This window comes from Domibacillus sp. A3M-37 (genome assembly GCF_024213455.1).
Classification (GTDB): Bacteria; Bacillota; Bacilli; order Bacillales; family Domibacillaceae; genus Domibacillus; species Domibacillus tundrae.
On sequence record NZ_JANAVL010000017.1, the window covers coordinates 1 to 57,671 of the forward strand.

General features: G+C 43.7%; 53 protein-coding genes and 1 pseudogene. 13 read left to right on the top strand and 41 right to left on the bottom strand.

Annotation, left to right across the window (positions count from 1 at the left end):
* Window positions 1–503 precede the first annotated feature (503 nt).
* Window positions 504–806: a YunC family protein gene (locus NLX67_RS18285; RefSeq protein ID WP_046180990.1), complete on the bottom strand. Its 303-nt coding sequence runs from the start codon at window positions 804–806 to the stop codon at window positions 504–506.
* 784 nt (window positions 807–1,590) lie between these two features.
* Between NLX67_RS18285 and NLX67_RS23300 the strand changes: the two genes are divergently transcribed.
* Window positions 1,591–1,683 carry an IS3 family transposase gene (locus tag NLX67_RS23300; protein ID WP_375143414.1) on the top strand — a complete coding sequence of 31 codons (93 nt, stop codon included), beginning with the start codon at window positions 1,591–1,593 and terminating at the stop codon, window positions 1,681–1,683.
* A gap of 49 nt (window positions 1,684–1,732) precedes the next feature.
* On the opposite strand, the gene NLX67_RS18290 is transcribed toward NLX67_RS23300, so the two are convergent.
* From NLX67_RS18290 to NLX67_RS18320, 7 genes are all read right to left on the bottom strand, one after another.
* Window positions 1,733–2,737 carry a tRNA dihydrouridine synthase gene (locus NLX67_RS18290; RefSeq protein ID WP_254312904.1) on the bottom strand — a complete coding sequence of 335 codons (1,005 nt, stop codon included), beginning with the start codon at window positions 2,735–2,737 and terminating at the stop codon, window positions 1,733–1,735.
* Between the two features lie 377 nt (window positions 2,738–3,114).
* The gene (locus tag NLX67_RS18295) at window positions 3,115–3,312 is read right to left on the bottom strand and encodes a hypothetical protein (protein ID WP_254312860.1); all 198 of its coding nucleotides are present in this window, start codon (window positions 3,310–3,312) and stop codon (window positions 3,115–3,117) included.
* A gap of 830 nt (window positions 3,313–4,142) precedes the next feature.
* The gene (locus NLX67_RS18300; RefSeq protein WP_254312861.1) at window positions 4,143–5,390 is read right to left on the bottom strand and encodes a DUF4153 domain-containing protein; all 1,248 of its coding nucleotides are present in this window, start codon (window positions 5,388–5,390) and stop codon (window positions 4,143–4,145) included.
* Between the two features lie 50 nt (window positions 5,391–5,440).
* The gene (locus tag NLX67_RS18305; protein ID WP_017153334.1) at window positions 5,441–5,656 is read right to left on the bottom strand and encodes a helix-turn-helix domain-containing protein; all 216 of its coding nucleotides are present in this window, start codon (window positions 5,654–5,656) and stop codon (window positions 5,441–5,443) included.
* A gap of 11 nt (window positions 5,657–5,667) precedes the next feature.
* Entirely contained in the window at window positions 5,668–6,150 is a 483-nt protein-coding gene (locus tag NLX67_RS18310) for a DUF2975 domain-containing protein (RefSeq protein WP_254312862.1), read from the bottom strand.
* 213 nt (window positions 6,151–6,363) lie between these two features.
* Window positions 6,364–8,049 carry a methyl-accepting chemotaxis protein gene (locus NLX67_RS18315; RefSeq protein WP_254312863.1) on the bottom strand — a complete coding sequence of 562 codons (1,686 nt, stop codon included), beginning with the start codon at window positions 8,047–8,049 and terminating at the stop codon, window positions 6,364–6,366.
* Between the two features lie 662 nt (window positions 8,050–8,711).
* Window positions 8,712–10,451 (bottom strand): methyl-accepting chemotaxis protein, encoded by a 1,740-nt coding sequence (locus NLX67_RS18320; protein WP_254312864.1) that lies wholly within the window; start codon window positions 10,449–10,451, stop codon window positions 8,712–8,714.
* 605 nt (window positions 10,452–11,056) lie between these two features.
* On the opposite strand from NLX67_RS18320, the gene NLX67_RS18325 reads away from it, so the two are divergent.
* The gene (locus NLX67_RS18325; protein WP_254312865.1) at window positions 11,057–11,326 is read left to right on the top strand and encodes a PH domain-containing protein; all 270 of its coding nucleotides are present in this window, start codon (window positions 11,057–11,059) and stop codon (window positions 11,324–11,326) included.
* Window positions 11,305–11,445: an SHOCT domain-containing protein gene (locus tag NLX67_RS23090; protein ID WP_309143149.1), complete on the top strand. Its 141-nt coding sequence runs from the start codon at window positions 11,305–11,307 to the stop codon at window positions 11,443–11,445. The genes NLX67_RS18325 and NLX67_RS23090 overlap by 22 nt, the downstream gene beginning before the upstream one ends.
* A 128-nt stretch (window positions 11,446–11,573) precedes the next feature.
* Here NLX67_RS23090 and NLX67_RS18335 read toward each other — a convergent pair whose 3' ends face one another.
* A complete protein-coding gene (locus tag NLX67_RS18335) occupies window positions 11,574–13,217 on the bottom strand; it encodes an alpha/beta hydrolase domain-containing protein (protein ID WP_254312866.1) in 1,644 nt (547 codons plus the stop codon).
* Between the two features lie 287 nt (window positions 13,218–13,504).
* Window positions 13,505–13,762, bottom strand: a complete 258-nt coding sequence (locus NLX67_RS18340; protein ID WP_254312867.1) for a hypothetical protein — start codon at window positions 13,760–13,762, stop codon at window positions 13,505–13,507.
* A gap of 1,171 nt (window positions 13,763–14,933) precedes the next feature.
* Here NLX67_RS18340 and NLX67_RS18345 point away from each other — a divergent pair.
* A complete protein-coding gene (locus tag NLX67_RS18345; protein ID WP_254312868.1) occupies window positions 14,934–15,041 on the top strand; it encodes a YjcZ family sporulation protein in 108 nt (35 codons plus the stop codon).
* Between the two features lie 1,227 nt (window positions 15,042–16,268).
* Here the strand turns inward: NLX67_RS18345 and NLX67_RS18350 are convergent.
* From NLX67_RS18350 to NLX67_RS18365, 4 genes are all read right to left on the bottom strand, one after another.
* On the bottom strand, window positions 16,269–16,775 hold the full coding sequence (locus tag NLX67_RS18350) for a carbonic anhydrase (RefSeq protein ID WP_254312869.1): 507 nt from the start codon (window positions 16,773–16,775) through the stop codon (window positions 16,269–16,271).
* An 11-nt stretch (window positions 16,776–16,786) separates the two neighbouring features.
* A complete protein-coding gene (locus NLX67_RS18355; protein WP_254312870.1) occupies window positions 16,787–17,794 on the bottom strand; it encodes a sodium-dependent bicarbonate transport family permease in 1,008 nt (335 codons plus the stop codon).
* Between the two features lie 152 nt (window positions 17,795–17,946).
* Window positions 17,947–18,312, bottom strand: a complete 366-nt coding sequence (locus NLX67_RS18360; protein ID WP_254312871.1) for a Na-translocating system protein MpsC family protein — start codon at window positions 18,310–18,312, stop codon at window positions 17,947–17,949.
* 546 nt (window positions 18,313–18,858) lie between these two features.
* Window positions 18,859–20,052, bottom strand: a complete 1,194-nt coding sequence (locus tag NLX67_RS18365) for an acetate kinase (RefSeq protein WP_254312872.1) — start codon at window positions 20,050–20,052, stop codon at window positions 18,859–18,861.
* A gap of 280 nt (window positions 20,053–20,332) precedes the next feature.
* Here NLX67_RS18365 and NLX67_RS18370 point away from each other — a divergent pair, with 280 nt between their 5' ends.
* From NLX67_RS18370 to NLX67_RS18380, 3 genes are read left to right on the top strand one after another with little or no spacing between them, the layout of a single operon-like run.
* Window positions 20,333–20,737: a hypothetical protein gene (locus NLX67_RS18370; protein WP_254312873.1), complete on the top strand. Its 405-nt coding sequence runs from the start codon at window positions 20,333–20,335 to the stop codon at window positions 20,735–20,737.
* Between the two features lies 1 nt (window position 20,738).
* Window positions 20,739–22,202: a diguanylate cyclase domain-containing protein gene (locus NLX67_RS18375; RefSeq protein ID WP_254312906.1), complete on the top strand. Its 1,464-nt coding sequence runs from the start codon at window positions 20,739–20,741 to the stop codon at window positions 22,200–22,202.
* Window positions 22,203–22,781 (top strand): HAD hydrolase-like protein, encoded by a 579-nt coding sequence (locus NLX67_RS18380; protein WP_254312874.1) that lies wholly within the window; start codon window positions 22,203–22,205, stop codon window positions 22,779–22,781.
* Between the two features lie 80 nt (window positions 22,782–22,861).
* On the opposite strand, the gene NLX67_RS18385 is transcribed toward NLX67_RS18380, so the two are convergent.
* Entirely contained in the window at window positions 22,862–24,475 is a 1,614-nt protein-coding gene (locus NLX67_RS18385; protein WP_254312875.1) for a methyl-accepting chemotaxis protein, read from the bottom strand.
* 137 nt (window positions 24,476–24,612) lie between these two features.
* Between NLX67_RS18385 and NLX67_RS18390 the strand changes: the two genes are divergently transcribed.
* Window positions 24,613–24,972, top strand: coding sequence for a DoxX family protein (locus NLX67_RS18390; RefSeq protein WP_046180877.1), 360 nt, complete (start codon window positions 24,613–24,615; stop codon window positions 24,970–24,972).
* A 139-nt stretch (window positions 24,973–25,111) separates the two neighbouring features.
* Here the strand turns inward: NLX67_RS18390 and NLX67_RS18395 are convergent, their stop codons facing one another.
* The 9 genes from NLX67_RS18395 to NLX67_RS18435 form a co-directional block, all read right to left on the bottom strand.
* The gene (locus NLX67_RS18395; protein ID WP_254312877.1) at window positions 25,112–26,551 is read right to left on the bottom strand and encodes a DEAD/DEAH box helicase; all 1,440 of its coding nucleotides are present in this window, start codon (window positions 26,549–26,551) and stop codon (window positions 25,112–25,114) included.
* Window positions 26,552–26,629: 78 nt separating this feature from the next.
* Window positions 26,630–27,556: a metal ABC transporter substrate-binding protein gene (locus tag NLX67_RS18400; RefSeq protein ID WP_046180875.1), complete on the bottom strand. Its 927-nt coding sequence runs from the start codon at window positions 27,554–27,556 to the stop codon at window positions 26,630–26,632.
* Window position 27,557: 1 nt separating this feature from the next.
* Window positions 27,558–28,418: a metal ABC transporter permease gene (locus NLX67_RS18405; RefSeq protein WP_254312878.1), complete on the bottom strand. Its 861-nt coding sequence runs from the start codon at window positions 28,416–28,418 to the stop codon at window positions 27,558–27,560.
* Window positions 28,415–29,161, bottom strand: coding sequence for a metal ABC transporter ATP-binding protein (locus tag NLX67_RS18410; protein WP_254312879.1), 747 nt, complete (start codon window positions 29,159–29,161; stop codon window positions 28,415–28,417). Before NLX67_RS18410 ends, NLX67_RS18405 begins: the two co-directional genes overlap by 4 nt.
* Before the next feature lie 192 nt (window positions 29,162–29,353).
* Window positions 29,354–29,548, bottom strand: coding sequence for a 2-hydroxymuconate tautomerase (locus tag NLX67_RS18415; protein ID WP_046180872.1), 195 nt, complete (start codon window positions 29,546–29,548; stop codon window positions 29,354–29,356).
* A gap of 18 nt (window positions 29,549–29,566) precedes the next feature.
* Window positions 29,567–30,670, bottom strand: coding sequence for an NADH-dependent flavin oxidoreductase (locus NLX67_RS18420; RefSeq protein ID WP_254312907.1), 1,104 nt, complete (start codon window positions 30,668–30,670; stop codon window positions 29,567–29,569).
* A gap of 78 nt (window positions 30,671–30,748) precedes the next feature.
* On the bottom strand, window positions 30,749–31,066 hold the full coding sequence (locus tag NLX67_RS18425) for an IDEAL domain-containing protein (RefSeq protein WP_254312880.1): 318 nt from the start codon (window positions 31,064–31,066) through the stop codon (window positions 30,749–30,751).
* A gap of 26 nt (window positions 31,067–31,092) precedes the next feature.
* Window positions 31,093–31,512, bottom strand: a complete 420-nt coding sequence (locus tag NLX67_RS18430; RefSeq protein WP_254312881.1) for an Rrf2 family transcriptional regulator — start codon at window positions 31,510–31,512, stop codon at window positions 31,093–31,095.
* A gap of 142 nt (window positions 31,513–31,654) precedes the next feature.
* On the bottom strand, window positions 31,655–32,848 hold the full coding sequence (locus tag NLX67_RS18435; RefSeq protein ID WP_254312882.1) for an MFS transporter: 1,194 nt from the start codon (window positions 32,846–32,848) through the stop codon (window positions 31,655–31,657).
* Window positions 32,849–33,013: 165 nt separating this feature from the next.
* Here NLX67_RS18435 and NLX67_RS18440 point away from each other — a divergent pair, with 165 nt between their 5' ends.
* The 3 genes and pseudogenes from NLX67_RS18440 to NLX67_RS23100 all read left to right on the top strand — a co-directional run bounded on the left by NLX67_RS18440 (window position 33,014) and on the right by NLX67_RS23100 (window position 34,843).
* On the top strand, window positions 33,014–33,568 hold the full coding sequence (locus NLX67_RS18440) for a TetR/AcrR family transcriptional regulator (protein WP_254312883.1): 555 nt from the start codon (window positions 33,014–33,016) through the stop codon (window positions 33,566–33,568).
* Between the two features lie 199 nt (window positions 33,569–33,767).
* Window positions 33,768–33,815: pseudogene (locus NLX67_RS23095) on the top strand (hypothetical protein); the annotation flags it as partial.
* A gap of 533 nt (window positions 33,816–34,348) precedes the next feature.
* A complete protein-coding gene (locus tag NLX67_RS23100; RefSeq protein WP_309143148.1) occupies window positions 34,349–34,843 on the top strand; it encodes an MATE family efflux transporter in 495 nt (164 codons plus the stop codon).
* 42 nt (window positions 34,844–34,885) lie between these two features.
* Here NLX67_RS23100 and NLX67_RS18450 read toward each other — a convergent pair whose 3' ends face one another.
* Window positions 34,886–36,328 carry an alanine/glycine:cation symporter family protein gene (locus NLX67_RS18450; protein WP_254312884.1) on the bottom strand — a complete coding sequence of 481 codons (1,443 nt, stop codon included), beginning with the start codon at window positions 36,326–36,328 and terminating at the stop codon, window positions 34,886–34,888.
* 123 nt (window positions 36,329–36,451) lie between these two features.
* Window positions 36,452–37,327 (bottom strand): SDR family oxidoreductase, encoded by an 876-nt coding sequence (locus NLX67_RS18455; RefSeq protein ID WP_254312885.1) that lies wholly within the window; start codon window positions 37,325–37,327, stop codon window positions 36,452–36,454.
* Between the two features lie 95 nt (window positions 37,328–37,422).
* Between NLX67_RS18455 and NLX67_RS18460 the strand changes: the two genes are divergently transcribed.
* Entirely contained in the window at window positions 37,423–37,809 is a 387-nt protein-coding gene (locus tag NLX67_RS18460; RefSeq protein ID WP_254312886.1) for a VOC family protein, read from the top strand.
* Window positions 37,810–37,880: 71 nt separating this feature from the next.
* On the opposite strand, the gene NLX67_RS18465 is transcribed toward NLX67_RS18460, so the two are convergent.
* The 13 genes from NLX67_RS18465 to NLX67_RS18525 all read right to left on the bottom strand — a co-directional run bounded on the left by NLX67_RS18465 (window position 37,881) and on the right by NLX67_RS18525 (window position 51,418).
* Entirely contained in the window at window positions 37,881–38,441 is a 561-nt protein-coding gene (locus tag NLX67_RS18465) for a TVP38/TMEM64 family protein (RefSeq protein ID WP_254312887.1), read from the bottom strand.
* 163 nt (window positions 38,442–38,604) lie between these two features.
* A complete protein-coding gene (locus NLX67_RS18470) occupies window positions 38,605–39,441 on the bottom strand; it encodes an STAS domain-containing protein (RefSeq protein ID WP_254312888.1) in 837 nt (278 codons plus the stop codon).
* A gap of 262 nt (window positions 39,442–39,703) precedes the next feature.
* A complete protein-coding gene (locus tag NLX67_RS18475; RefSeq protein WP_254312889.1) occupies window positions 39,704–40,432 on the bottom strand; it encodes a ZIP family metal transporter in 729 nt (242 codons plus the stop codon).
* Between the two features lie 131 nt (window positions 40,433–40,563).
* Window positions 40,564–42,000, bottom strand: a complete 1,437-nt coding sequence (locus NLX67_RS18480; protein ID WP_254312890.1) for an S-layer homology domain-containing protein — start codon at window positions 41,998–42,000, stop codon at window positions 40,564–40,566.
* Between the two features lie 128 nt (window positions 42,001–42,128).
* Entirely contained in the window at window positions 42,129–43,694 is a 1,566-nt protein-coding gene (locus NLX67_RS18485; RefSeq protein WP_254312891.1) for an MDR family MFS transporter, read from the bottom strand.
* Between the two features lie 4 nt (window positions 43,695–43,698).
* A complete protein-coding gene (locus NLX67_RS18490) occupies window positions 43,699–44,112 on the bottom strand; it encodes a MarR family winged helix-turn-helix transcriptional regulator (RefSeq protein WP_254312892.1) in 414 nt (137 codons plus the stop codon).
* Between the two features lie 146 nt (window positions 44,113–44,258).
* Window positions 44,259–44,987 carry a glycerophosphodiester phosphodiesterase gene (locus NLX67_RS18495; protein WP_254312893.1) on the bottom strand — a complete coding sequence of 243 codons (729 nt, stop codon included), beginning with the start codon at window positions 44,985–44,987 and terminating at the stop codon, window positions 44,259–44,261.
* A gap of 46 nt (window positions 44,988–45,033) precedes the next feature.
* Window positions 45,034–45,789: a glycerophosphodiester phosphodiesterase gene (locus NLX67_RS18500; RefSeq protein WP_254312894.1), complete on the bottom strand. Its 756-nt coding sequence runs from the start codon at window positions 45,787–45,789 to the stop codon at window positions 45,034–45,036.
* A gap of 75 nt (window positions 45,790–45,864) precedes the next feature.
* Window positions 45,865–47,205 (bottom strand): ABC transporter substrate-binding protein, encoded by a 1,341-nt coding sequence (locus NLX67_RS18505; RefSeq protein WP_254312895.1) that lies wholly within the window; start codon window positions 47,203–47,205, stop codon window positions 45,865–45,867.
* A gap of 30 nt (window positions 47,206–47,235) precedes the next feature.
* Window positions 47,236–48,054 carry a carbohydrate ABC transporter permease gene (locus NLX67_RS18510; RefSeq protein WP_156154080.1) on the bottom strand — a complete coding sequence of 273 codons (819 nt, stop codon included), beginning with the start codon at window positions 48,052–48,054 and terminating at the stop codon, window positions 47,236–47,238.
* Window positions 48,051–48,989, bottom strand: a complete 939-nt coding sequence (locus NLX67_RS18515) for a carbohydrate ABC transporter permease (RefSeq protein ID WP_254312896.1) — start codon at window positions 48,987–48,989, stop codon at window positions 48,051–48,053. Before NLX67_RS18515 ends, NLX67_RS18510 begins: the two co-directional genes overlap by 4 nt.
* Complete coding sequence (locus tag NLX67_RS18520) at window positions 48,986–50,098, bottom strand: ABC transporter ATP-binding protein (RefSeq protein WP_046180859.1); 1,113 nt, start codon at window positions 50,096–50,098, stop codon at window positions 48,986–48,988. The genes NLX67_RS18515 and NLX67_RS18520 overlap by 4 nt, the downstream gene beginning before the upstream one ends.
* 924 nt (window positions 50,099–51,022) lie before the next feature.
* Window positions 51,023–51,418: a hypothetical protein gene (locus NLX67_RS18525; protein WP_254312897.1), complete on the bottom strand. Its 396-nt coding sequence runs from the start codon at window positions 51,416–51,418 to the stop codon at window positions 51,023–51,025.
* Window positions 51,419–51,625: 207 nt separating this feature from the next.
* Between NLX67_RS18525 and NLX67_RS18530 the strand changes: the two genes are divergently transcribed.
* The gene (locus NLX67_RS18530; protein WP_254312898.1) at window positions 51,626–53,800 is read left to right on the top strand and encodes a bifunctional diguanylate cyclase/phosphodiesterase; all 2,175 of its coding nucleotides are present in this window, start codon (window positions 51,626–51,628) and stop codon (window positions 53,798–53,800) included.
* Between the two features lie 248 nt (window positions 53,801–54,048).
* On the opposite strand, the gene trpB is transcribed toward NLX67_RS18530, so the two are convergent.
* Window positions 54,049–55,200: a tryptophan synthase subunit beta gene (gene trpB, locus NLX67_RS18535; RefSeq protein ID WP_254312899.1), complete on the bottom strand. Its 1,152-nt coding sequence runs from the start codon at window positions 55,198–55,200 to the stop codon at window positions 54,049–54,051.
* Window positions 55,201–55,433: 233 nt separating this feature from the next.
* Window positions 55,434–57,524: a sensor domain-containing protein gene (locus tag NLX67_RS18540; RefSeq protein ID WP_254312900.1), complete on the bottom strand. Its 2,091-nt coding sequence runs from the start codon at window positions 57,522–57,524 to the stop codon at window positions 55,434–55,436.
* Window positions 57,525–57,671: the final 147 nt, after the last annotated feature.

Below are 57,671 nucleotides of genomic sequence, written 5' to 3' on the forward strand. Positions count from 1 at the left end.
AGCCCGGTGCAATACCGGACTCATGCCAGCCAATTAGCTGCATAATTGAAACTCTAACTTTAAGGGGTCACTACCATAAGCGTTCTCTTCTTTTATGTTGAATGGTTTTATAATGCTGCAGGTATTTTTAATGCAACATAACATAATAAGTAGTCTTCTTTTTTATCTGTACCGCTCTCTCAATCATCACATTCTTCAATTAGCTTTTCTAAAAGGTTTAATGTCTTTTTTATGACTGACAGATTATTTTGCAAATCAAAACATAAAGTTAATTTTCTAGCTGCTGTTTCATCTTAATTGCTTTTTATTATGTAAAATACGGAAAATTCCATGGTTTTCATACAGCCCTTGTGGAAGTCGCCAGCTATAAAACCTGTCCTATCACTACAAAGTATACATCTGTTACGAATAATAGTGTCTTCATTCCCCCTTCACCTGCTTTACATTTATTTTCATTGATTTTTAAAAAATGAAAAAGTCAGCCGAAATGACTGACTTTCTCTTTAAATCATTTTTAACATAGCATCTTTTCCAAGCATACCTTTATGAATTCCGATTGCTTCTGCTTCCAATGTAACTGATTCTAACGGTGCTTCCAAAAGCTGTTCAACTGTTTTTACACCAACAGCTCTACCAGCAATGATCTTTCTATCACTTAACCTCTCATTTAGCAATGAGACATCAAGAGCCCCACACATAATATATCCTTTTTCGCTGGTAACCATGACTAAACCTGTTTTTGGCAACATAACAGAGATGCCTAAAAAGATATGTCCATTTATTTCAATTGGAAATAAATTAACCATTATTCCTCCCTCTCTTCCCATTTTCCTTATCAAATAATATGTTGGGAGGGGAAAAACGTGTCTCATTTGATTTACTATCCTAGCTTCAATTCTCATGTTTGCAGGTGAATTATAAATATTCGTTGTTAAAGAAATCTGCTTCGTTAGTTAAGTACATCTTTTCACAATTTATATACTTTTTTTAATCCATAGTTGAGTTTTAAGGCAAAATTTCTCCACTCTTCCCTAGTGTTTTTGATTAATAGACTAATGCGTTTCATCTACTCATCAACTTTTTCCCGATATAACTCTTAAGTTCTCTAATTGTCCTCATCCCAAACGTTTTATCGCCAAACTATAATACAACAAAAAACGCGGAAATCCTCGATACATAAGGAGTTCTCGCGTTTTAGTTTTATTATATGGTTCCTACTGGGTTCGAACCAGCGACCTCTACCCTGTCAAAGCGAAACAAGCTGTTCACTTTATATGAACTTCGCCAATATGTTCCCTTATTCTACATGTGTGGACTGTAATTGACAACATACGGGATGTTGGTGATTATACAAAAAAACTAACGGAACCAATATGACCTGATTCCGTTAGCGATATTTCATTTAAGACGCCATTCTAGCTGTGTTTTTTACTTATAGGCTGATAATTTATCTAAATTAAAGAAGCAATAACGTGCTTTGAAGCAATTTTTTGATTATTAGCATACAGAGTAATTAATGTTCCATTTTTAGTTAGACATAAATGATCTTCCCCATTTGCGTACTTTTAATTTGCAGATTCATAACCTATTATAGATTACTTTAATAACAAACGTATAAAGCAAAAATTGGCGAGAATGAGTCCGGTTCAATACCGTCTTCACACCAGCCAATTATCTGCTTAGTATAAACTCTAACTTTTTGGGGGCACACCAGTTTAGTCCTACTTCGCTTTTACCTTGAATGGGGACACTTCTCCTGCTCCCCCATTCTATCAAGATTCTTTGACCCAAAGTCATTGAGCAGTGAACGTGCTTCATCTGTGGACGCTGTGTTCATTAATTGATTTCTTAATTCACTTGCCCCTCGAAACCCACGGACATATATCTTAAAAAAGCGATGAAGAGCCTTGAACGGACGCAGCTCTAATTTGGAATATTTATCATGTAGATCCAGATGCAGCCTTAAGAGATCGAGTAATTCCTTACTACTATGATCTTTCGGCTGCTTTTCAAAGGCAAATGGATTATTGAAAATACCACGCCCAATCATAATCCCATCAATACCGTATTGATGAGCGAGCTTTAAGCCAGTTTGACGATCAGGGATATCCCCATTGATCGTCAAGAGTGTATCTGGTGCCACCTGGTCACGAAGTTTCTTAATCTCTGGGATTAGTTCCCAATGAGCATCTACTTTGCTCATTTCCTTTTTTGTACGCAGATGAATGGAAAGATTAACAATGTCTTGTTTCAATATGTGTGTTAGCCAGTCGTGCCATTCGTCTACATCCGTGTAACCAAGCCTTGTCTTTACACTTACGGGCAATCCTCCTGCTTTTGCTGCTTGTATTAAATCTGCTGCAACTTCTGGACGACGGATAAGGCCACTTCCCTTCCCATTCTGTGTCACATTAGGTACAGGACAGCCCATATTGATATCCACACCCCTAAACCCAAGTTTCGCCATACCAATACTCATTTGACGAAAGTATTCAGGCTTATCCCCCCATATATGAGCTACCATTGGTTGTTCATCCTCTGTAAAAGTCAAACGCCCACGCACACTATGGATCCCCTCTGGGTGACAATAACTCTCCGTGTTTGTAAACTCTGTAAAAAACACATCAGGTCTGGCTGCTTCACTCACTACATGGCGAAAAACAACATCCGTCACATCTTCCATTGGTGCCAGTATAAAAAAAGGTCGTGGTAAATCACGCCAAAAATTATCTATCATATTCAAATTCAAATCCTCTCATTATGGATACCAGGCCAATCCCTTATCCCAAAATTAAAAAACAAAATGTCCCTGCTTCTTTTACACTTATACCATGCTTAAGCACTTTTTATCAAACTGATCGGAAATGTTTAGTTTAACTTCACAATCTCTGTACAACTAAAATAATCTCCTGCTAAAATCCACTCCATCAACCAGCATTACACTGTTCGAGTTAAAATAAAGTTTTGCTAAAAAAGACTGAAAAGAAAATTGAAAAAACACTGGATTGACAAGGGTGCAACGGGAAAAAGACCCCGAAATCGCAAAAGCATTTTTTAACGAAATCAGGGTCGAACTGGCAAATGTTTATTTTAACTAGCAAGAGCAGTTTTTAATTAGACATCTTCAATGGTAAAGTTAGAAACTAGCTTTCTTTTGGAAAAGCAGCGTTCAAGGTCATTAAACAGCTTATGATAGTTCTCCAGTGTGTGCTTTGATAAACCTTCGATTTGCTTAATTCGTGTGACAACCTCTCTTGCTTTTTCAATCGATAATGCTTCTTGAACCTGCATTTTTCTTTTCTTTTTTGCCAAAGAAAAAAACCCCTTAGTGTGTGATTATTTTCAACACATAAGAGAGTTTGAGTGTGAAATTCAGGTCATGGTTTTATTTCACCAAATATTTGATTTAAAAGCCCATTTTCCGGCCTATAACCATCACCAAGCATTCACGCTAAACGTTGAAGAAACGCCTTACACACCTGTTAAACGAGAAACGTCACGGGCAATCATCACTTCTTCGTTCGTTGGGATGATGATTGGATAAAAATGTTAGATAAATCCTCAGTTTTGTACTATCTCACGCCCGTATTACCATAAATGGTAGTTGTTTCATAGTATTTTCTTAACTTGCCACTTTTTCAGCCGTAATAATTAATAATCCCTTTTTCGTTTTATCAATACTGTTAATCTGCTGTTCAGTCTGTATTTGGCAATTAAAAAATGCTGTTTACGGCAGTATGTTTTTTGAATGTAAGAAAGCCGAAAACATACAAGGAATGAATAAAAACTTGCATATTTTCGGCTTATGATAACTTTGGATATTAAACTAAAGCCCCCTTTAGTGTAAGTACATCTTTTTACATTTAATCTAAATCAAACTCAACTTAAAACCTGCAAGTTTAGCTTATCAAATACGTTTCATGAAGTCCTTTTTCGTTGGGCACATGAAACTGGACATATTTTAAAGAATCCAGTTGCATCAACAATATATTATGTCTTCTAGTTTGAATACCCTCTTTTTAACTTTAGTAATGAAAATAAGCCGATATTATGCAACTCTGTATAAAAAGCTGCATAATATCGGCTCTAAGGATTTTATACGTTATAGAAGATTAGCTTTTCGTTACATTAACAGAGCCTTTCTAATTAAAAATTATAGGAAAAGTAAATGTAACGAAAGCTGCCCAAAGTCCGTAGACCGGTAAATACTTAGTAACGGCATCTTGGATAGTTGAAGGTCCGGATTTGTTTTGTAGAAAACGCATATAGGAGAGCATAATCCAAATTAGATTTGCCCAGATAAGTATGTTTACTCCTAAAACAGCAAGTCTATTAGGCGTAATCCCATAAGAAGAAAGTCTGAACACGATGGCTGACAAAGCCACACTGTCAATGATAAGCGCAAGAACAATTAAAGCAAAATTTATATAATCTAAAATGTTCTTTTTCTCGTCTGAGTCGCTCTCGATAATGGAAAATATAGTAACGGCCAATACGCCAAGGAGTATTCCGTTGAAGGCTATCAAGAAATTGCGGTCCAAGAATGGGTTTTTTCCGACCCATATAACCGTTATAAGATAGACCAACAATGTGACCAGGACAAGAGGACTAAAAATTTTAGCTATATATGGTGTAATATTCTTAGCAAGTTTAAGATTCATTGATACCAGGTATGCAGCCACAATAGCGAGAGCGGCAGCACCAAATAAAACGACATTACTAAAATAGAAGTCTTTTATATCCAAGCCAACAAAGCTAAATAACTGCATGGTTAATGCTGCTAGTACCATTCCGCTAACTGCCATGCTGGTGTAAAGAATACAATATTCCAAATTAAATTTAATATAGGCTAATCTTGTACTGCCTTTTGAATATTCATTTCCTGTAAATGCAAGCCCTACCAATACCCATAAGAATATGGGAAGGTGTAAATAAGCAAGGATAATACTGTCTTTATAATTTAATGGCAGCATATTAAGATAAAGCCCGGAAATTAGGAACAACGCTGCAAGGGCATAAATAACACTTTTTTTCGGAGTATTATTGTAAACAAAATAGGCAGCAATAAAGGGAATTATACCAAAAGCCAGGTTAATTGGAGCAATTGCTTCCTGTTCGACAAAATGGAAAATGATCCTGGTGCTTATCCCGGCCAGAATGGCTAAAATGCCCATGAATAAGAAACCTTTTTGAAGCAAGGAAGATTTTTCTGTATTTGCCGTCTCCTTGAAATGCAATCTTTCATACCAAACACCAAGAACCTGAGAATCAGGATTTTGTTCCCATGCGTGTGAGAATGACTTTTTAAAAGCTTTCGGGTCTTTTCTATACATTCTCTCCAGCTCATGAGGGTTAGCAATATTTTCAATAATCACATTGTTAATGTCCATAGTTATACCACCCCTAATAATTGTTATATTAAGTTTCCTCCACAATGTGTTTAACTGTCTTCGTCACTTTTGTATTCTAAAATATCTCCAGGCTGACATTCTAAAGCCTTACAAATTGCCTCTAAAGTGGATAATCGAATCGCTTTTGCCTTTCCATTTTTCAATATAGAAAGGTTCGCCATTGTTATTCCAACCTTCTCCGAAAGTTCTGTTACGCTCATTTTCCTTTTTGCTAACATCACATCAATATTGATTATAATTGCCATTGTTATTCACCTCAGACCGTTAAATCATTTTCTGATTTGATATTAATTGCTTCTTGTAAAAGTTTTTGGAGAACAGCCGCAAAGACTGCGATAACCATCGAAGCAAAAGGAACAACCAATCCGACAAAGATAACTCCTGGTGCGTCGTCTACTTCCGCAAAGATATAGAAGAGCGGCCAAACTAGCACATGCAAAATACTGATTGTGATGGCACAGTATTTGATTTTCTTTAAAGCATTTACAGATAAATCGGAGAAAGCTTTATTTTTGTCAATATAGTGTAAGAGTTTGAAAGCCTGATACAAAGCAAAGTAAAAAGGTATCGCCGATGCATCAAAAGCGATGAAAACGAGATATTTTATAAAAGCAAACTCTGGAAGCAATTTTACTGCAAGATTCGCCATCTCAGGCACCAAAAAAATGCACAGAGCAAGAACTGGAACTCCTAAAAGAATAACAGCTATTTTTAAAAACAACGTTGTTACTTTTTCCATAAAAAGCACCTCACTTATTTATTCTGATTTTGATTTTAATATATATTTTATCGTTTTACAATAAATTTTTATTGATTTGGATAACATTTTTATTGTATATTTTTGTTTTAAGCAAAAATAAAAAGCATTCCTCATTCAAAGAAATGCTCTATAACTTTAAACCATTAAATTTATAACTTGTACAGCTAACCTGCCCCTTTGATACCTTTTTTATTAAGCTTTGAATTTACTTATCACTTGTTGTAAATCCTGAGCCATTTCACTTAAAACTACCGCTGAAGCTGAAACTTCTTCCATTGCGGCATTTTGTTCCTCGGCTGAAGCAGCCACGTTCTGTATATTTCCTGCCGATTGTTCAACAATATGACTGATATTTTTCATCATCCCTGCCATGTTTTGTGAACTCGAATTTACTTGTTCCACAATAGCAGAAACTTCGTGAGACTCGGCAGCTATCTGTTCAATGGACTGGACAATATCTCGGAAGGCTTCACCGGTTTGATCCACCATTTTAATCCCTTCACGGACAACACCTGCACCGTTATTCATCGACTGGACAGCTCTTTCTGCTTCCGTTTGTATCTCCTGTATAAGATCATGAATTTGACTTGCAGCATGAGCGGATTGTTCAGCAAGTTTTCGGACTTCATCTGCTACAACCGCAAAACCCTTTCCTTGTTCACCTGCCCGAGCCGCTTCTATAGCAGCATTTAACGCTAATAAGTTCGTTTGACTTGCAACCTGTGTAATCAGTTCAACAATTTGGCTAATTTCCTTTGATTTTTCACCAAGAGCGTTCACAACCACTGAAGATTCAGTTGTAGAATCTTGTACAAGGTTCATTTGTTCGACCGTTCGGGTAACTACTGTATTTCCAACGTTTGCTTTCTCGTTCGTAGCAGCTGTTAAGTCTGCAACAGATTGAATAGAAGATGCAGCTTGATTCATCCCTCTTGAAATTTCATCGACCGCTTGTGCAGACTCTGCAGCACTGGAAACCTGTTTTTCTGAGCCGGATGCTACTTCTTGAATAGCCATTGAAATTTGTTCTGTCGCTTTACTTGTTTGTTCAGCACTGGCAGATAATTCTTCCGATGTTGCGGCTACCTGCTCGGCATTTGAGCCAACTTGATGAATCAACTCTCGAAGGTTCATTTTCATTTGATTAAAGGAATCCGCCAGATTTCCAATCTCATCCCGGTTCTTTACCTTAATGTCATCTTGAGTCAAATCACCCGATGCGATACTTCCTGCTCCTTTTGCGAGAGATAAAATAGGCTTGGTAATCATTCGGGTAATCATCGTACCTATTATAATAGCCAAGATAAAAGCGGTTACGCTCAAGATCAGCACCGTTGTTTCAACTGAGTGAACCATATCAGAATTTGTTTTGCTGCCTTCCTCCATAGCTTTTGCTTGTAAATCCGCTAATTTATCCGCTGTATCTCTTATTTCTCTTGCCAGTGGGATAACTTCTTCGCCAGCGAACTTTTGAGCTTCTCCTTTATTGGTCTCCGTCAAAGTGACAAAGTGCTCTGACTTACTTTTAAATTCCTCATTCAATATAGAAAGCTCTTTCAGTAAATCCTTGGCTTCTTGAAGTTGAACTAAATTGGTTGTGCTTTTAATTTTTTCATTTATTCCGGCTGTAGATTCTGATAAAGCCTCTGCAGAACCCTCTTCCTCTAATAAAAGTCCTCGTACGTTTGAAATTTCTCTTGAAGCATAGATTTGCATGTCTTTTGCGTTTGACAGAATTACCGCTCGTCGATCGATTAAATCTGAGTAGGAATCATCCACTTTTTGAATGTAATAATCCGATATAAAACTAATAATGCCAAGAAGAACGGCAATGCTTAAAAATCCGCCCATCAACTTTTTTCCAATTGTAAAACTCATTGACAACACTCCATTACCGATTATTTACACATCTTTTATTTATATCGGTAATTCACTTTAGATATTGAACTGCAAAATATTATTTTCGTTATATTCCATATAATTTTGTATTTGTTATTAACCTGCTTTTGTATGCGTTTATATGTAAATAAGCAAAACAGCCAAATATAGAGTTATGGCATAACATAAATAAGTACGTTTAATAAACAGGCTCTGCTAATTTTTAACCAAATAAAAAAGACCGAAAAATCGGTCACTTTTATAGGTCTTATTGAACTAACAGCTCCCGTTAGCCATCCATGCCGCACTTCGCAGCACCACAGATGATGAAATATTTATTATTCTTTCATGGGAGTTGAAGAAGAATTATTTAAGTTGGGTTTACTAGAAACTGGGCTGCTGGATGATCCGGTGTGCAGCCCTTTTCTTATTCTTTTTCTTTTGCAAAATAAAGAGTATCGTCTGACATGTACTTTTCACAAAAGTATGACCGGATAAAAATGCCGCTTTTGTTTTAAAACACACACTCCCTCCGTGTCGTGTTTATTAAAAGAGCCCTCAGTGTACGCGCACTGAGGGTTCTTGTTCTTGAAGAATGCTCTTGTCTAATTTTTCCTTCCCTGCTACAAGAAGCAGTGCCTGGATAGCTGGTGGATTAAGCTTTAAATTTTAAACTTTCCTACCAGGTTATGCAGCTCTTCAGACATTTTGGAAAGAGCCGCTGCTGAAGCCGTGATTTCCTGCATGGAAGCAACCTGGTCTTCCGTAGATGCTGAAACGGTCTGGGTGCTGGCCGCTGTTCCTTCGGCTACTTCAGACACAAGGCCAATAGAGTGCACCATTTTTTCCGTTTCAGGAGCAACATTCTTCACCGCCTCCAGGACCAGTTCAAACTGGACCGATACTTCCCCGATGCTTTCTTGAATGTGCTGGAATGATTCACCGGCCTGGCCGACAACCTGAATTCCTTCTGATACTTCGGCTGTGGCGTGCTGCGTTGAATCGATGGTTTTGTTTGTTTCCGCCCGAATCACATTGATCAGCTGCGTAATTTGTTCAGCGGATTTTTTAGACTGTTCCGCAAGCTTGCGAACTTCATCTGCGACAACCGCGAATCCCTTTCCGGATTCACCTGCCCTTGCCGCTTCAATAGCTGCATTTAAGGCCAATAAGTTTGTCTGCTCGGAAATGCCGGTGATAACCTGGACAATCTGCCCGATTTCTTTTGAATTTTCACCCAGCCCCTTTACGGCATCCGCCAGCCCTCCAACGGTTTTATTGATCGAATTCATCTGCTGAACCGCCTTTTTCAGGGATTCATCCCCTTCCGCCGCTTTTTGGGAAGCTTCAACAGCCAGAATTGATGCTTTCTCCATATTTTCTTCAATCTGTCCTCCACCGCGGGCGACGCCCTCCGCTGCCTGAACCGTGTCTTCTATGCTTTGAAGCTGCTTGACTGTGCCTGCTGCCACGCTGTCAAGCGTTTCCGCAATTTGTTCGCTCGATTTGCTTGTCATTTCTGCATTTGCCGTTAGCTGTTCGGATGTGGCCGCTACCTGCTGCGAAGCATCCGACACCTGCTGGACAATGTGCCGCAAATTACCTGTCATAATGTTGTAACTATCAGCCAAATGGCCAAATTCGTCTTTAAAATGAATATCGACAGACTGTGTTAAATCCCCTTCGCTTGCTTTTTCAATCGCCAAACGAAGCTTGTTTATCTTTTTAAAGATAAGCTGTGCAAAGAAGTAAGAGGCAGCCAGCGCACCAATCAATGACAGAATGGCCGTAATCAAAAATTCCCTCTGCAGGCCGTCCATTCTTCTTTCATATAAAACTTCTTCCCGCCCGCCGGCACCGATGATCCAGCCCCACGGCTCATAGTACTCCAAATGGCTGATGTAAGTGTAAATAGGCTCTCCTTCATTCTGCCATATTTCTCTATAAATGCCACCTGTCTTTTCCCGGTTTGCCCACGTATCCCGGACCGTATATTTCCCATCCACTTGATAATCCCAGAGATTTTGGCCTTCCGTAGGGGCGGGGTGCATCGTCATTACGCCATCTTCCTGAAAAGCCCAGAAAAACATATAGTCGTTCTGAGACATTTTGGTCTGGGTAATATCCCTAGACCCGTCAGGCATTTTCGGGCCATTTACATATGTTCTGAATGTTTCCTGTGCCTCTTCTAACGTCATGTCGCCTGCTTCTACTCGTTCATTTAACAAATCCGCAGTGCCGATTACATCTTTATTCACATTGGTGAACATTTCTTCCCCAAGATCGATAATCTCATCTTTCGCGCTGTCGTAGGCAATCAAAAACATAACGATTAAAACAGTTGCTAAAATTACAAAAATAAACAGCATTAACTGATATTTTAAACTTATTCCCTTTTTCAACCTAACTCCTCCAAAATGTTCTTATCTCTTCTTACAAGCCCGGTTTCTACAAAAACATCTGACATTAACAAAACTAAAGACCTAAGTCTTTTATAACATAAAATATTATAAGTTGCTATATTTTTATATCATCCAGTTTTGCATGTACAATCAAGAAAGGTATTTTTATAAATCTGGATAACTGAGTATAGATGGAATAAAATGGAAAAAGTAAATTCTCACTATGCTAAAATATTAATTTTAGCAGTGCAGCTATGATTAAATGTGGAAAATCCTGATTTTTTCAAATTTCTTTTAAATATGAATAATAATCGGTACAAGATGAACGAACTACCTGTGAAAAAGAGGTGGTGCGGGGAGCATGCTAAAATTTGATTTGGCGGTTACATTTGGGGGTTTTGAAATCGCTTGCAGGAAGTGATTGATCGGTTATGTGTTAGAATGTGAGATTTCACGTTCAACTTATATAGATTGAAATCCTTCTTTGTACCAGTTAATATACTTAGCTTTTTCTAACGCTGGCTCTTTATAAGAAACCGTTTTGAAAGCAGCCTCATATCCTTGTTTTATATAGGATTGTTTTAACTCTTCAAGTTAAATCTAAAATGCTTGACAAAGATACTTTACGGAACGGCGTGTTCATTGCAACTGATCGGCAGGTCTTTTTTTTCTGCAAAAAGATGATTGGATTTGAAACCGAATCTTTTCCGCTATCCAATATTAGCAGTGTGGAAATCAGCAAAGGATTGAGTGGCCATAAAATTAATATCGTCGCTTCAGGGAATAAAGCAGAAATGAGTATGATCAACCGAGGACAGGTGAAAGAGTTTGTTGAATTCGTCCCCGCTCCAAAATCGGTAAAAGTTCGTCAGTAGCTTCATTAGTTCCAGACGCAACTGACGAATTACGCAAATATAAAGCTTTGTATGATGACGGAATTATTAGTGAAGAAGAATTTAACGAGAAGAAAAATCACCTGTTTTTTTATAAATGAAAGAAAGAAGCAGCAAACCCTTACTAAGTTCCTGCTTCTCTCAGATTTTGTGCTACACATCCCCTATGTTCGAAATGTATATAGAAACACTCGTAATACTCATGAGTTATTTACATGAAGCAATATTATTAAGGGATTGGAGTGAATTTTGCCTGCTGTATAATTTTTTGACCCTCTTCAGGTTCAAGCCACCGCTCTTTTGTCAATTGCTTCACTGAAGCTTCGACCTGTCTCACGTAATTCTGATGGGGACCCACTGCCCCGTAAAGCTTCTGGAGTGTTTCACTCGTGAAGTCGACCTGATGGCCGAACGACCATGCATAAGGATAGCCTGGTTTTAATGTAGCATACTCGTTGTATGTGGCCGTCGGAACATCGACATATGGGCTGCGTACACCGCCCAGTACATTTCCATGTTTATCCTTCACGAATGATGCGTAAATGGTTTCGCCAAAAAGGCTTGTCTGTGTTCCATTGTCCTCTTGCACGAGCAATGGCTTGGCACGTGGCGGTTTAATGCCTTTGATAACCCAGCGCTCCATGTTGGCATACATGGCCGTTTCTATATAATGGCGCGGCAATTGGTTTGCCTTTGGCTCGACTCCCCCATATGCATAAGGCACTTGGGTCGGCAGATTACCTGCCTTAACGATATCCTCAGCTCGTGGTTGGTAATTAACGGTGTTGACTGGACCGTGCGGAGCCCCTGTAATTTCGTACAATCGGAAACCCGCCCCTGGAACGTCACTATCAGGTTTTCTCCATAGATAGCTTCCCAGTTGGAAGATGTCTCCTTGTGCGTCAACCTGCATAAATGGTACATGTTTCTTTGGCAGCTGGGTTCTTATATCTTTAACACCGGTAGCGGGAACGCACTGATTGATTGGCGTGGTTCTGCCTGATCCCGATGCCGAGATGAAGCCATCATACACTGGATGACCGTTTTTCAGCCTCGCGTTTTCCGCAAAATTTGCTGCATACGTGTTAAGGAAGAAGCCTGTTTGGGACTCGCCGGTTGCGAATACGTACTTAACGTTATAATTGTGCAGTGGATTATTCTTGTCCTTGCTGCGTACCAGGGCACCCGTCTGACTCAGCATGTCCCAAACAAGTCCATTTTCATACAGCTTCGAAAGATTTTCATCATAGCCTTCTTCATTGGGCAACTTCCCACAGGCTTGTTTGTCGGAAGGCAACGGGTTGGCCATTGATAACGGGGCATAACGCTTTGAATCAATGCGCTTTAGTGCTGCGACCACATTTGGTTTGACAGTCACTGAAATCCAAATGTCGCCGTCACGGAGCACTTTATCTTGGACAGTTGGCCACTGTACCTCAACATCCCATCCCCGTGAAGGGTTATTAAGCTCAACCCAGACATTCCCACTAAACTTGCTTGGTTTATCGGGGCGTCTAACGACAATCCGGGTTGTATATGGCGCCTGTGGAGTTCGGATTTGAGGGGTAATAGCCTGTCCGTCGGCCCCCCAATCGTAAACATTCGCCTTGCCGCTAATAAAGTATTCATCAAGACGGTAGCCATAGTCTGTTAGATTTGTCCCTCCCACCGTAAATGGACGGGAAGTCTTCGTAATCGGAATAGGACCCGTCACCTTTGGAGTAGGTATTGTTACCTTTTCAGAGGATATCGCCGCTTTTTGGACCTGCGCATCGACCTTTACCCATCCCAACGAAACTAACATTGCTACTAGTATTAAACAACTAATCATAACCCGTGTTCTTATTTTAGGAAAAAACAAAGTTTTTCTCATGCTTTCACTCCTTAAATAGTTATTGTTTTAAGATCGATCGGGTGCTCAATTAAATAGTTTTTTAAAAAATCATTAACAATTCTTGAGTTCAATGATTATTTCGACAAAACCACCTCTTTCCAAAAAAATTCTTTCTAAAAAGCGCTGCGATTTGATCTTTTATAAATTTTGTTAGCGCTTTCATAAAGTGATGTGTAAATGAGATGTGAATATTTTTATAAAATAATTGTAGCATAGCGCATACAACCTCGTTAATGAGCATAGACAGTTTTTTATTGGGGTATCTATTATTTAGATGATAATCCTTTTCGGTTGCTGCTTGACAGTGTATGTAATTCCTCTTTCACAGTGGGAAATAAAGGTATTTCTTCGAAAGAAATTGTTCCTGCATCGTTTCCTTTCTCATCAGTAAGAAAATGTCCGTATAGTTGGTAAATCTCTCTATACATACCTTTAAGATTTCTGGCAATGATCACAATTTGCGTTGTTTCACCGTTCCGCTCAAGTTTGACTATATATCTCATTCTAGGCTGTCTAAGGTTCATCTTTCACAGCTCCTCTGGACTGATTGTAGTTTAGATACCCCTGTGTCTGTAGTTGAAACCTGTTTTGAGAGATATTTGTTCTTTAAGTTATGGCGCCGAACCCACGGAAGGATGCTAAAAACGGAAATGTTCGGAATAGCGTGAAGGGTGGGATTTCAGACCCCTACCGTCGTCCAGACCATACTGCAAGTGAAATGTCCAATAAAGTATAACGAATCACAACGCGGCACCACTCAGACGTCGAAGCCGTAGTCCTCGCGCAATACCGTCTGGACCAGCGTGCCGGCAAATAGTAAAGCAGAGTAAAACGGCAAAATCGCGTTGCTTCTATAAAGATAACGTAAAAAAGCGCAGTTAGGATGCGCGCGAAATCGCAACTTTTCACAACATTTTCTGAAGAAAAAGGATCGTTGCATATTACTTGCAGAATATTTTAAATAGTTTTATAATACATACAAGCGATTGACAGAAGCAACCCAACTTAACCCAGCCTAGAGAGCCCTATACTCTCAATCAGGCTGGGTTATTTGTCTTTCATGAGGGTTGCGATCAAAGTCCCGATTGTCTGAACCTTTCATTTCTCATGGGGGTGAATTGATTTGCACGAGTACCACGATTTATTAATAAAGGTAGAACGATTACAAGTATTAACAGATGAAGAATTCACGGAGTTTAAATATTTTGTAATAAAACAACGGTATTCTCCTGATGCATACAGAAGGATGGAGGCAAACGCTGGGATAAGTAGATATGCTAGGGAAATTATGAAAAGACATAGATTTTTAAAAACGCACGAATGAAATAAGACGGAATGTAGACTAAAGAAGGCATAAGTCTTTCAGTTCAAAAATGAACACGAACTCTGTTTATAGTTGCTCCACAGCGGATAACTATTAATACATGGTTTCGACAATCTACTCTCAATTTCCATTTATCGCTGCGGCCTCTACAAAAGGTCGCTTTTTTATTTGTATTACCCGTCGCGGCGTTACTCGAATGTATCATCTTACTAATCTCTTCTGCAAAAAGATTATTTAGGAGAGACAAAGGCTCAATCCAACACGTTTCTTCGCTCATACTCTATAACATAGATTCAATTATTATAAATTAATTGCGAGAAATTGATTTATATAATTGTTTCGCTATCCTTCGGTAAAGGAGGTGAAATGGTATGGGTGCGTATGGTTGCGGTGGTGGCGGCTACGGTGCTGGCTTTGCGCTGATTGTAGTGCTGTTCATTCTTTTAATCATTGTTGGTGCTTCATACGTTAAATACTAATAAAAAATGGTCCATGTCATATCCTGTATGCTCCCTTTAGGCGCCATTTCAGCGATTCCATCCCCGGAGTTCTCAATCGACTAGTAATGGCGCTCTCATTGCTGCGGTATTCCTCCGCGGCTTTTTTGCGTCTGGAATCCGAGGAATAAAGCGGCCAAGCCGGACATATATTGATTTAACTTCTCCTGACAACTACCAACTTTCAAGCGTGGCTATCACGTAGCTGCGCTCTTTTACGTTTTTAATACGGACATCAAATTCAAGCGGCTACTGGCAGGCCGCTTTTTTAATATGGTTTAAATTTATTCGTAACGGGTGATAATCTAAGTTAGAGTCTCTGCATTGACCCGGCACCATCTTCAGTTAGTTTGTCGTTTTTCACCGCGGGGACTCTCCGCGGTTCTTTTCTATTTGTTTTATCTTTCTCCGCAGCGGGTAACGTTTAACATGTAACGTTGATGCCCCTAGCATTCGTTACATCCTTTACTCACATGATTCCTTTATTGCTGCGGCACCTCCGTGGCTTTTTTTGTGCGGTTATTTTCCGCCGTAGTGGGCATAATTAGTACGTGTAACTAACGGACCCCCTCCGTTGTATAACCGTCTCACCTAAGCTGTGGAGAGTCCCCCTCCGCGGCTTTTTTATGCGCAAATACTGGCGGCGGACGCTACATTTTCGCATATATTTACACGCAAATTTATAGCCAGACGAGGAGAAGTTGGCACCTTTCCGCAAGCATACGCTGGCTATCCTCGGCAGCCAAGCGGTCTAACATACGATCGAGCACGCCGTTATAGAAACCCGGTAGATTCTTAATGCGACGGTGTTTCGTAGCCATCACAGACGCCCTTAACGCCTCATATCCGGCATGTTCAACGCCCAGCCTGTTCGAGAATGTTCTAAAGTCCTTCCCGCTGGCTTTATCGACGTACACACTACGGTCTATAAACATCAACCGGCTTTTATAGCTGTTTCCTATATAATCGAGACTCTATGGCTTTTTTAGTAAAAAGTTGTTTAAACAGGCGGCTGTAAAGCCTGTATTAACTGGAACAAAAAAAGAGATGCCTTATTAAGGCACCTTTTTCTTACGCAGATTCCGTGGTCACACATTTGGGTTCTTTAAATTAGCAAATAGACGAAAAATAAATCAAACTCCTCCATATCAGCAAACTTTTATTTTGCTTTTCTTGTTAATCTGTCAATATGTCATACCGGTTTTTCAGTTATTTCTTTTTACCTTTGTTTCCTGCAACAGCCTCAAATTCACCTGTTTCCGCATTGGCAATAAAACCATAAATAGACAACGTTTTTGGAATTAATGGGTGACTTTTAATCAAATCGATATTTTCCGTTATCATTTTATTCACATCTTGTTTTCCAGATAGCCAGCTTGATAGATTACTGCCGGCCGCATCAATATATTCAATTGTTTCGATCGTTTCTTTTGCAATACCTGCTTTCCGGATTTTAGAAAGAATCTCCTCTCCATTAATTGCATGTTCTTTGCTATCCTTCTCTCCGATAATATAAATTTCTTCTATATCTTCGGAGTAAACGGCCAAAATAATGTTTCTAATTGTACAACCATAGGGCTGTGAAATGATCGTTCCAAAACTTGTTGTGATGATTAATTGTTCCGCTTTTTTATTTGTTATGACAGGTAATAACGGATGTGATTTTACACTTAATCCTGTTAGAACTAAAGCCTTTTTCTCGTTTGTTTTCTGCATAAAAATCCCTCCTATTGAATCAATTGAGCCATTTCATAATAAACAGGTATGCCGACAATAAGGTTGAATGGGAATGTCACTCCAAGAGCCAACCCCAAGTAAACAGACGGATTCGCCTCCGGTACAGATGCTTTTAATGCTGCCGGAGCCGCAATATAGGATGCACTTCCGGCTAAGACACCCATTAATGTCATACCGCCCAAAGACAGTCCTACCAGGTGCCCCGTTACCACGCCTAAACTTCCAAATAAAACAGGCGTGATTAATCCAAAAAGAAGCAATTTGAAACCGTGCTTCCTTACTTCCGGCAACCGCTGGCCTGTCGTGATTCCCATACTCAGTAAGAACAAAATCAGCACGCTGCTATATAAATCCATAAACAGCGGTTTCACCATTGGCACAGCACGTTCTCCAAGAATCAAACCGATGAACAAACTGCCTAGCAGCAGCAAGATACTTTTTCCAAACAAGCTTTCTCTTAGCACTTCTTTATCAATGAGGCTTGCTGGCTTAGAGACAAACCCTACGCTTCGCATCGAAAGAGCTGATTTATCTTTTTTATTCTCGATGCTCTTTAATAATAGTAATGAAACTAAGATTGCGGGGCTTTCCATAATAACGACGAGAGCATTCATAAATCCCTCGTAGGATACACCGTTTTTTTCGATGAAGGAGATGGCCGCTCCATAGGTGACAATGCTGACAGACCCGTACGTGGCCGCTAAGCCAATCGAATTTTGAAGGTCCATTTTCATAAGACGCGTAATAAAAATGGTGATAAACGGAATGGCAATTCCTAAAAAGAGTGCGCCCATAATTGGCTGCATAATGGATTCAATTGAATAATGAGACAGCTCAATCCCGCCTTTTATCCCAATGGCGATTAAAAGGTAAATACTCAGCGCTTCGCTTAAGGCGCTTGGAAATTTTAAATCTGATTTCACTAAAGCCGCCACAATTCCTAACACAAAAAATAACACAACCGGCGACAACAAATTTTGTAAAATGATTTCTGACATATTCCTTCCTCCTGATATCCTTCATTTCCCACAAAAAAACCGGCAATTTCAGAATAACTGGCACTCACCCGCCATTCATTCTGAAAACTGCCGGTTTATCTTCAACTGACCGTATGGCTTTTGAAGATCTCCCTTTTTCATCTATCGTCTTTTTATTCAAAATTTTTTTCGATATCTCTATCTATTTTAAACACCATCACCCGTTCCCCGCTCTGCGTGCTTATGTCTGTGTGAAAGCTTTTCACTTTTTCACCCGTTATGGTAAAGATGATTTCTTTTAAGCCATTCATGCCTGATTCAATCAAATTAGACCGCATCCTTTTGATGGACAGCATGCCCTCTTTTGTTTCACAAAGGACATATTCAGCAGGCGTTAGAACCCCGCGTAACGTGACAATAATCATATCACGCAATATATCTGCCTTTACGGACACGGAACCACGTCCAAGGAAATCTTTTTCCCATTGAGTTAACGCTTTGCTTATTTCTGCTTCAATAGATCCTTTAGATTTGTTCATGACCATTCCTCCTTAACAAAAAAATCGGTATATTCCCCAGCTAGTTTCCTAGTTAAGAAATATACCGATTTATCTTATTTCTGTTCTTCTTATGATGTATAGGTTACTTTTTCATACAGTCAATATAGAAACAATTAACAGCACGCTAAAGCGTTTATTCAATCAGAAGTGAGAATAAAAATCTCTCGGTTATTTAGATTAATACTACTGTAACTTTCAGCAAGGAGTATGTCAACATAAAAAATAAATTAAAAAGATCTGCCACTGAATTTTTCATACTGCTCTTTCATAGTGTGATCAAAAGTGTGTTCAGATCATCACTTCATTTTCGTTACTCTTACAACACGTTCTCTTGCTTTCTCACTAGACAATCCATTATGAATTTTCATTTTTTCAGCTACAAAAAAAACCTCTTTTCAGTGTTGAAACTCACACATCCAAGAGGGCAAGGGTCAAATTCAGTTATGGTTGTTGATGACCCAAATGTTTAATTTAAATGGATAATTAGCTAATCATTGTTCCGCTTAAAAACGTTGAAGAAACGCCTTACACGCCTGCTAGACGAGAAACGTCACGGGCAATCATCACTTCTTCGTTCGTTGGAATGACGATGACTTTCACTGGTGAGTGCGGGTAGCTGATAAATTGTTCCTCACCGCGCACGTTGTTTAGTGCCGGGTCCCAGTAAACGCCCATAAATTCAAGGCCGCGCATAATGCGTGCCCGTGATGCAATGTCATTTTCACCAATTCCTGCTGTGAAAATGATGGCGTCCACACCGGACATGCGCGCTGCGTAGGAACCGATGTATTTGTGGATACGGCTTGCGAATAATTCAAGCGCTGTAACCGCACGTTCATTGCCTTCTTCAGCTGCTTTTGACAAGTCGCGAAGATCACTTGACACGCCGGATACGCCAAGCATACCGCTTTTTTTGTTCAATGTGTCTAACACTTCGTCCGCTGTCTGGCCGGTTTTTTCCATAATAAAGGGCATTAACGCTGGGTCGATGTTACCGGAGCGTGTTCCCATGGCAACGCCGGCAAGCGGTGTGAAGCCCATCGATGTATCAATTGATTTCCCGCCTTCGATCGCCGCGATGCTGGCACCGTTGCCAAGGTGGCATGAAATTAAGCGCAAATGCTCGATTGGACGGCCAAGCAGTGCCGCTGCGCGCTCAGATACATATTTATGCGATGTGCCATGAAAGCCGTATTTACGGATGCCGTAGTCTTTGTAATATTCATATGGCAGGCTATATAAAAATGATTTTTCCGGCATTGTCTGGTGGAACGCCGTATCAAATACCGCGACGGCCGGTACGCTTGGCAGCACGGCGCGAAATGCGCGGATGCCCGTTACGTTCGCCGGGTTATGAAGCGGTGCGAGTTCTGACAGCTCTTCAATTTCCGTAAGCGTTGCCTCATCGATAATCGCCGAATCGTCGAATTTTTCGCCGCCGTGAACGACGCGGTGGCCGATGCCGTCGATTTCGTCAAGTGACGCGACGATGCCGTTGGAGACAAGCTTCGACAGCAGCATTTGAACCGCGACTGCATGATCCGGAATGTCCGTTACTTCTGTGTCTGTTGTGCCGTCGGGTTTTGTAATCGAAAAAACAGACTCTGTCAAGCCGATTCTCTCAACAAGTCCTTTCGTCAGCACCGTTTCCATGGGCATTTCAAACAGTTGAAATTTTAATGATGAACTTCCTGCGTTAATCGCAATTACTTTAGACATTATATCCTCCTCGTGATCGAACAATTTATCTCTATATATAGGAATAACGTGTTCCAGACAAAATAGCAAGCATTCCTTCTCTCGTAAACCGTTTACATTAAATAATAAATATTTTCCGACAAATCTCTTCTATGTTTTAAATTCGCTTCCTATTGTCTGCTTTTTTCTTATTTGTGCTTTTTCAAAAAAATGGGATGTTTTTCAACTAATCTCTACCATGAAAAAGCCGTTCGTCGAAATCGCTTCTTTTTATGCTAAAATACTGAGAAGGCTTTTTCGTTTGAAGGATCGGTTTATGAATGCAGGCTCGCGTGTTAAGCTGTTCATTTTCATATACATAAGTATTTATTACGGCTGGCTGTTTGTTTTCGAAGATCAGGAATGGATGAAGACGCTCGGCGGAAACGTGCTGTCGGTCGTCGCAATCGGCATTGCCCTCGTGTGGCTGTTGCAAATGATTAGATCCCCTCATGTTCGAGACCGATTTTTTTGGAAGTTACTGGCCTCTGGGTTAACGTTCTACTTTTTGGGAGAATGCCTATGGCTTCTATTTGAATCATTCTGGCGGATGAAGATACCAACAGTTGGATTCCTGGATATCTTTTTTATTGCGCATGTTTTATTTTATTCGCTTGCCATTCTGATCAAATTTAAACAAACACCAGACGGTCCGCCTGGTGTTTGATATGCTGATCACGATGACCGTTGCGATTAGTTTCAGCTGTCACTTTCTCATTCAGCATATTTTAGAGGATGTAGCAGCAACGCCGTTTGAATTGCTTGTCACGCTCAGCTATCCTGTGACAGATCTTGGGCTTTTGCTGGCTGTATCTACCTTATTTTTCGGCTTACATCATTCACAGGCAAAAAAAGAAATGCTTTTTATTTTGTTCGGCTTGTTCGTGCAGATTTTCGCTAATTCCATTCATTTATTTTTCATTTTAAATAATGGCTATGAGTCCGGAAATATAACCGACCCTCTGTATATTTTATCTGCCTTATTGATTGCACTTGCCGGCCGGCTGTATGGGAATGCACCGGCTGAACCTGAGACCCGCTTGAAAAGCACCTCAATAATACGCCTGCTCATTCCGTATGCTTCGGTCACCGTGCTGTTTATTTTTATGATCTTTTATGCCGGCTTTAACGCGCTAACGATCGGAGCGGCGGTTTCGATTATTTTGCTCATGATCCGACAAGCGGTGACCATTGTGGAAAATCGCACGCTTTATGACCAATTGCTGCAGCGCTCTGATCAGTTGTCTATAAACGAACAGCGCTACCGCTCATTATTTGATTATTACCCGGAAGCCGCTTATTCGGTGGACCTTGACGGCCGCTTTCAATCGATGAATCAGGCGGCTGCAAGCCTTCTCGGTTTTTCAAATGAAACCGAGGCGATTGGCCTGATCAGCACCTCCTTTGTGGCAGATGAAGATAAAGAACGGATTATGGCGCATTATCCGTTCTTATTTAATGGAGAAGCACGCGAATTTGAAGTAACTCTTCGCAGCCAAACCGGCCAGCAATTGATTATTAATATCACGAACATTCCAATTGTGGTGGACGGACGTGTTACCGGCATTTATGGCATTGGCAAAGACATTACTGAGCAAAAAAACAAACAGCGCCAAATGAAACATTTAGCGTATCACGACGGATTGACCGGTCTGCCGAACCGGCTGTCATTTGAAAAAAAGCTGATGAAGCTTGTGCAGGACAACCAAAAGGCATTTGCGATTTTGTACATGGACCTAGATGGATTTAAAAAGATTAACGATACGTTAGGACACGATGCTGGCGATGATCTGCTCGTTTCTGTCAGCAGCCGGCTGCTCTCATCGATTCGCACGGGTGATATGGCTTCAAGGCAAGGCGGCGATGAATTTGCGATTCTGCTCAGCGAGTTTTCCAAACTTGAGGAAGTGCAGGATGTGGCCATGCGGCTGCTTGGTTTAATCAGCCAGCCGCATCATGTGGCTGGCCAAGCCCTCTTTCTTACGCCGAGCATCGGAATCTCCGTGTATCCTGATAACGGAGATTCGCCAGAACAATTGATCAAAAAAGCGGACATGGCGATGTATGACGTGAAACAGAATGGAAAAGGCGCCTACCGATTTTATTTCGAACATGAAAAGGAGAACGTATAAATGAAGTTACTTTGGGATTTAGATGGCACGATTTTTGATACGTATCCGGCTATTGTGAACAGCTTTGCGGCGGTTCATGAAGCGGCTCATGGCAAGCCGGTGGACCGGACTGAAGCGCTGCGCTGGCTGAAGAAAAATTCAAAGCTCGCGTTTGAGCATTACGGCATCTCGGATGATTTCCGCCCGATGTTTGCGGAGCTTGACCATAAAGAATCAGAGTCAGGCTGCCTGCCGTTTGACGGGGTAAAAGAAGTCCTGGCTGCAGCGGATGTTAATGTCATTGTCACGCACCGGACAAAAGCTTCTACTACTTACCTTTTAACAAAATGGGGGTTAATTGATTATTTTGATGAAATTGTCAGCCCGGAAGATGACGGATTTCCACGCAAGCCGGATGCTGCAGCGTATTTGTATTTGCACGAAAAATATGGACTCGACTGGGCGATTGGCGACCGGTCGCTAGACTTGATTCCAGCGCGGGCAGCCGGGATAAAAACCGTGGCCTTTCAGAATACGGACATCGAGGCGGATATTTATTTAGACGTATATGACGAGACATTTTATAAAAAAGTAAAATAACGTAAAAAAATCGAACCTCATAAAGGTTCGATTTTTATTTTTTTGGAGATGTCTCCGACTTTATTCGGCGGACATTTCTTTTATTTTGCCAGCTTAAACCGTTTCGCGATCATGCTCAAGCCTTCTGTATCAGCAGAAAGACGACGGGCATCTTCCGACATTTGATGAACACTGTGTTTATTTTGATCCATTTCTCCAACTGTCCGCGCCACCTGTTCGGTAAATCGTTCGGCGATGTGATTGACGTCATGGATAACCGTCTCAAGCTGTTCGCCGTCCTGAAGAATGCGTGTCGCGTACGTCCGGTTGCTGCGGGCGGCGCTCAATGTATCAGAGGCAATGGTATTTAAGCCGAGAATCGTCTCCCCCGCTTGCCGCATATGACGAACGCTCGATTCCATCCCGCTCCGGCTGTTTTCTACTTGCTCCGCCACACGATGAATATCATCACGTGTTTTTTCAAGCGCAGACAAAATATCGGCAGAAAATATATTCGTTTCTTCCGCCAATTTCCGGACCTCTTCCGCCACAATCGCGAATCCGCGGCCAGCATCTCCCGCCCGCGCCGCTTCAATAGACGCGTTCAACGCCAACAAATTCGTTTGAGCCGCAATGGCGGTAATGGACGTAACAATGGCCATTGTGGCATCCGTATCGTTGGAAACGGCCCTCATTTTGCCTGCTGCCTGGCCGATTCCTTCCTGCACGTGCACCATGTCTGCTTCAATTTCACGCATTATTTGTGCACCCTGGCCCGCTGATTCCGCTGTTTGTTCGGACAATGCAAACGTGGCATCCATCTCTTTTTCCATGCCGCGAATGCTTGCCATCATATCCTGCACGACCGCATGTGCGGACTGCAGCGACGACATTTGCATCTCAGAACCTGATTGAAATTCCTGCATCGTGCCGGACAGGCTTTCAAATGTCTCAAGCAGGCGGGCAGACTGCTCCGCTTGCGTCCCTGACACATGCTGAACGGACTGAGCAGATTTTTGCAGCTCGCTCATCATATTGCGCATCCCAAGGACGACTTTATTAAGCTCAAAACCAATTTGATGAAATTCGGTCCGGCGTCCGCTTTTCACTTCGGATGTTAAGTCCCCGGCTGACACTTTTCTCGTCAACCGGTACCACGTTCGAATTTCCGAGGTGACCGTCCGGTACAAAAAATGGCCGGCAATTGCTGTGACAGCGAGTACGGCAAGCAACAAAAATGCAACCGTGTCTGTCAACTGGCCTGTCAGCCAAATCGAGAACAGCGTGGCCAGCATCGGCAGCGTACTGATTGCTCCAAACGCCGGGCGTAAAAATGGCTGCTGCGAGATTTTCCCAAGACGCAAATTAAAGCGCTTACCATTTTCTAAAAAGTGAATAGGTGCGGACGCATCCATGATTAATTCTCCCGTATCCCGCGCATATTGCTGGACGATCGGCTCTTTCGTCTGAGCGGCACGCTGGCCCGTCTCATCCGAAAAAACGACTCCTTCCCGCAGCCTATTTGTATGAATGCGGGCCAATCCTGTTTCATCTACAATTAAAAGGTACTCGTTGTCTTGTAGTTCTTCATCAAGTAAATGGTGAAGCTCTTCGTAATAGTCTTCAACAAATTGTTCGTTCTTTATATATGGCTGAATTTTTTTCGCAATGGCCTGCACATTCTGCAAGGCGCTGCGTTCTGACTGACGATTCATGTTTCTCCCCCTCTCCCGTTCATTATACAGGATGCCCCACATCATTTTGACTACTTTTTTAATATTTCGTTAAAATTTGACAAAATCTTTTTCTTTTACTACGGTTTAAAGAGCGTTTAGAAAAGGACGGGATTCAGTTGAAAACGATACTAAGGCTTTTATATGGGGCGGGCTTTTTGTTTGCGGGCATTGCCCATTTTACACGATCAAAAGGATTTGAAGCAATTGTGCCTGCTTTTTTGCCGTTTAAAAAAGCGATCGTCGCGATTTCCGGTGTCATTGAAATTCTCTATGGTGTCGTGCTGCTGCTCGACCGCCGCACGTCGTTTGTCACTAAAACGATTCCGGGTTTTTTGGCGGCCGTTTTCCCGGCCAACGTGTACATGGCAGCGAAAAACATTCCTCTCGGAAATAAGCAGCTGCCAAAATGGGCCTTATGGGGGCGGCTGCCGCTTCAATGGCTGCTCATTAAGGGGGCAAAAAATATCGATCAATAACCAAAAGACGTCCGATGGCTGCACCGGGCGTCTTTTGGATTTACTTGTGAAATATGCTATTGGTCATGAAAGTCTGACTTTGCTCACGAAATGAAGCCGTTGGTCACGAAACAGAGACCCTGCTCACGAATCGAATCCATTAGTTTCGCGCTTTTTGCACTTTCAGCTGCTTGCCTTTGACAGTGGTTGTTTTCATCACTTTCAATACCAATGGACCTTTACCGTTTAAAATATCGACGTAGGTGACATTATCTTGAATGGTAATGATGCCGATGTCTTCGGCTTTCAACCCTGGCAAATTGGAAAGGGTGCCGACAAAATCAACCGCGCGCAGCTTTTTCTTTTTACCGCCGTTAAAATACAGCTTCATAATGTCTTTGTTTACGTTTTTGCTTTTGTCTTCTTTTACTTGCGGACGTTCGGCCATTTTTTCCTCAAACGCAGGCTTGGCGGCTGCGATCTCGGATGGAGATGGCAGATCTTTACGCGGCAGCTCAAATCCGATATAGCTTTCAATTTCTGCTACGAACTTTTCTTCAAAAGGCGTCATTAATGTGATCGCCCGGCCGGCATGGCCTGCACGTCCGGTCCGGCCAGTGCGGTGCACGTAGCTTTCTTTTTCAAGCGGCACGTCAAAATTAATAACGAGCGGCACATTTTCGATGTCAATGCCACGGGCAGCGACGTCGGTTGCACACAAGTAGCGAAACTCGCCGCGCTTAAATTCCGTCATAACGGCGAATCGGTCTTCCTGCATCATGCCCCCGTGCAGCATGCCGCATGACATGCCCGCCCGGTCGAGTGTGTCAAACAGCGTCTCCACGCGCTCCTGCGTCCTGCAAAACAGCATCGCGCTGTCCGCATTTTCTACGGCCAGAACGTCTTTTAGTGAGCGGATTTTTTGGTCCTCCGCAGTCACCATAACGGCGTGTGTAATCGATGACGTCGTCATTTCTTTCGCCGCTTCAATCCGCTCCGGCGTGTTCATATATTTCTCCGATAAGCGGGCGATGTCCGGCGGGAACGTCGCAGAAAACAGCATCGTTACCCGGTCCTGTGGCAATTTTTCAATAATGGCGGATACTTGCTCAATAAACCCCATATTCAGCATTTCATCCGCTTCGTCAATGACGAGAAAACGGATTTTTTGCACATCAAGTGTTTCTTTTTCAATATGATCAAGAACACGCCCCGGCGTGCCAACGACGATATGTGTTTTTTGCTTGAGCTCAAGCTTTTGGCGGGCAAACGGTGATTTTCCGTAGACCGCGGTGGCTTTTGTCCGCTTAAACCGGCCGATATTTGTAATATCCTCTTTTACTTGCGCGGCTAGCTCCCGTGTCGGTGTTAAGACAAGTGCCTGCGGCTTATTTTCATCCCAGTTCGTCATCTGGACAAGTGGGATTGCAAAGGATGCGGTTTTGCCGCTGCCGGTTTGGGATTTAACAATCAAGTCTTTTTTCAAAAGAGCGGCAGGAATGACGGCTTTTTGTACATCGGTCGGTTTCGTATAAGATAATTCGGAGAGTGCCTTCTGAATATCTGCACTGATCGAAAATTGGCTAAAGTTATTTTCCATGGATTTATTACCTTCTTTTTCTATAGTGATGAACGTTTCTCATTATACGGTAGTTTTCCATAGAACGCCGATTTAATTTCATTTTTTCACATTTTCCATTATTACTTCCAGATTCGATTCCATCATGCCGAAGTAGGTATCCCCTTTCTCCCCCGGCTGTGCAAGTGAATCTGTGAAAAGAGTTCCCCCAATCGGCACCCCCGTTTCATCGGACACCATTTGCATGCTTCTCGGATCAATACTCGATTCGACAAAAAGAACGGGGATCTGTTTGTCACGAATGAGGTCTACGATGGAACGAACCTGGTCCGGCGTCCCTTGATTCTCAGCATTAATTTCCCAAATGTACCCTGCATTAAACCCATAGGCTTTACTAAAATATTTAAAGGCGCCTTCGCTCGTCACAAGAAACCTTTTTTCAGGCGGAATTTGATTAAATTCCTCTAGCGCTTTTTGATGCAAATCGTTTAATTTCGCAATGTAATCTTTCGCATTTTGCGCATAATCCTCTGCATGATCCGGGTCTATTTTGATTAACGCGTCCCGGGCATTTTCCGCGTACCGAATACCGTTTTGAATGTCCAGCCATGCATGTGGGTCTTCTTCTCCTTCTTTCCCTTTCGTCGTTAAGTACATTGGTTCTACGTTCTCACTTAACCGAAAAACAGGGGCATTCTCACCGGATTTACCGGCTGTTTCGAGCAGATTGTCAAACCATGAACGGCCTGCCTCTAAATTCAGTCCATTATAAAAAACGACATCGGCATCCGTTGTTTTTTGAATATCCGCCGGCAGCGGATCATATTCGTGCGGATTCGAACCGACCGGTGCCAAGCTGTGAATATCCACATGCATTCCACCAACATTTTTAACAATGTCATATAAAATGGAATACGTGGTGACCACCTGCATCTTCTCCTGTTCAGTTGCTCCTTCTGGCGATTTCCCACAGCCGGCCGCCAGCAAAAGCAGCAGACCCATCATGCCAATCATCCATTTTTTCATTTTATATTTCCCCCTTTTCCGTATTTGCATAAGTTCTCATTCTCCGCCAGATCAGGCCTTGTTTTGGAGCCAGAAAAAACGCGAGAAGGAACAAAAGAGTGGAGACGAGAACAATGGCTGCCCCGGAAGCCAGATTATACGTGAAACTAATGTATAAACCGGCAACCGATGAAATAACGCCAAGCAGTGCAGATGCATACAACATGACCCACAAACGGTCTGTCAGCAAATACGCGGTTGCAGCAGGCGTAATCAGCATCGCGACAACTAAGATGATGCCGACTGTCTGCAGGGAAGCCACCGTCACCATCGTCAGGAGCACGAGCAAAATATAGTGAATCCATTGCACCGGCAATCCGTATGCTTGTGCCATCGTCTTGTCAAAAGAAGAAACAAGCAGTTCTTTGTAAAAAAGGACGATCGATAAAAAAACAACAAATCCGATGCCAAGTGTTGCCCACATATCTGCTGTGCGTACGGCAAGCACATTCCCGAACAAGATATGATAAAGATCGGTGCTGCTTTTCATCCCGGTAATGAGCAGGATGCCGAACGCGAAAGCAGAGGTAAACATGATGCCAATGGAAATATCCTGTTTTATCCGGCTATTTTGGCTGATAAACCCAATCGTTACCGCCGTCACAACGCCTGAGACAACAGCTCCGATAAAAAATGGTATCCCTAACAGATACGAAATGGCTACACCTGGAAGAACGGCATGAGAAATCGCGTCACCCATAAGCGCCATGCCCCTCAAAATAATAAAACACCCGATCATGCCACAAATAATGCCGACCATCGCAGAGGTAAGCAGCGCTTTTTGTAAAAAATCATAATAAAAAATGGCTTCTAAAAAATTCATGCGTCTGCCATCTCCTTTTGATCGAGAAATGAGAGAGGATGAACGTAAGCTTGGCATAAAAGTTCTCGTTTAAAAACCGTTTCAGCGTCTCCAAAACCAATCACTTTTTTATTTAAAAGCAACAGCTGGTCAAAATATTCGGTTGCTTTACTTAAATCATGATGGACAACTAATATAGTCTTCCCATCGGCAGCTAGCTCTTTTAATAAAGCAATCATCGCTGCTTCGCTTGCCACGTCCACCCCGGCAAACGGTTCATCCAAAAATAGAATTTCCGCTTTTTGTGCAAGGGCACGGGCGAGAAAAACACGCTGCTGCTGACCGCCTGACAATTCACCAATTTGTTTTTTTGAGAATGGTTCCATCCCGACCTTTTTCAAACAAACCCGTGCCCATTCCTTTTCCTTTTTCCCTGGGTTTTTAAAAAACCCTAATGTTGGATACGTACCAATTAAGACGGTATCAAACACCGTGATTGGAAAATCCCAATCAATTTCATTTCTCTGTGGCATATAGGCGATGGAGGTCCTCATCTCCTTAAAGGATTTTCCTTGGAAACGGACTGTGCCGCCGTCTCTTGAAATTAACGACAGCATAGCTTTCACAAACGTGGATTTCCCCGCTCCATTCGGTCCGATAATACCAACTAATTTCCCTTTTTCAACGATAAGATCAGCTCTTTGAATGGCTTTCTGTCCGTGATATGAAACGGATAATTCTGAGACCTGAATAGCGGGTATCATGTTGAACACTCCTTTCTTTCCCTCTTAAAAATATTTTGCACAAAGGCAACTTTAATCCCAAAAAAAAGTAGCTACAATATTCTTATGCCCTTATCAAATAAAGTTTCCTTATAGCAACATTTTAAATTGAACGAAACTATTTTGTCAATAAAAAAAGAGCTGCTCCAACTTTAGTTGGGGCAGCCCTTTCACTTATTTTTCATCTTTAAATGAATACAGTTCGCCTTGCTTGCCGTAGTCATTCGGTTTCAAGTCTTCAAAAAAGACAAAAACTTTGTCCGCATCAACGTCAAACGACTCTTTGACAGCGGCGGTCATGCGCTTCACTAAATCACGTTTTTGTTCGGGTGTTTTTCCTTCTAATACTTTCACGGTAATAAACGGCATATGTTTTCACCCTTTCTCTTAAACGCCTGGGAACCAGCCCGGCGTGTTTACAATCGCATTCCAAAGCGGATCCGGCACAACAAGTTTTTCCTGCGCGTTTTTGTCAATTTTCACGGCAATCGTTTCTTCCTGGCCATTCTCTACTTTTTGTACCCAATCCGGCTCGATAATAAGCCCGCGGCCAATCGCAAGGAGGTCAACACCCGTTCCAAGTGCTTTTATCGCATCATCCGCTTTGTAAATCGACCCGACGCCGATGACCGGTATCGTATTTCCAGCGCGTTCTTTAATAATTTCCAGACGTGTGCGTGTATCATCAACACCGCGTCTTGGCTCGGACCAAAATTCCATAAGGGACACATGCAGGTAATCAAGCTCTTTTTCCTTTAAGGCATCGATCAGTTCTAATGTATCTGCCATTGTAATACCCGGTGTTTCCGGCTCTTCTGGTGAAAAGCGATAGCCGACTGCAAACGGGCGGTCTGCTTTTTCAGCGGCCTTCTTCACCGTATCAACAACCGCAAGCGGAAAAGCAAGGCGTTCGCCCCATTTATCAGTACGGCGGTTGGAATGTGGCGAGAAAAATTGCTGAATCAAGTAGCCGTTGGCGCCGTGAATTTCCACCCCGTCATAGCCCGCTTCGATCGCGCGGCGTGTCGTTTCACCAAACGCCGCAATGATGTTTTCCACTTCTGCAGCAGAAAGCTCACGCGGTACAGCGCTTCCTTCTGCTTCTGCCGGCACGTTGCTTGCGCTGACGATATCCCCATCCACTAAGTTTGGCGGCACCATGCGGCCGCCGTGAAAAATTTGCAAAATCGCTTTGGCGCCTTTTTCCTGAATCGCAGACGCAAGACGCGCGAGACTTGGAATCATCTCATCGCGGTCGGCGCCAAATTCACCCGGGAACCCTTTCCCATTTGGTGTTACGTATGTGCAAGCGGTGATTACCGCCGCCACACCTTCTGCCCGGCGTGCATAATACGCCACTTCCGCTTCGGTCACCGTCCCGTCATCATTCGATGAAAAATTGGTCATCGGTGCCATCACGATGCGGTTTTTTAACTCAACACCGCTTTTTAATGAAAAATTTTCCAGTAACGGTGCATAGGTTGATTTCATTGCATTGATTGATTTCATTGTAAAACTCCTTTTGTTGACTATCCCCCGCTGCGTTGATGCAGCGGGCGACTGACATGATTATGAATATTGCTTTTTTAGTTTGCGCAATTCTGCAGATAATTGCGCAAACCATTCTTCATCTTTTGTTAGCAGCGCCATATCAATGAGCTGTTCAAGAGATGCTTCGACTGGCTCCTGTTCCAGCACGGGCTGCAATGATTTTGTAAGCACGCGGATCATTCGTCCGGTCAGCTCTTCATTCACTGAATCGACAATATACACTTTTGTAATGTCTTCCGGGTTTTCTATTTTTACGACATATCCGTAGATTCTCTGTTTGTCCCACGTTTCGCCTTGTACCCAGTCACCAACATGAAATTGTTGTTTGTTCCCCATTTCTTTCACTTCCCTGTTTCAAACGGTTATACACCTGCTTTAATTTTTTGTAAAACAGAGGCAACCGTGAATTGGTATAAAAAGGAAGCGTACGTATCTTCCGCTTCCTTAAAAATGTAATCCATTACACCTTGCGTATTCGATGAAACCGGACACCCTTGTTCCGGGTCTCCTGTCTGCCAGGTTGGCTGCAGTTCGCCGCGCGATATCGCCTCATATACATGGCCAAGCGTAATTTTTCCCGGGTCCTCACCGAGCATATACCCGCCTCGGATTCCTTCTTTCGTTTTTACAAATCCGCTGTTACGGAGTATGCTCATCACTTTTCGAATGCGCGCGGGGTTTGTCGCTACATTATGCGCAATCGCTTCACTTGATGCCATATGACCTGGCAAATAAGCCAAGTAAACGAGGCTGTGAACGGCAATGGTGAAATTACTATTCAACCATGTGTTCCCCTTTCAGAAACATACTGTAATCTTATTTTGTACAGTTTAAAAAGTCAATGGAAGTGATTTTACATGACTATTGAATTATTGTCAATACATCTTTTTGAGACTTTTTCCTCTTAAAAAAACTGCCTTCCGATTAGGAAGACAGCACGTTTTGCTTCGCAGCCCGTTTTTGCCATAGGATCGTAATAAAAAACGTGATCCCGAGCAGCACGAGGCCCAGCATAAATGGAAATAATATATTGACGTCGTATAAAAGACCAGCGCATGTCGGTCCAAGCACATTTCCGATGCTCATGTACATATTGTTCATGCCCATCGCAAATCCTTGCTCGTTGCCAGCCATTTTTGAAATGAGTGTATTCAAGACCGGCCGCAAAATCGACGTCGCGCAGAAAATAAGCAGCGAGATGCCGAAAAACAGCCAGTAGTTTTTGGCAAACAGCGAAAGAAAGAATCCGAGCGCCGCCACCGCTATAAAGACATTGAGCACTTTTCCCTCACCGTATTTCGTCACGATCCGGTCGACGATAAACAATTGTACGATCACACTGACAATGCCTGTCGATGTGATCATGAGCGCGATATCCTGCGGCGTGGCCCCAAACTCGTCATCAACGAATAAGCCGAGCACCGATTCATACGCCATTAAGCCGAAGCTCATCACAAGAGTGATGACGAGCGGGATAAAATACGGCATCGTCACCGAACGGGCAAGCTTTTTCACCATCGGCTCTTCCGCTGGGCGCTCCATCACGGCTGGCTGCTCCGGACGATCCGGTTCTTTCAATAAAACAATTGAGAAAAAGACTGCAAACAATGCAACAATCGCTGAAATCAAAAACGGCGCTTTTAAGCCGAAGTCAGCGAGGAAGCCGCCGATCCCAGGGCCCACCACAATCCCGAACGACATTGCTGCAGAAATAAAGCTGTTTCCTTTTGCCCTCTGCTCAAACGATGTAATGTCCGCCACATACGCAAAAATGGCCGGGATAAGCAGGGCCGCGCCAATGCCGCCGATTACGCGGGATACGTAGAGCATCCAAATCGAATCGAAAAAATAAAACACAAAACTTGAAACGGCAAGTCCAAATAAGCCGTAAATAATCATTTTTCGACGGCCGTAATCATCCGCCCATTTCCCGGCAATTGGTGAAAAAATGAGCTGTGCGCCTGCAAAAATGGCGATCATCAGCCCCGCGGCCATACCGCCTTCGTTAATTGAATCTAAATATGCCGGCAAAATCGGAATGATGATGCCGAAGCTGCCAATGGCAATAAACATGTTGATCATTAAAATAATCAACTTTTTCCGCTGATCACCGGTCATGAAAAAAACCCTCCTTTTATATGTGCTTGCTCATTTTAGCAAATTGTTTTGGAAACGGAAATGAATTTATGCCAAATTTGACGATTTTTTAGAGCAGGTATGATAATGAAAGAACGAATAAAACTATTTTTGTTTTTTTAGTTTCATGATCAGGAGGATTGATACATGAAAGACCGCATTATGAATGCCTTCATCGAAGAGATTCTCGACAAGAGCATGAAGTTCACGATGGACGACCTCGCGCGGAGGCTCGGCATCAACAAAAGAACGTTGTATGAACATTTCCCATCAAAAGTGGCGATTCTAGACGCCATCATTAACTCGTCGCTCACTGCTTTTGACGAACGGACAGATGCCATTTTAGCCGATCCGGATTTAACGCTTCTTGACAAAATTAAGCAGACGATTACTGTTGCGCCAACCTTCACCGAGTTTTATGATTTGCGCATTTTAGAACAAATGAAGCGCCATTACCCGGCACAATGGGAAAAAATGAACACGGCGCTTAACCAATGGGATGACCTGCGCACATTGATTGAGCAGGCGATTGATGACTGCTTAATAGGTGAAACTAATGTGCCGCTCATTATAAAACTCATCATCGACGCGACCAATACAACGCTCGACCGGCAGTTTTTTCAGGATAACCGGATTACCGTTCAAGAAGCGCTTCATTCGATTGGGGACATTTTTCTCTATGGGCTTGTGAAAAAGAACTAGAATCAGCAAAAGCTGTTCTCTTTCTTTTGTCTTCGAAAACTAATAAAACAAAAATAGTTTTTTCATTCCAAAAAGGAGCTTTTATTTTATGAGTGATTCACTCACCAATCTTCCTGTGTACAAACTGTTTCTTCGTTATCTGATTCCATCGATAGTCGGCATGATGCTAATGGCAGCGAATATTGTAATTGACGGCATTATGGTCGGCAGCCGGCTTGGCGCCGAAGCACTCGCCGGTGTTGGTGTAGTTAGTCCTGTTTATACGATTTTTATTGCCGTTTCACTCTGGATGGGTGTCGGGGCAGCCACCCGTTATTCGATGGTCATGGGCGCCGGAAAACACGAGAAAGCCCGGGAGATTTTTACGCAGGCTCTTGTACTAATCTTTTCGGTCACGGTGGTGATTGCGCTGATAGCCTACCAGTTTCGTGAACCGCTCATTTACGCCCTTGGTGCCAATGCCGATACGTATCGGCATGCGTCTGCTTATATGACGGTCCTGCTTCTTTTTGGATTTGTGTATACGATTGAAAGTGTGTTCAGCGTTTTTGTCCGCAACGACGGAGGAATGAACCTTTCCATGGCCGCGCTTGTCACGGCGGCACTCGCCAATATTGGATTCAATTATTTGTTTTTGTTCGTGCTCGATTGGGGAACTGCGGGTGCGGCACTAGCTACAGTCCTTGCCTACACGCTGGCTATCTTCATTTTGTCTTTGCACTTTTTCCGGGCTTCAAGCAACCTGAAGCTTGTCCGGTTTTCATTTCAAAAACGGGTGGTGTGGCTCATCCTCGCCATTGGCTTCCGCTCATCAGCTTTTACCATGGCGCGCGGGACGAACAGCGTAAAAAAGAAACCATCCGTCTCGCCTTATTCATTTCGGCTGGAGTGGGTGTGTTGTTTTTCGTCATTGGCCAATTTGCTGCAGGACCAATCGTCTCGATTTTTGGTGACTTCCCTCCATCCGTCACGTCCCTTGCCGTGGACGCGATCGGTTTGTTTTTTATTGCCTACTTATTTACGGGCATTAATTTTGTGATGGTGACGTATTACCAGTCAATCGGCCGTGTCCGGATGGCTGTCTGGATTACATCGGCACGTGAAATTTCCGTCATGCTCCTGCTGCTTGCTGTGCTGCCGCGCGTATTTGGGCTTACCGGTGTTTGGCTGACCATTCCGGTTTCTGAGCTGATTGTGCTTTTGACCATTATCCAGTACGAGCGGAACATTCGCTTTAAGCGTGCGGACCGCCGCCGGGAACAGCTGGATTTTTAAACAAAAAACGATCGGTCCAATAATGGGCCGATCGTTTTTTGTTTACTTTTTATATTCGTTTTCCCAGAAGTCCGCATTTTTAATACCGAGTGGCTTCGGATCAAAAACGGGATCCTTGCCTTGCTTTTTCTGAGTTTCATAGTCTTTTAATGCAAGCAGCGCCGGCTTCGCCAAAATAACAATGGCGATAACATTCAGCCAGACCATAATACCAAGTCCCGCGTCACCAAATGCCCACGCAAGAGCGGATTCGTTTGTCGCTCCGTAAAACGTTGTAATCAATAAAACAACACGAAGAGCGTTAATCGCAAGCGGGTTCGTTCTTCCGCGCATTAAATAAGAAATATTCGTTTCTGCAATATAGTAATAGGCCATAATGGTTGTAAAGGCGAAAAAGAATAGGGCAACTGCTACGAATCCGGCACCAAATCCAGGAAGCACGCTGTCGATCGCCGCTTGTGTGAACCCAGGTCCTACTTCAACGCCCCGCAGGTTTTCTACAATCATTGTGCCATCCTCGGCCGTTGTGTTATACATGCCAGTAAACAAAATCATAAAAGCTGTCGCCGAGCAGATAAATAGTGTATCAATGTAAACGGAAAACGCCTGGACAAGTCCCTGTTTTGCCGGATGCGATACTTCTGCCGCGGCTGCCGGGTGAGGGCCTGTCCCCTGACCTGCTTCATTCGAATAAATACCGCGTTTAACGCCCCAGGAAATCGCCATTCCAAGCAGGCCACCGAACACTTGGTCCACGCCAAATGCGCTGCGGAAAATAAGAGCAATAACCGATGGCAATTCTGTAATATTCATGGCTACAATAATTAAAGAAATCAGAATATAGCCAAGCGCCATAAAGGGAACGATAACCTGCGCCGCATGAGCGATCCGTTTCACACCGCCAAAGATAATAAATCCAAGTAATAAAACGATAATGATTCCTGTGACAACCGGGCTGATCCCAAATGCATTGTCAACTCCAGCTGCAATTGAATTGGACTGAACACCGGGCATTAATATGGCCATGGCAATAAGCGCTGCAAAAGCAAACAGCATGGCAAACCATTTAATTCCCATCCCTTTTTCAATATAGTATGCTGGTCCACCACGATATTGGCCGTCTTCTTTTGTTTTGTAAATTTGCGCCAGAGTCGACTCGATAAAGGCACTCGATGCCCCGATAAAGGCGATTGCCCACATCCAAAAGACAGCCCCTGGGCCTCCGTAGAATATAGCCGATGCAACCCCGGCGATATTCCCTGTTCCCACTCGTCCGCTCAATGCGATGGCAAGTGCCTGGAAAGAGGATACTCCTGCATCCGAGCTTTTTCCTTCAAACATTAACCGAACCATTTCCTTTATGTGCCGCACTTGCAAAAAGCGTGTCATAATGGAAAAAACAAAACCAACACCCAGTAAAATATAAATCACGGGGTCACTCCATAAAATGCTATTTAGCCATGTCACGAACGCTTCCACACACATCTCCCCTTTTCTTTCTCTAAGGTATATTACTTTTTTAGAATAAAGGGTAATGCAAAAAATTACAATACAAATGGTAACATTTCTAACATAAAACCCCTGCTGTCTCAAGCAGGGGTTTGCAGATTATGAAGTGATAAAGTCGCCGCCGTTTACATGAATCGTCTGGCCGGTTACATACGATGAATCGTTTGAAGCTAAATACACAAATGCCGGCGCGTTTTCAGACGGCTGGCCGCGGCGTCCCATCGGCGTATCGGCACCGTGCTGTGCCACCTTTTGCTCATCAAATGTGGCCGGAATAAGCGGTGTCCAGATCGGACCTGGCGCGACCGCGTTGACACGAATGCCTTTGTCCGCCAAATTTGCTGCGAGTGAACGGGTAAACGACGTAATTGCACCTTTCGTTGAAGAATAATCTATCAGCTCCGGTGCGCCGCGGTATGCTGTGACAGATGATGTGTTCACAATCGCGTCCCCTTTTTTCAAATGCGGAAGAGCCGCCTGTGTTAAATAAAACATAGAGAAAATGTTCGTTTGGAAGGTTTCCTGCAGCTGCTCCGGTGAAATCGATAAAAAGTCTTTGGTCGGGAACTGTTTGCCGGCGTTGTTGACGAGAACGTTTAAGCCGCCAAATTCCGAAACCACTTTTTCCACGAGCTGTTTACAGTTTTCTACATCGCTTATGTCTGTCGCAACACTTAATGCTTTCACGCCGTACGACTCGATAATTTGAACCGTTTTTTCGGCATCGCCGTCTTCATTTAAATAGGCGATGGCCACGTTCGCCCCTTCTTTTGCAAAGGCAACCGCTGTTGCCCGGCCGATCCCCGAATCACCGCCTGTTACAAGTGCCACTTTGCCGGCTAACTTGCCCGATCCTTGATATTCCTGATCGTCATAAATCGGTTCCGGTGTCATTTCCGATTCAATTCCCGGCTGCTGATTTTGTGTTTGTGGCGGTGTCTGTTCGTCTATTCGTTCAAATTTGTCTTTCGTCATCCTATCCAACTCCATCCATTTTTAGTGTACAAGGAAAATATTCCCCGCTAAAAAAAAGCTAAACATGGTACAATGAAGAAAAAGGAATGACGCTAATGATTCAATATGAACAGCTTCATCACGTTGGCCTGAATGTGACCGACATTGACAGGTCAAAAGAATTTTATGGGGATATTTTAGGACTGACGGAACTAGCCCGTCCGCCATTTGACTTTGAAGGTGCCTGGTATGCCGTTGGAAACCAGCAAATTCACTTGCTCGTTTTGCCGGAATCACAAACCATTCGCCGGGATCCATCGCTATCAAGCCGGGAAGGTCATGTGGCGCTCCGCGTAAAAAGCTATCAGGATACGCTGAAGTGGCTGAAAAAACATAATGTGAACGTGCTGGAAAAACCAACAAGCGCCAGCGGATTTGCCCAGCTGTTTGTGGCAGATCCGGATGGGAATTTAATTGAACTGCATGTAGAGCGGTCTTCTTGATCGCTTTTTTTATAATTATTTTATTTTGAATTTTGCACACAGTGTAATAATAACTGAATAAGGCCAGTTTACTATCCTCTGCTGGATTCTGGCTGTCGTTTTTTGTTCCGGCGTTCGATTAGCGCGTACAAAATAAGCAGCACTGTTAAAAACATCATCGATGCATACCAGGGCATTTTTTGAATGACTTCTCCAAAAGCTGTGTATAAGAGAGCCGGCGTGATCACGCCAAGCACAGAGAACTGCATATATTCTCGGAATGATTTGGTCATATCGATCAAGTAAACCGACAGCAAATGAAAATGAACAAACGGCATCACGCGAAGAATCATCACCTGGCCGACCGTCATTTTCCGTTCCCCTGCCACTTTCCGCTTTATTCTCAACATCCGATCCCGCACCGACGGAAACCAATGGACCAGTTTATAAAAAACCGCTCCCATTAGTGACAAGCCGATAATGGAATAAATCGTTCCTTGCACGAATCCGAATAAGTACCCGCCGGCGATGCAGACCACAACGACCGGCAACAATAAAAACGGCCGCACGATATGCAGCACAATAAAGAAGACGGGCCCAAACCAGCCTGCCTGTTGGATAACCCCTTCGATCCAGCGCTCTGCTTCCATCATAACGGCCCCCACCTCTCTCTATAGTGTAGCAGTTTTTGTTTGAAAGGCGCCGATGGATTGAATATAAAAATGAGGAAAACCATTACTATGCCTTTTTGAACGAACGCATTCGTTCATTCAAAAATAAAAAAGTATATAATAAATCGTCATTGCCATTGAAATATTATTTTATGTTCTCTATCGCTTGCTTCACATTTGCATAGGTCATAATCGACGAAAAATCGATTCCCCCACTAATCGCTTTTGTAGCTAAATCAGGGCGAATGCCTGTAAAAAAAACATTTATTCCTAACAAACGAAGAACATCATATACTCTAAATAAATTATGTGCAACGTCTGTATCAATCGTCACGATGCCAGAAAAATCAAGAATAAGAAACTCAACCTTTAACCGGGGGATACCTGGCAAAACATTATTCAAAATATGTTCAACTCTGTATGAATCAACGGTCCCAATCAATGGCAGAATCGCAATTCCATCTTGAATGGGCACAATGGGAGCCGATAATTCATTAATCGCTCTTTGTTTTTCATTAATTTCTCTTTCTCTTTTATCAAGAAGACTATCTGTTTGTCGTTCAAAGGCAAGTATGGTTTCTGTAACGCTGACGTCGAGCATATGGTTGACCGTTTTATTTAGCGTGACCGTATCCTCTGTAGAAAGTCCATGTTCTATAGAGATTTTCGTGATTTGTTCTATAAAGCCTAATCTAATAGCAGGATAGCGTCCTATCATGCTTGAAATTCTTCCCTTTAGCGCTGCCTGGCGCTCTCCATTTTTTTTGCTCATTTCGATAAACCCATGCGGCACTTTATTCTCATTTAATGTAATAGACTCAGCCAGCAACTCTATAAACTCCGTGTAAACACCGTTATAATACGTTAGCTCTTCTTTAGGGAGTTCAATCTCAAGTCTTTTCAGAATATCATCAACGATTTTAATAGCTAATAATTCGGAATTATCAGTAAGATATTTCGCAACAGTTGAAATTGCGGTCATTATTCTTCACGTCCTTATCTATATATTGCTTAATTATATCCTTAAATTCAGAAATTGGATATGTTTGTTGGACAACATTTATATGCTGTAGCAAATCCGTTGATTTGTTGTAGTAAAGGGTTCTTCTAAGTAGTTCTTTGTATAAAAAATAGGGATAAATCGTTTATAAAGATTTATCCCTAAAGATATAATGCACGATACCATATTCTAAGATAGTGTATTCCTTCTAGGAATAATGTTTACTTATACCCCCTCTTTTTAGTTAAAGTTCATTTAATAAAAGAGAAACGAACAAGCCAAGAGCAGCCATGAAGCCGACGACCGGGCCGCCTTCTTGAAATGCTTCCGGCATCATCGTCGATCCGACCATCGCGATAATTCCGCCGCCCGCAAAAGCAGCGATCGCAGCCATGACGGCCTCACTCGCACTGCCGAGGAAAACGTAGCCGCCCCATGCACTTAATGCCGAGGTGACAAGCACCGTCAGCCATAAAAGAAAAATCTTTTTTTTGGAATAACCGCTCTTCAAGAGACCAGTTGTACCCGAAAGCCCTTCCGGCACATTGCTGATAAAAATCGCGATCACAAGCAATAAACTAACGCCTTTCCCGGCTAATAAACTGGCACCGATCATAATCGATTCCGGAATCGCATCCATAACAGTCCCGATGAAAATGGCCAGGCCTGATCCTTGATCCGAGGCCTGGACATGCGACCGTTTTCGCTTTTTCGCCCCTTTTTGCGCGATCACAATGTCTAATAGCGTAAATACGAGCGCGCCTGCTAAAAAGCCGGCACCGGTCGCTAAAAACCCGCCATTTTCCGCTGATTCACTGAGCAGTTCAAATGACGCCGCCCCGATCAGGACGCCGGTTCCAAACGCCATAATATACCCGATCAGGCGCTTTTGAATCGGCACAAACAGGGCAGTCAGTGCGCCAATTAAAACGGCTGATCCTGACACACCACCCCACATCAATGCATGCCACATGTGCAATCCCCCTTTTCTGTCCTCTTTATCCTTCCCTTGTTTTTCATATTAAAAACGTGTTTTAATTTGAATTTTGCACATTGTTATAGAGGTAAAAAAAGAGCCTGCCAAAAATGGCAGAACTCGTTTTTTTACTGTTGAAGCGCCCGGTTTAATAGAGCCGCAAATTCTTGCCGTATTACCGGCTGGTCCGGCCTGAACGTATTGTTCGTGTATCCCTTTGAAATGTTCGCCGCCACAACCTGTTTAATCGCCTCGTACGCTTTCATTTTATCGTGAACGTCAATAAAGGAAATCGGTGCCGTTTTTGTTAAATCAAACGCATTGGCCAGGATGATCGCCATTTGCGCCCGTGTTACCGGACGATTTTCATAAAAATGACCGTCCGTGTATCCGCTCATAATGCCATGTTTTTCAATCGCTACGGTTACATCCATCCCGTCATAAGGCAATTCGAGTGCCCGAAGCATCATAATAGCCGCTTGTCTGCGCGTAACATTTTCATCAGGACGAAACGAATTGTCATCAAAACCGTTTATAATGCCCTGGCTGGTCAATGCCATAATATCGTTATAAAACCCATATCCCGCCGGTACATCTGAAAAAGACAATGCTGGCTTGTCCGTTTTTTCAATATACGCCGAAGAAATAAAGCCTGATTCCCCGGAGGCTGTTTTCACCGGATACCAGACAAATTGCCGGGTGCTGGCAGAGTTTTGGTCATATTGAAACGAGCCTGTTACCGTGAGGACGGTATTTTCGGGAATAGAAGTAATAATATCCGTGCTTGTTCCCCCTGGGACTTTGCGTAATTTCGGGATGTCTTTCAGGCTGCCTTTAGTGATGACCCGGTCGCCGGCCTTCAACTGATACACGGTTTTGTGTGTTTTTTCCGTCAGTGAATACCTCATTTTGTTAAAAACAATATTTTCGTCTGAATCCGGGCTATATTGAAAGTCTTCTGCTTGAAATGGAAATGCTGTCAGATTTGTATCTTTTAAATAGCTTTCCGCTTCGATTTTGGCAAAAACCTGTTCCTGGTAAGCGCCCGTATTCACTTGTCCTGTCTCTTTTTTAATCGGACTGTTTACTGGTTTTAACCCGTTATACGCCATCACCGGGAAATACCAGTTTTCAATGACGTCACCATCCGCCCCCGCAATTTTCGGCACGTTCCGGTCGTACATCTTATCTAAAACCTTGACGCCCGATTCAATATTGTAAATAAGATCCGTTTTCAATAGATTTGGGTCAAATTGTGATTGATTGGTCAGCTGCATAAGGCCAATCCCGCCGTCCGCCGATACAATCGCATTCCCATTTTGATCGAAATGCTTCCAATCACCATTTTCTTGCGTGATGACCGCTTTGACTACTTCTGGCGGGATTTCCTGTTCAAGTGCTTCTTCCGTCACCAAGCAATTTACATGCTGATAAGACGGATTCACACCCGGCTGTACATCCCCGTAAGCCGAACATGCCGATGAAGCAGCTGACGCTTGTCCACTAAACGACAAACCTGCTGCAAGCACCGACAGAAGCCCGACGGTTTGAACTGATTTTTTCATTTCTTCATTCCTCTCTTTTTTCTTTACTTTACCATATTAGGAGATAAAATACTAAGCAATGCTTTTTAGTTTCATAGAAATAAGAACAGGAAAAAGCGGCCCGCCCTAATGAGCGAACCGCTTTTTTCTTATTCACCTGTTTCTTTATTCGATGTGCGAAGCGGAATTTCCCGCAAGAAAAACACTAAAATAAACGCGATCAGAAGGAGTGCATCTCCTGACAAAAAGACCGTCGTCAGCGCATCACTTAGTGAATCCCGGAGTGTCTCAATCATGCCGGCCACGACTGGCTGAATATCAGCCGGCAGCTCTTGCTGAAGCTGTTCAAGTCTTGGCTGATCCAAAAGCATTTCCGGATTTTGAAACGCCGAGAGTTTTTGAGCCGCAGCCGGATCGATCGTCGACGCATCGATGCTGCCGGCCGCCTGCTCCATATTGTGTTTTAAGCTTGTCTGCATAATCGTTCCCATGACCGCGATACCGATTGTGCCGCCAAGGTTCCGGAACAATTGCGAGGATGCCGTCGCGACACCAAGCTCTTTTGGGCTGACCGCATTTTGAACGGTCAAGGAAAAGATCGGCATACCGAGACCGAGTCCAAGACCAAACACGACCATTGCTACAACAGCTACCGGGATGCTGTCCATATACGCCATAATTAAAAGTCCGGCAACCATAAATGGCAATCCTAACAGCGCAAATCGTTTATATTTGCCCGTTGCGGAAATTTTCCGGCCGGTAATGGCACTCACAATGACCATCGTAATGGACATCGGCATCGTCACATACCCGGAATACGTCGGCGAAATGCCTTCCACACCCTGCACGAAAAATGGCAGGTAAATGAGTGCGCCCATCATGCCGGCATTCATAATAAAGCCGATCGTATTGGAAATCACGACAATGTCATTTTTAAAAAGCGAAAGCGGCAGTACCGGGCTGGACGCTTTTTTCTCCGCCACAATAAACAAACCAAGAAATAGAGCGGAGGCAATAAACAAGCCGATAATTTGCACAGAACCCCACTCATACTCGGTTCCTCCCCATGAAAAGCCGAGCAGAAGCGCAATAATCATCAAGCTTAAAAACAGGGAGCCAAGATAATCAATTTTCTCATCTGTTTTCCGCTCCGTTTTTGGAAAAAGCGCAATGATCATGACGAGGGCAACGATCCCAATTGGAAGGAAAATCCAAAATAGCCAGTGCCAGTCCATATGATCGACAAGCCAGCCGCCGAGCGTTGGGCCGAGCACACTTGAAAAACCGAACACGGCCATCATCAGGCCGGTCCATTTGCCTCGCTCACGCGGTGAAAACAAATCCCCTACCGCCGTAAACGCGCTCGACATAATAATACCGGCCCCCACACCTTGAATACCGCGGTACGTAATCAATTGAAAAATATCATTCGACAAGCCGCTCAGGAAAGCCCCGATCATAAAAATGACAACACCCGCTAACAAAAACGGCTTCCGCCCATACATATCGGATAACTTTCCTACGAGAACGGTCGCAATCGTTGACGTGAGCATGTAAATCGTAATGACCCACGAATAGTGATCCATCCCGCCGAGTATCGCGATAATACGCGGCATGGCCGTACTGACAATCGTTTGATTAATCGCCGCAAAAAACATGGCCATCATAACAGCGGCCATAACGGTTACTTTTCGTTTTTGTGATAATTCTTCCATTCTATCATTCCCCGCTTATCATTTTTTCCAAAAGTTTGACAGACTGCTCGGCTTCTTCCGGTGTTAATTTCGTTAAATATGTTTCAATTTTCCGGTTTTGTTTCTCACGCGCGCGCTGCAATACCCCTCTTCCGTCTTCCGTCACTTCTGCCCATACAGCACGCCGGTCTGCATCGTCCCGCGTTCGGTTCACAAATCCTGACTTCTCCAAACGATCGATCATGACTGTGATCGCACTTGGCTTCACATCGAGCCGTTCCGCCAGCTGCGTCAGCTTGCACTTCCCTTTTTCTTCAATAAAATGAAGCATGTACAGCTGCGGGCCCGTTACCGGCTCTTCCAGCTCTAAATGGGAAGAAGCAATTCCGCGCTTCAGCACTTGAAACGCCAGTTGAAATCGTTCTGGTAATGAATTCACCTCATCTATTCCTTTCATTATTTAATAGTTAAACAATATAAAAATTTAATGTATTTAAATATTAGCCCCATTAAATATATTTGTCAATTTTATTTTCAACGCAAAAAAAGCGGGCCTGCATCTAAAGCCAGACCGCTTTCCTTTATTCAACGAATCAATTTTTTTGTAAAAGAAGTGTGATTGGTAAAATAACCGTTGACGCCAAGCTTCTCAACCCGCTTCTGTTCCGCCTTTTCCTTTTTTGGCTCATTGAAAAAAACATGAACGTCTTTTCCAAGGCTTTGAAGAATCGTGACGCTTTGCTGCGTTGCATCGGTCGATTCAATTCCAATGTTGTCATAAAGCGGCAAGGAGGCCTGCACGATGTTTTCTTTTCCTTTGCCAAATAACCGTGTCAGCGGCACACTGGGTGCCAGCTTTTTCACTTGACGAAGGCTTTTTTGAGAAAATGACTGAATGGTGACCTTTTTTTGCTCAATCAGGCTGTATTCGTTCAACAAATCGATCAGCGGCCGCTCCATTACAGCTTCCCCGTCAACAAGCCGCGTCTCAATATAATAATGCTCGGTTCCCCCGAATGTATCAAAAAGATCGCGCAGCCGGGGAATCATCTCTTCACGTCCGCCGTTACCGACTGTCGGATAGGCAGACAGTTCATCGAATGTGAATGCCGCTACCGATCCGCTTCCGTCCGTCGTCCGGTCAATGGTTTCGTCATGCATGACGACAAGTACCCCGTCCGATGTCATCCGCAAATCGATTTCAAGCGCGTCGACGCCCTCACTCGAGGCAATCTTATACGCAGTGAGTGTACTCTCATTAAATTGATCACTGGCTCCGCGGTGAGCAAAAAGCTTTGGCGGTTCATTATTCACCGGATTTTGGCAACCAGCCAGGAAAACAAGACAGAGCAGAAGCGCCTTAAACAGCAGCTGTTTGTTCATCTCTAATCGTTAATGCCCGTTCCGGAAAATCTGTAATGACTGCCTCTACGCCCGCTTTCACAAGTTTCGTGATTTCACCAGGATCGTTGACTGTCCAAATCCGCAGCTGGCCCGCCCATTCGTGAAAATACGTTTCGTTTGAAAAAAACGCGTCTTTTGACAAATGCAAAGACTCAAAACCGAATGTTTTCATATAATCATCCGGCCGGGACACAGGCTCGTTTAGCAGCCAGGCGGTCTGTGCGGATCCATCCCGTTCCTTCAACCGAATAAGCGTAGGCAAATGAAAAGATGAATACACAATTTTGCGGCCGCCTCCATATTTCTTTACGGTTTCTAGCACGCGTTCTTCAATGCCTTCATACGGCACAGCATACGTTTTCAGTTCAATATTCAGCTCCAGGTCATAAGGGGCTATTAAATCGAGTACGTTTTGCAAAGTCGGAACACGCTCGAAGTTCCACGCTTCTTCATATTCTTGAAGACCTGAAAACCGGATGCCGGTGCTATACTTGTTTATTTCTTCGAGTGACGCCTCGTAAATGAACCCTTCTGCATTTGTCGTCCGGTCCAATGTTTCATCGTGAATGACGACCAATTCACCATCTTTCGTCATATGTATGTCGATTTCAAGCCCGTCAACGCCCAGCTCGATCGCCCGCTTAAAACCAAGCAGCGTATTTTCCGGAAGCGTGCCTTTACAGCCGCGATGTCCGTATATACTCGTTTTCATTGAGTCTTCATTCCTTTCTCCTTCTATTAGATAAAAAGAGGAGAATAAAGCCGGAGCTTTATTCTCTTCTTTTTCTTACTTTCCGCGGGCTGCATTTGCCTGCTTAATCGCCGCATTAACCTGCTCAACCGCTGTATTAAATGCCTCGTCCACATCGCCGCCGTTATAAACGGTTTCTAGCGCTGTTTCGATGATTTTCCGTTCTTCCGGAATCATATCCATGATGGCACCTTGCGTTTCATAAGAGGGCTTTGTTGCCTGCAGCTGTTCAATCGCCGTTTTCAGCTGTGGCATTTTTGCGTGGGCATCCTTCACCACTTGTTCGTCATACGCTGCCGGATTGATCGCAAAGTAGCCCGTGCCGACATGCCATTTCGCCTGCGCTTCCGGTGTTTGTACATATTTCATGAAATCCCATGCTGCCTGCTGTTCTTCTTCCGACTTGCCGCTTGACATCCAAAGGCTTGCCCCGCCGATGACCACGCCTTGGCGTTCTTCCGCTTCCGGATGTGGGATGAATGCGACGCCTACTTCAAATGGAGCGTTGTCAATAACATCACGCGATGAAGCCGACGACTGCAGGAACATTGCTGCATCGCCTGCTAAAAAGCCTGCGATCATGTTGTCGCCGTTCGTACCATAGTTTGCAAACGTGCCGGCGTCCATCATCCGTTTCACCCATTCAAACGTCGACTTTCCTTTTTCATTATCAAATGCCACTTCTGTCGGCGTATCAGACCGGCCATTGTCATTGTTCATCAGCAAGCCGCCTTGGTTGGCCAGGAGCTCCTCGTAAAGCCAGCCGTATGCCTGAAGCGCAAATCCTTTCATTTCTGGGTTGGATTCAGTAATGGCTTTTGCCGCTGCTTCTACTTCTTCGTATGTTTCAGGCGGTGCTTCAGGATCTAAGCCGGCCGCTTTAAATGCGTCCTTATTGTAGTACATAACCGGTGTGGACGAGTTGAAGGGCATGGAATAAAACTGATCATCAATTTTGTAGTAGTTACTAATGTTTTCTTCCAAAATACTCATGTCATACTTTTCTTCATCAATAAATTTTTGAATCGGTTCAATATTGCCGCTGTTGATCATCGACATCGAGCCAATTTCCTGTACTTGAATAACCGTCGGTGCCTGATCCGTTCCCGCTACACTATGGAACTTTGGAAGTGATTCCTCGTATGTACCCTGAAATTCTGCGTTTACCTGCACGTCATCCTGCGAGGCATTATAATCCGCCACCGTTTCATTAAGCGCTTCTTGCGCCTGGCCGCCCATTGCATGCCAAAATGTCACGATCGTTTTGCCATCTTCGGTCTTCGGTGCTGTGCCGCTTTCCGCTTCTGTACCATTGGAACTGCATCCTGCCGCAAACAAAGAAAGACCCAGTATTCCATACGCAAGCTGTTTCTTCATGTCCATACACGCTCTTTTCCATTTAATTTTTTATTTTAAAGCCCCTTCTGTTAATCCTTTTTGCAATTTCTTTTGCCCTAAAAATAACAGAATTAAGGTCGGGAGCACGACGATGATGCCGCCAGCCATAATAACACCCCATTCATTCAGCTGCTCCTGTGACTGCAGCTGCTTTAGCCCGATTTGCACGGTGCGGACCGAATCATCCGTTGTGGCAAGAAGCGGCCACAAATACATGTTCCACGCACTTAAAAAGCCATACACTCCAAGCGTGACCAGGCTCGTTTTGGCGACTGGCAGCACAACGGTCAAATAAAATTTCAAGTCGCCCATTCCTGCAATTTCGCTTGCTTCTTTCAGTTCTTTTGGAATTTGCTTAAAGGTTTGCCGCAATAAAAACGTACCGAATGCCATTGCAAAAAACGGCAGCGACAACCCTGTATACGTATTTAGAAGATTCATATCCCGAATCGTCTGGAAATTTGGAATGATCGACGCCTCAAACGGAATCATCATCGTGGCAATAAACAAGAAAAAAAGCGCATCCCGTCCTTTAAATTCCAAAAACACAAACGCATACGCTGCCAGGCTCGACAGGAGAAGCTGGCCGGCCATAATCAACAGCGACACAATCAAGCTGTTTGTTAAATAGCTTAATAATGGAAATCGCTCAAACGCCTGCCGGTAATGATCCAGTGTCAGCGAATCAGGAATAATCGTCCCCGTTAAAATTTGCTCGCTTGGCATAAAGCTCATCACCAGCGCCATAATAGCCGGCGCGAAAATGAAAAATGCCGATACACTTAGGAGCAAATACAGCACCACTTTTTTATACAACGGCATGATCATTGATAATGGACCTTCCTTTCTCCCAGCTTAAATTGCAGAAGTGTCAGCCCTAAAATGATGGCAAACAGGATCACCGCCTGCGCACTCGCTGTGCCGTACTGGTAATTGACGAACGCATCCCGGTAAATGGAATAGACGATAACATTTGTTTCATTTTGCGGGCCGCCTCTTGTCAGCATATCCACCTGGCCAAATGTTTGAAAGGCGTTAATAAGCGTGACCGTTACGACGAAAAACAGCGTCGGCGACAGCATGGGCACAGTAATGCGGCGCAGCTTGTAAAAATAGCCTGCTCCGTCAATGTCCGCACTTTCATACAAATACGAGTCGATCGACTGAAGACCGCCGAGCAAAATTAAAAACGTAAAGCCGATGTTCATCCAAATGGTCGAGAGGGAGACCGACAGAAGTGCCCATTTTGGATCCGTCAGCCAGCCGATCGCTTCCATGCCGAAAATGGATAAAAACTGATTCAGCCAGCCCATCGTCGGGTGGAACAAAAACATCCAAAATACCGAGGCCGCCGCAACAGAAATGCCCATCGTCGATGAGAAAATTGTCCGAAATACCCCAATGCCCCGCAGCTTTTCATTGGCGATGACCGCCAGAAACAAGCTGATGACAATGGTCCCCGGCACTGTGTACAGCACGAATAAAAACGTTGTCTTCAAACTGTTTAAAAAAAGCGGCGCTGAAAAGATTTGGATGAAATTATCCATCCCGACAAAAACGGTCGGCGCCCCGCTTGCGTTTGTGAGGAAAAAGCTTAAATAGACCGTCCTGATCATCGGATAAAATAAAAAGATGGAGAAAAACACGATCGACGGCAGCAAAAACAGCATACCTTTTAGAACATTTTTAGTTCGCCGCTTTCTTTTCTCCTTTTCTATTAAATCCGCTGCATCTGATTGAACCGAAACGGCTGCCCCGTTCATATAGCCACTCCTTCTTTTTGTTTCTGTGAAGAAGCTGCTTTCATCAACTCCCCTGTTTCCGCATCAAAAAAGGAGATATTTTTCACAGATAGTCCAACAGGCACACGGTCCCCCACATGGACAATTTGCTGGCCGAGCCACTTGGCCGTCCAAAACTCCCGTCCGACTTCAAACGTCACCATTGTTTCATTGCCAAGATGTTCGACACTGATCACGTCGAGCACATGTGTTTTTTCATCTGACGTTACCTGGGAAAGATGTTCTGCTCGAATGCCCGCGATCATTTTTCGGTTTTTGGGCAAATCAACCACATCCGCGGCTTCAACAGGGATCGACAGGCTGTCTTCAACCACCAACTGCTGGCCTTTCACGACAGCACGGCCCATGTTCATCTTTGGCGACCCGATAAATGACGCAACAAAGACGTTAGCCGGCTCATTGTACAGCGCAATCGGCTCCCCGACCTGCTGCACCTTCCCGTCATTTAATACCATAATCCGGTCGCCCATTGTCATCGCCTCAACCTGATCATGTGTCACGTACACCATTGTCAAACCCAGCTTTTTTTGCAGCCGGCGGATTTCCATGCGCATGTGCGCCCGAAGTTTCGCATCCAAGTTCGACAGCGGCTCGTCCATCAGGCAAAGCGGCGCTTCACTGACTACCGACCGTGCAAGAGCAACACGCTGACGCTGACCTCCTGACAACTGCCTTGGCTTTCGTTTCAATAGCTCCGTCAGTCCCATCATCTCCGCTGTTTCGTGAAGCCGCTTTTTCTGTTCTTTTTTGTCCATCTTTTTCGCGTTCAAGCCAAACAAAATGTTTTGTTCCACTGTCAGATGCGGGTAAAGGGCGTAATTTTGAAAGACCATTGATAAATGGCGGTCTTTTGGCGGCAAGTGATTGACGACCTGCCCGTTCATATGTAATGTGCCGCTGGTAATCTCTTCTAATCCGGCAATCATGCGAAGCAGCGTGCTTTTACCGGAACCGGATGGACCAACCAGGACGAAAAATTCACCTTTTTCAATGGAAACATCAATTTCATTCAGTACACTTCGCTGCTTATCGTACGACTTTGACACATTCAAAAGCTCAATATGGCTCATTCCAATTTCCTCCTTTGCACAAGCATCATTTAAACACGAAACAGTCGTAAAAAATCATTTTTTACAAAATTAACAGAAAACTTTAACGTTTTGTTTATAAAATATTACAACCCGTAAAGAACAACAAAAGATTCACTTAATTTACTTATAAAGGAATTTATACGAATATTTAGTCCCGAAAAATGATATTCGCATCGTGAATAAGCACCTAATTATTCCATGTTTTTTTTACAAGCAGCTATACACTTCTTAACATCCTATTAATAAAATTGCCGTCCATTTCACGCAAAAAAACCAGCTGCATCCACAGCTGGTTTGAGACTGTCAACATTCGTTTTTTAAAAATTTCCATTGTCGAAAAAAGGCAGATATCTTTCAGAGAAGCAGGCTCGTTTTTTACCTGGAGCCGATAGGTGAAACCTCCCGGACTTCGCTTTCCGCGGGCAGTGCGGGAGCTTCCTTGGCTACGCCTGTGGGATCTCCCGACTCACTATACTTCTCGCAGGAGTCTTCATCCGTGCGGCTTCACCAACTGTTTTAGAAAAGCAGCGAGAAGAAGCAAGTCCTGATAGGCTGTATGTATGAACAAACGCCAGAAACAATGACGGCATACTCTTGCGCCATTGTCGCTGTTGAAAAAGATGGATCTGCCAGACATTGCTGTTTCGTTTAAAAGCACAAGCGGCGGGGGCGCGGCGAAGACTCCTATGGGACTGGCAGGGCAGCTGAGATCGGATCTGCCGCAAAGCGGCGGAGACGAGCTCAGCGCCTGCTCCATGGAAAGCGAAGCCGCGCCCCCGCCGCCTTATCGGCTCCCGTCAAAACAGCTCTCATGTGAAGAAACAAAAGGAAATTCATTAAAGATTTTATTTGTCTACAGTCTGAAACCAGCTGCATCCACAGCTGGTTTTCCTATTTGCTATTTTAAAGGAAACGGCCAAATGCCGATTTTAAATATGCATCAAATGCTTTTTCTTCCCCGAGCTGCCAATATAAGCTGTCCGGATACGCCGCCTTATCCGCATAAATATTGTCGACAATGTCCGGCTCCTCATCGGTCGTTTTTCCGCACGTCACTTGAATAAATGGCTCTGTTTCATCAAAGACAACATCAAAGCGGAGAAACCGGTCTTCAATCCGGAGCGCAGCGGCATTTTCTGCCGCTTCAAAGACAACATCCAGACCAACTGACGCATACTTTTCCAATTCGTTGTCGAATACCTCTAATTTTCCATAAAAATTCAAAAATAAATCCGTTAAAAATAATTCATCTTTAAAACGATCATCGAATAGTGTAAATAATTGATCTTTAAATGCCATAGAATCTGCCTCCTTATTATTCGAATATTCATATTTTAAAGTATAGAACACTTTTCCTAGGAAGAAAACGATTGTTTGTCAAACATGACGAAAATGTACAGTTATTTTTGTTGAAACTGATATACATCTTCATTGATTTCTGATGCCTCATTCGACAAATTTTTAGTAGGATAAAATTAACCGTTTACAAAAAAAGGAGCAGGTGTCATGAAAAATATTTTTGGGTCTTCGTCACTGCTCGATGTTTATCAATCTTTGTTTGAACAAGATGACGAAATTTCATTCGCGATGGATATAAAAGGGAAAATTCAGCTTATGAATAAAGCAGCCGCACAGATTTTAGGCTACACATCAGCTGAATTTTTTCATATGGATTATAAAGAAGTCATTCCAAAAGAACATATAGCGGCTGTGCAGGCCCATTTTCGCCATGTATTTAAAGGAAACAAATCGTCGTTCCGGATGACCTTTCGAAATAAAGAAGGGGATATCATCCATTTATCGGTCAATGCTGTGCCTATTTACAGCGAAGGCCGCATCCACGGGGCAATCGGAATCGGGCGGGTGCGGACGGAGGAACAATATACGAGCGAGCTGTTAAACGGTCAGAATGCCATCTTGCAGATGATTGCCAAAGGAGCGCCCTTTCGTGATGTTCTTCGCCAAATTGTCGAGACAATGGAGCACATTTCTCCGGGACATCCGTGCTCGATTTTGCTACTTGACGATGAAAAGAAACATCTTTTTCACGGTGCTGCTCCCCATTTGCCTGACGAGTATATTTCATTTATAAACGGTTTAGCCATCGGAGAGAATCAGGGCTCGTGCGGAACCGCAGCTTTTTTGAAAAAACCGGTGATCGTGACGGACATCGAAAATGACCCGCGCTGCGTGCAACATAAAGACATCGCATTAAAGTACGATTTGAAAGCATGCTGGTCCACCCCGATTTTTGACGATGACCAGCAAGTCATCGGAACGTTCGCGATGTATTACGATCGCATTGCGGCACCGACAAAAGCTGACAAACAGATAATTCAGGAAGCAACGGATTTAACGAGCATCGCCATTCAGCATTATAAAGCAAAAGAACAAATTCAAAAACTGGCGTATCACGACCATTTAACCGGCCTGCCAAACCGCCGGCATTTCCGCCAGACGCTCGAAAACGCGATCGCTCTTTACCCGGATCACACACACGCTCTTTTCTTTCTTGATTTGGACCGCTTTAAATTTGTAAATGATTCCTTCGGCCATAAGACGGGAGATGAACTGCTCACGATGATCGTCGACCGGATTCAATCGTGTCTCGGCGAACATACGCTTTTTTCCCGTGAAGGCGGCGATGAATTTACGATTTGGGTTGGACAGACGAGCAGCAAAGCGGCTGCTGAAATAGCAGAATCCATCCTCGCCACTTTCCGTGAGCCTTTTTCATTGCATGAAAATGACTTGTTTATGACCGCAAGCATTGGCATCAGCTTATACCCGCAGGACGGCCTGCAAGAACAAGAACTGTTTCGAAAAGCAGACATTGCCATGTACGAGGCGAAAAAGCATGGACGGAATACCTTTCAGTTTTACACGAATTTGCTGGACCGCCAGTCACTGAAAAAGCTGAAAATGGAAAGCGAGCTCCGGTCAGCCATTGCACGAAACGAATTAACACTTGTCTATCAGCCGATTCAACATTTATGCACGGGACAGGTTCATGGGGCAGAAGCGCTGATTCGCTGGAACAGCCGTCTCTTCGGTTTCGTATCCCCCATCGAATTTATTCCTCTTGCAGAAGAAACAGATCTTATTATCCCGATCGGTGAATGGGTGATTCAGACGGCCTGCCAGCAATTTAAAACGTGGCAGGAGCAAGGGCTGATCCTTACATTTATGTCAGTCAATTTATCCATTTCCCAGTTTTATCAGCCAAACCTCGCTGGAACGATTGAGACGATTTTAAAAGAAACGGGCGTTGAGCCTTCTCAACTAACATGTGAAATAACCGAAAGCATGACAATGGATACCGACAATGCCGCAGCTGTTTTGCGGCGATTAAAAGACATTGGCGTGTTTATCTCGATCGACGACTTTGGCACCGGCTACAGCTCGCTCAGCTATTTGCAAAAACTGCCGCTTGATACATTAAAAATAGACCAGTCATTTGTTCGTGACATTGCAGTGAATGAAAGTTCCGAAAAAATTGCCACCACGATCATTTTAATGGCTCATCACCTCGGTCTCCACGTTGTCGCAGAAGGCGTTGAAACGGAGGAACAGCTCGCCATTTTAAAAGAATACCAATGTGATGCCGCTCAAGGGTATTTACTCGGAAGACCGGTGCCGCCTGATGAATTTTTTGACCAAACAACCCATATCAGCTCTTGATAAGATGAAAGTACAAAGCAGCCTGCTGAATTAGCTGGCTGCTTCTTCCTTCCCTATTCGTTACAGATTTAGTCACTTTCCGAAGCGCAAGCCGGGCACACCTTCACCTTTAATGATAAATGGGCAGCAAATGCCTCTTCCTAGCGTTCCCGTAAATATACGCCCCAGCCTGCACATTCTGTTACCTTTGCTTTTTTATGCTGTAGCTGTGCAATCAGATTCACTATTTTCCTTCTGCACACAAAAAATCAGGGCTGCTCCATCTCAAACACCTGTTGCACGTCTTTATCGCCGCGCCCGGACAAATTGACAATGACGACCTGGTCTTTTTCCATGTCCGGCGCCATCTTCATCACGAGCGCCACCGCGTGCGCACTTTCTAGGGCCGGAATAATGCCTTCAATACGGGACAGCTCCTTAAACGCTTGGAGCACTTCCTCATTTGTGATGGTGTAATACTCGGCACGGCCGCTTTCTTTCAAGTAGCTATGCTCAGGCCCGATCCCTGGATAATCAAGACCCGCCGCAATGGAATACGTCGGCTGCGGATTTCCTTGTGCGTCGAGCAATACGTAACATTTAAAGCCGTGAAGCACAGCAGGCACGCCTTTTGTGAGCGATGCCGCTTCAGACGGCTCAGCGCCGATCAGCCGCACGGACGGTTCATCAATATAATGGGCAAACGACCCGATCGCATTACTCCCGCCGCCGACACATGCCATCACCGCATCCGGCAGGCGCCCTTCCTTCTCTAAAATCTGCCGCTTCGATTCTTCGCTGATGATCGAGTGAAAGTGCTTCACCATCGTCGGATATGGATGCGGGCCGACAGCCGAACCAAGTAAATAAAACGTATTTTTATAATTCGCGACATAATCATTGAGTGCCGCATCTACTGCATCCTTCAGACGGCCCTGTCCGTCCTCTACACCGATTACCCTCGCGCCCAATAGCTCCATCCGGAACACATTTAACTGTTGGCGGCGCATATCTTCCGCTCCCATGTAAATGATGCACTCCATCCCGAACATCGCACACGCTGTTGCCGTCGCCACCCCGTGCTGGCCCGCACCTGTTTCCGCAATGATCCGGTGCGCATTCATCCGCTTTGCCAGCAAAATCTGCCCGAGCGCATTATTAATTTTGTGCGATCCTGTATGATTCAAGTCTTCCCGTTTCAAGTAAATCTTGGCCCCGCCTAATCTTTCTGTCAGCCGTTCGGCGTATGTAAGTGGATTTTCCCGGCCAATGTATTCTTTTAAAAAATAACGAAACTCCTCGTTAAATTCCGGCTCATCTTTGTACTTTTCAAACTGCTCACCCAAATAATCCAATGCTTCCTTTAGCTCAGGAGGAACAAAACTCCCGCCAAACTGGCCAAAAAACCCTGCCTCTGTCATCTCTTACACATCCAGTCTTTGATTTTTCTGACAACATAAGTTCACTATACCGAATCGCTTTTTTAATCGTCAAATTCAAAGGAATATATTCATTTTAATGAGTGTTCCCGCTTCCCCAAAAAGAACAGTTGAAACAGTGCGAGAAAAAATATTGGGTATATTCCATGAGTGGAATTTCCTTTCTACGGTTTGCAAGGTTCTATAAAAAAAGACCCCGTCTAAGGGATCATTTTCTAGAAGGTAAATGGTGATTGGCTGAGCCATTTTACATATTCCTCATTCGGAACCGGCTTGCTGATAAAGAATCCTTGAGCAATCTGGCAGCCCAGCTCTTTTAAGATCAGCAAATGCTCCTTTTCTTCCACGCCTTCCGCCACCACCGAGAGCCCAACTGCATTAGCCAGCTGGATAATAGACCGCACGATCATTTGGTCTTTCCCGCTCGTCGGCAGCTCTCGGATAAAAGAACGGTCAATTTTCAAAATGTCCACCGGCAGCACTTTTAAATGGGACAAGGATGAAAAACCAGTGCCAAAATCATCAATCGAGACGCGGACGCCCATTTTTTTCAAGATCGATATCGTTTCAATTGCCACGTCCACATTTTGCACAAGCCCGTTTTCCGTAATTTCTACTTCTAACTGATTCGTCTGAATGCCGGATTCCGCAATCGTCTGTAAAATCGTGCTGACAAGGTCTTTCCGGTATAAATGGTGAGGTGAAATATTGACCGAAACGTGGCTTGGCAGATTTTGCTCCGTCCACTCCCGGCTCTGCCGGCATGCTTCTTTTAACACCCACTTCGTTATTTCATATATTTGCCCGTTTTGTTCAGCGAGCGGAATAAACTGATCCGGACTGATCATTCCTTTTTCAGGATGATTCCACCGAATCAAGGCTTCTGCACCGATGACACGCTCCGTATGCAAATCGATTTTAGGCTGATAAAACAATTGAAATTCATTCCGCTCGATCGCGTGCTGCAAATCCATTTCGAATTCTAAAATCGTATCGGAGCAGCTGCCGATCGACTCATCGAAAAATTGATACATGTTTTTGCCTTCGCTCTTCACATGATCAAGCGCCTGGCCGCTCCTTTTCACAAGCAGCTCTTCCACTTCGCCATTTTGTGGATAAAGCGCAATGCCGATGCTTGCAGTTACTATCAATTCATGGCTGTTTACTTTCCACGGCCGCCGAAACGCTTCCACGATCTTTTCAGCGACCTCTCCGGCTTCTTCAAGTACGGGCAAAGGATGAAGAATGATATAAAAATCATTTCCATCGAGGCGGTATAACGTTCCATGCACCGGAAGACACGAACGGATCCGCGCAGTCATGCTTTTCAGCACCACATCTCCCGCTTCCATGCCGAGCGCTTCATTTACATATTTAAACCGGTCCCCATTCAAGTGAAGCAGGGCGAAGCCCGATTGATTCTCTTTTGCTTCCCCTAAAACAGTCTTTATATCCCTGCTGAAAAGGTGGCGGTTAGCCGCTCCCGTCGTTTGGTCATAAAACGCCAGCCTTTCCAGTTTTTCTTCATCTTTTTTTCGATCCGTAATATTGGTGGCAATCCCGTAAATGCCGACAATTTCATCGTCCACCACAATCGGTGAATTGACGATATGTAAATTTTTCCGCTGTCCCGATCGATCGACAATGTCGGCTTCGTATTCCTGTGTCTTTCCTTTTAAGGCTTTATTGAAATGCACCGTCACCCGCTCCCGGTCCTCAGGGACGACTGAAAAAACAAAAGACGTTTGAAGCATATGTTGTACAGGATACCCGGTTAACTGCTCGAATGCTTTATTGCCGCTTGTAAACTTCCCTTCCAGATCAAACGTATACACAGCGTGCGGATTGTAATCAAACAGCGACTTATACCGCTGCTCACTTTCTTTCAGCCGCTTTTTCGTCTGGAGATTCTCCGGCGCTTCCCGGAATATAGACACAAACGCCATTATTTCCTGACGTTCGTTCCGGACAGGCGTAAACGCAACAGATACGTCGATCAGCTGACCATCTTTCCGGCTGCGTTTCGTCTGCTTCAGCGGAATCATTTTTCCGCTGAGCAGCTGCTCGACATCCAGAACAAATTCCTCCTGCAGCGATTCCGGAATAAAATCCAAATCATCCAGAAACCGTCCCGTCAATTCGGCTTCTTTCCAGCCGAACAGGTCAGTAAATCCTCGATTCGCCTGGATCACTTTTCCTTCAATATCCATAAATAAAATCACATCTGCTTCATTACGTGGAAGAGGATCGAGTAATGCTCCTTGTTTTTTTCGGTAACCAGTTCTCCTTTTTTTCTTCCTGTTCATGTTACCACCTCCAGCAGTAGAAAAATTATTTTTATCTCCTTTTGCTCGTCACCGTTCAAACTTGAATGGCCGGGCAAAACATCGTTCTACTCTCAACCTGTTTCTATTTCTTTTTCCTTATCCGGATTAAGCTATAATGGTTTTACC

What these genes read in the sequence shown, in the direction of transcription:
- NLX67_RS18355 (WP_254312870.1), bottom strand. Translation starts at nt 17,794, where the DNA reads ATGTCAGAAATCATTTTACAAAATTTGTTGTCGCCGGTTGTGTTATTT.
- trpB (WP_254312899.1), bottom strand. Translation starts at nt 55,200, where the DNA reads ATGACAGAGGCAGGGTTTTTTGGCCAGTTTGGCGGGAGTTTTGTTCCT.
- NLX67_RS18475 (WP_254312889.1), bottom strand. Translation starts at nt 40,432, where the DNA reads ATGTGGCATGCATTGATGTGGGGTGGTGTGTCAGGATCAGCCGTTTTA.
- NLX67_RS18425 (WP_254312880.1), bottom strand. Translation starts at nt 31,066, where the DNA reads ATGGGGAACAAACAACAATTTCATGTTGGTGACTGGGTACAAGGCGAA.
- NLX67_RS18385 (WP_254312875.1), bottom strand. Translation starts at nt 24,475, where the DNA reads ATGAATCGTCAGTCAGAACGCAGCGCCTTGCAGAATGTGCAGGCCATT.
- NLX67_RS18365 (WP_254312872.1), bottom strand. Translation starts at nt 20,052, where the DNA reads ATGTCTAAAGTAATTGCGATTAACGCAGGAAGTTCATCATTAAAATTT.
- NLX67_RS18400 (WP_046180875.1), bottom strand. Translation starts at nt 27,556, where the DNA reads ATGAAAAAATGGATGATTGGCATGATGGGTCTGCTGCTTTTGCTGGCG.
- NLX67_RS18310 (WP_254312862.1), bottom strand. Translation starts at nt 6,150, where the DNA reads ATGGAAAAAGTAACAACGTTGTTTTTAAAAATAGCTGTTATTCTTTTA.
- NLX67_RS18345 (WP_254312868.1), top strand. Translation starts at nt 14,934, where the DNA reads ATGGGTGCGTATGGTTGCGGTGGTGGCGGCTACGGTGCTGGCTTTGCG.
- NLX67_RS18405 (WP_254312878.1), bottom strand. Translation starts at nt 28,418, where the DNA reads ATGAATTTTTTAGAAGCCATTTTTTATTATGATTTTTTACAAAAAGCG.
- NLX67_RS18485 (WP_254312891.1), bottom strand. Translation starts at nt 43,694, where the DNA reads ATGGAAGAATTATCACAAAAACGAAAAGTAACCGTTATGGCCGCTGTT.
- NLX67_RS18300 (WP_254312861.1), bottom strand. Translation starts at nt 5,390, where the DNA reads ATGGACATTAACAATGTGATTATTGAAAATATTGCTAACCCTCATGAG.
- NLX67_RS18540 (WP_254312900.1), bottom strand. Translation starts at nt 57,524, where the DNA reads ATGAACAGGAAGAAAAAAAGGAGAACTGGTTACCGAAAAAAACAAGGA.
- NLX67_RS18325 (WP_254312865.1), top strand. Translation starts at nt 11,057, where the DNA reads ATGCTTGACAAAGATACTTTACGGAACGGCGTGTTCATTGCAACTGAT.
- NLX67_RS18440 (WP_254312883.1), top strand. Translation starts at nt 33,014, where the DNA reads ATGAAAGACCGCATTATGAATGCCTTCATCGAAGAGATTCTCGACAAG.
- NLX67_RS18340 (WP_254312867.1), bottom strand. Translation starts at nt 13,762, where the DNA reads ATGAACCTTAGACAGCCTAGAATGAGATATATAGTCAAACTTGAGCGG.
- NLX67_RS18455 (WP_254312885.1), bottom strand. Translation starts at nt 37,327, where the DNA reads ATGACGAAAGACAAATTTGAACGAATAGACGAACAGACACCGCCACAA.
- NLX67_RS18410 (WP_254312879.1), bottom strand. Translation starts at nt 29,161, where the DNA reads ATGATACCCGCTATTCAGGTCTCAGAATTATCCGTTTCATATCACGGA.
- NLX67_RS18315 (WP_254312863.1), bottom strand. Translation starts at nt 8,049, where the DNA reads ATGAGTTTTACAATTGGAAAAAAGTTGATGGGCGGATTTTTAAGCATT.
- NLX67_RS18435 (WP_254312882.1), bottom strand. Translation starts at nt 32,848, where the DNA reads ATGACCGGTGATCAGCGGAAAAAGTTGATTATTTTAATGATCAACATG.
- NLX67_RS18525 (WP_254312897.1), bottom strand. Translation starts at nt 51,418, where the DNA reads ATGGCATTTAAAGATCAATTATTTACACTATTCGATGATCGTTTTAAA.
- NLX67_RS18470 (WP_254312888.1), bottom strand. Translation starts at nt 39,441, where the DNA reads ATGACCGCAATTTCAACTGTTGCGAAATATCTTACTGATAATTCCGAA.
- NLX67_RS18460 (WP_254312886.1), top strand. Translation starts at nt 37,423, where the DNA reads ATGATTCAATATGAACAGCTTCATCACGTTGGCCTGAATGTGACCGAC.
- NLX67_RS18375 (WP_254312906.1), top strand. Translation starts at nt 20,739, where the DNA reads ATGCTGATCACGATGACCGTTGCGATTAGTTTCAGCTGTCACTTTCTC.
- NLX67_RS18510 (WP_156154080.1), bottom strand. Translation starts at nt 48,054, where the DNA reads ATGATCATGCCGTTGTATAAAAAAGTGGTGCTGTATTTGCTCCTAAGT.
- NLX67_RS18285 (WP_046180990.1), bottom strand. Translation starts at nt 806, where the DNA reads ATGGTTAATTTATTTCCAATTGAAATAAATGGACATATCTTTTTAGGC.
- NLX67_RS18530 (WP_254312898.1), top strand. Translation starts at nt 51,626, where the DNA reads ATGAAAAATATTTTTGGGTCTTCGTCACTGCTCGATGTTTATCAATCT.
- NLX67_RS18500 (WP_254312894.1), bottom strand. Translation starts at nt 45,789, where the DNA reads ATGAAAACGAGTATATACGGACATCGCGGCTGTAAAGGCACGCTTCCG.
- NLX67_RS18305 (WP_017153334.1), bottom strand. Translation starts at nt 5,656, where the DNA reads ATGGCAATTATAATCAATATTGATGTGATGTTAGCAAAAAGGAAAATG.
- NLX67_RS18350 (WP_254312869.1), bottom strand. Translation starts at nt 16,775, where the DNA reads ATGCAGAAAACAAACGAGAAAAAGGCTTTAGTTCTAACAGGATTAAGT.
- NLX67_RS18520 (WP_046180859.1), bottom strand. Translation starts at nt 50,098, where the DNA reads ATGAGCCATATTGAGCTTTTGAATGTGTCAAAGTCGTACGATAAGCAG.
- NLX67_RS18415 (WP_046180872.1), bottom strand. Translation starts at nt 29,548, where the DNA reads ATGCCGTTTATTACCGTGAAAGTATTAGAAGGAAAAACACCCGAACAA.
- NLX67_RS18450 (WP_254312884.1), bottom strand. Translation starts at nt 36,328, where the DNA reads ATGTGTGTGGAAGCGTTCGTGACATGGCTAAATAGCATTTTATGGAGT.
- NLX67_RS18480 (WP_254312890.1), bottom strand. Translation starts at nt 42,000, where the DNA reads ATGAAAAAATCAGTTCAAACCGTCGGGCTTCTGTCGGTGCTTGCAGCA.
- NLX67_RS18505 (WP_254312895.1), bottom strand. Translation starts at nt 47,205, where the DNA reads ATGAAGAAACAGCTTGCGTATGGAATACTGGGTCTTTCTTTGTTTGCG.
- NLX67_RS18515 (WP_254312896.1), bottom strand. Translation starts at nt 48,989, where the DNA reads ATGAACGGGGCAGCCGTTTCGGTTCAATCAGATGCAGCGGATTTAATA.
- NLX67_RS18290 (WP_254312904.1), bottom strand. Translation starts at nt 2,737, where the DNA reads ATGATAGATAATTTTTGGCGTGATTTACCACGACCTTTTTTTATACTG.
- NLX67_RS18335 (WP_254312866.1), bottom strand. Translation starts at nt 13,217, where the DNA reads ATGAGAAAAACTTTGTTTTTTCCTAAAATAAGAACACGGGTTATGATT.
- NLX67_RS18380 (WP_254312874.1), top strand. Translation starts at nt 22,203, where the DNA reads ATGAAGTTACTTTGGGATTTAGATGGCACGATTTTTGATACGTATCCG.
- NLX67_RS18465 (WP_254312887.1), bottom strand. Translation starts at nt 38,441, where the DNA reads ATGATGGAAGCAGAGCGCTGGATCGAAGGGGTTATCCAACAGGCAGGC.
- NLX67_RS18395 (WP_254312877.1), bottom strand. Translation starts at nt 26,551, where the DNA reads ATGGAAAATAACTTTAGCCAATTTTCGATCAGTGCAGATATTCAGAAG.
- NLX67_RS18420 (WP_254312907.1), bottom strand. Translation starts at nt 30,670, where the DNA reads ATGAAATCAACCTATGCACCGTTACTGGAAAATTTTTCATTAAAAAGC.
- NLX67_RS18360 (WP_254312871.1), bottom strand. Translation starts at nt 18,312, where the DNA reads ATGAACAAATCTAAAGGATCTATTGAAGCAGAAATAAGCAAAGCGTTA.